General features: G+C 65.7%; 54 protein-coding genes (1 of these 54 cut by a window edge). 28 read left to right on the plus strand and 26 right to left on the minus strand.

Going from position 1 to position 55,816, the window contains the following annotated elements; genetic code table 11:
• From G7007_RS21980 to G7007_RS03590, 10 genes are all read right to left on the minus strand, one after another.
• The coding region (locus G7007_RS21980) for a helix-turn-helix domain-containing protein (RefSeq protein ID WP_143510986.1) at positions 1-83 on the minus strand (83 nt) is incomplete at its 3' end.
• A gap of 444 nt (positions 84-527) precedes the next feature.
• The gene (locus G7007_RS03550) at positions 528-1,496 is read right to left on the minus strand and encodes a peptide ABC transporter ATP-binding protein (RefSeq protein ID WP_181099057.1); all 969 of its coding nucleotides are present in this window, start codon (positions 1,494-1,496) and stop codon (positions 528-530) included.
• Complete coding sequence (locus tag G7007_RS03555; RefSeq protein ID WP_181099058.1) at positions 1,496-2,464, minus strand: ABC transporter ATP-binding protein; 969 nt, start codon at positions 2,462-2,464, stop codon at positions 1,496-1,498. Before G7007_RS03555 ends, G7007_RS03550 begins: the two co-directional genes overlap by 1 nt.
• Before the next feature lie 10 nt (positions 2,465-2,474).
• Complete coding sequence (locus G7007_RS03560; protein ID WP_375139474.1) at positions 2,475-3,395, minus strand: ABC transporter permease subunit; 921 nt, start codon at positions 3,393-3,395, stop codon at positions 2,475-2,477.
• 24 nt (positions 3,396-3,419) lie between these two features.
• The gene (locus G7007_RS03565; protein ID WP_181099060.1) at positions 3,420-4,430 is read right to left on the minus strand and encodes an ABC transporter permease subunit; all 1,011 of its coding nucleotides are present in this window, start codon (positions 4,428-4,430) and stop codon (positions 3,420-3,422) included.
• A gap of 69 nt (positions 4,431-4,499) precedes the next feature.
• Positions 4,500-6,095, minus strand: coding sequence for an ABC transporter substrate-binding protein (locus tag G7007_RS03570; RefSeq protein WP_181099061.1), 1,596 nt, complete (start codon positions 6,093-6,095; stop codon positions 4,500-4,502).
• 64 nt (positions 6,096-6,159) lie between these two features.
• Complete coding sequence (locus G7007_RS03575; protein ID WP_181099062.1) at positions 6,160-7,533, minus strand: OprD family porin; 1,374 nt, start codon at positions 7,531-7,533, stop codon at positions 6,160-6,162.
• A 143-nt stretch (positions 7,534-7,676) separates the two neighbouring features.
• Positions 7,677-9,269, minus strand: coding sequence for an ABC transporter substrate-binding protein (locus G7007_RS03580; protein ID WP_181099063.1), 1,593 nt, complete (start codon positions 9,267-9,269; stop codon positions 7,677-7,679).
• Positions 9,270-9,460: 191 nt separating this feature from the next.
• A complete protein-coding gene (locus G7007_RS03585; protein WP_181099064.1) occupies positions 9,461-11,086 on the minus strand; it encodes an ABC transporter substrate-binding protein in 1,626 nt (541 codons plus the stop codon).
• 313 nt (positions 11,087-11,399) lie between these two features.
• Positions 11,400-12,113, minus strand: a complete 714-nt coding sequence (locus tag G7007_RS03590; RefSeq protein WP_181099065.1) for an SIMPL domain-containing protein — start codon at positions 12,111-12,113, stop codon at positions 11,400-11,402.
• Between the two features lie 196 nt (positions 12,114-12,309).
• Between G7007_RS03590 and G7007_RS03595 the strand changes: the two genes are divergently transcribed.
• The 4 genes from G7007_RS03595 to G7007_RS03610 all read left to right on the plus strand — a co-directional run bounded on the left by G7007_RS03595 (position 12,310) and on the right by G7007_RS03610 (position 16,674).
• Positions 12,310-13,566 (plus strand): ATP-binding protein, encoded by a 1,257-nt coding sequence (locus tag G7007_RS03595; RefSeq protein ID WP_181099066.1) that lies wholly within the window; start codon positions 12,310-12,312, stop codon positions 13,564-13,566.
• Positions 13,566-14,126 (plus strand): response regulator transcription factor, encoded by a 561-nt coding sequence (locus G7007_RS03600; protein WP_181099067.1) that lies wholly within the window; start codon positions 13,566-13,568, stop codon positions 14,124-14,126. The genes G7007_RS03595 and G7007_RS03600 overlap by 1 nt, the downstream gene beginning before the upstream one ends.
• Before the next feature lie 197 nt (positions 14,127-14,323).
• Positions 14,324-15,265, plus strand: a complete 942-nt coding sequence (locus G7007_RS03605) for an AEC family transporter (RefSeq protein ID WP_181099068.1) — start codon at positions 14,324-14,326, stop codon at positions 15,263-15,265.
• Between the two features lie 53 nt (positions 15,266-15,318).
• Positions 15,319-16,674 carry an amino acid permease gene (locus G7007_RS03610; RefSeq protein ID WP_181099069.1) on the plus strand — a complete coding sequence of 452 codons (1,356 nt, stop codon included), beginning with the start codon at positions 15,319-15,321 and terminating at the stop codon, positions 16,672-16,674.
• Positions 16,675-16,991: 317 nt separating this feature from the next.
• On the opposite strand, the gene G7007_RS03615 is transcribed toward G7007_RS03610, so the two are convergent.
• From G7007_RS03615 to gatC, 5 genes are all read right to left on the minus strand, one after another.
• Positions 16,992-18,020, minus strand: a complete 1,029-nt coding sequence (locus G7007_RS03615; RefSeq protein WP_375139475.1) for a calcium/sodium antiporter — start codon at positions 18,018-18,020, stop codon at positions 16,992-16,994.
• 75 nt (positions 18,021-18,095) lie between these two features.
• Complete coding sequence (locus G7007_RS03620) at positions 18,096-18,467, minus strand: septal ring lytic transglycosylase RlpA family protein (protein WP_181099070.1); 372 nt, start codon at positions 18,465-18,467, stop codon at positions 18,096-18,098.
• A gap of 214 nt (positions 18,468-18,681) precedes the next feature.
• Complete coding sequence (gene gatB / locus G7007_RS03625; RefSeq protein WP_181099071.1) at positions 18,682-20,127, minus strand: Asp-tRNA(Asn)/Glu-tRNA(Gln) amidotransferase subunit GatB; 1,446 nt, start codon at positions 20,125-20,127, stop codon at positions 18,682-18,684.
• 11 nt (positions 20,128-20,138) lie between these two features.
• A complete protein-coding gene (gene gatA / locus G7007_RS03630) occupies positions 20,139-21,590 on the minus strand; it encodes an Asp-tRNA(Asn)/Glu-tRNA(Gln) amidotransferase subunit GatA (protein ID WP_181099072.1) in 1,452 nt (483 codons plus the stop codon).
• Between the two features lie 15 nt (positions 21,591-21,605).
• Positions 21,606-21,893, minus strand: coding sequence for an Asp-tRNA(Asn)/Glu-tRNA(Gln) amidotransferase subunit GatC (gatC, locus tag G7007_RS03635; protein WP_060394857.1), 288 nt, complete (start codon positions 21,891-21,893; stop codon positions 21,606-21,608).
• 195 nt (positions 21,894-22,088) lie between these two features.
• Here gatC and mreB point away from each other — a divergent pair, with 195 nt between their 5' ends.
• From mreB to tldD, 8 genes are all read left to right on the plus strand, one after another.
• A complete protein-coding gene (mreB, locus tag G7007_RS03640; RefSeq protein ID WP_003255163.1) occupies positions 22,089-23,126 on the plus strand; it encodes a rod shape-determining protein MreB in 1,038 nt (345 codons plus the stop codon).
• A gap of 193 nt (positions 23,127-23,319) precedes the next feature.
• A complete protein-coding gene (mreC, locus tag G7007_RS03645; RefSeq protein ID WP_219858940.1) occupies positions 23,320-24,348 on the plus strand; it encodes a rod shape-determining protein MreC in 1,029 nt (342 codons plus the stop codon).
• A complete protein-coding gene (mreD, locus tag G7007_RS03650) occupies positions 24,348-24,836 on the plus strand; it encodes a rod shape-determining protein MreD (protein WP_060394856.1) in 489 nt (162 codons plus the stop codon). The genes mreC and mreD overlap by 1 nt, the downstream gene beginning before the upstream one ends.
• 32 nt (positions 24,837-24,868) lie before the next feature.
• Positions 24,869-25,480 (plus strand): Maf family protein, encoded by a 612-nt coding sequence (locus G7007_RS03655; RefSeq protein ID WP_181099073.1) that lies wholly within the window; start codon positions 24,869-24,871, stop codon positions 25,478-25,480.
• 54 nt (positions 25,481-25,534) lie between these two features.
• The gene (gene rng / locus G7007_RS03660) at positions 25,535-26,992 is read left to right on the plus strand and encodes a ribonuclease G (RefSeq protein WP_060394854.1); all 1,458 of its coding nucleotides are present in this window, start codon (positions 25,535-25,537) and stop codon (positions 26,990-26,992) included.
• Positions 26,993-27,110: 118 nt separating this feature from the next.
• Positions 27,111-30,965, plus strand: coding sequence for a YhdP family protein (locus G7007_RS03665; RefSeq protein ID WP_181099307.1), 3,855 nt, complete (start codon positions 27,111-27,113; stop codon positions 30,963-30,965).
• The gene (locus G7007_RS03670) at positions 30,965-31,816 is read left to right on the plus strand and encodes a carbon-nitrogen hydrolase family protein (protein WP_181099074.1); all 852 of its coding nucleotides are present in this window, start codon (positions 30,965-30,967) and stop codon (positions 31,814-31,816) included. Before G7007_RS03665 ends, G7007_RS03670 begins: the two co-directional genes overlap by 1 nt.
• 2 nt (positions 31,817-31,818) lie before the next feature.
• Positions 31,819-33,258 carry a metalloprotease TldD gene (gene tldD, locus G7007_RS03675; protein ID WP_181099075.1) on the plus strand — a complete coding sequence of 480 codons (1,440 nt, stop codon included), beginning with the start codon at positions 31,819-31,821 and terminating at the stop codon, positions 33,256-33,258.
• Between the two features lie 63 nt (positions 33,259-33,321).
• Here the strand turns inward: tldD and yjgA are convergent, their stop codons facing one another.
• The gene (gene yjgA / locus G7007_RS03680) at positions 33,322-33,843 is read right to left on the minus strand and encodes a ribosome biogenesis factor YjgA (protein ID WP_060394851.1); all 522 of its coding nucleotides are present in this window, start codon (positions 33,841-33,843) and stop codon (positions 33,322-33,324) included.
• Positions 33,844-33,950: 107 nt separating this feature from the next.
• Here yjgA and pmbA point away from each other — a divergent pair, with 107 nt between their 5' ends.
• The 4 genes from pmbA to G7007_RS03700 all read left to right on the plus strand — a co-directional run bounded on the left by pmbA (position 33,951) and on the right by G7007_RS03700 (position 38,178).
• Entirely contained in the window at positions 33,951-35,297 is a 1,347-nt protein-coding gene (gene pmbA / locus G7007_RS03685) for a metalloprotease PmbA (protein ID WP_181099076.1), read from the plus strand.
• 373 nt (positions 35,298-35,670) lie between these two features.
• The gene (locus G7007_RS03690; protein WP_181099077.1) at positions 35,671-36,072 is read left to right on the plus strand and encodes a FagA protein; all 402 of its coding nucleotides are present in this window, start codon (positions 35,671-35,673) and stop codon (positions 36,070-36,072) included.
• Positions 36,065-37,441 (plus strand): class II fumarate hydratase, encoded by a 1,377-nt coding sequence (locus tag G7007_RS03695; RefSeq protein WP_181099078.1) that lies wholly within the window; start codon positions 36,065-36,067, stop codon positions 37,439-37,441. The genes G7007_RS03690 and G7007_RS03695 overlap by 8 nt, the downstream gene beginning before the upstream one ends.
• A 125-nt stretch (positions 37,442-37,566) precedes the next feature.
• The gene (locus G7007_RS03700) at positions 37,567-38,178 is read left to right on the plus strand and encodes a superoxide dismutase (protein WP_181099079.1); all 612 of its coding nucleotides are present in this window, start codon (positions 37,567-37,569) and stop codon (positions 38,176-38,178) included.
• Positions 38,179-38,422: 244 nt separating this feature from the next.
• On the opposite strand, the gene G7007_RS03705 is transcribed toward G7007_RS03700, so the two are convergent.
• The 9 genes from G7007_RS03705 to G7007_RS03745 all read right to left on the minus strand — a co-directional run bounded on the left by G7007_RS03705 (position 38,423) and on the right by G7007_RS03745 (position 45,028).
• Complete coding sequence (locus tag G7007_RS03705; protein ID WP_181099080.1) at positions 38,423-38,695, minus strand: HPr family phosphocarrier protein; 273 nt, start codon at positions 38,693-38,695, stop codon at positions 38,423-38,425.
• A 19-nt stretch (positions 38,696-38,714) separates the two neighbouring features.
• Positions 38,715-39,569, minus strand: a complete 855-nt coding sequence (gene rapZ / locus G7007_RS03710) for an RNase adapter RapZ (RefSeq protein ID WP_181099081.1) — start codon at positions 39,567-39,569, stop codon at positions 38,715-38,717.
• Between the two features lie 2 nt (positions 39,570-39,571).
• Positions 39,572-40,036 carry a PTS IIA-like nitrogen regulatory protein PtsN gene (gene ptsN, locus G7007_RS03715; RefSeq protein WP_181099082.1) on the minus strand — a complete coding sequence of 155 codons (465 nt, stop codon included), beginning with the start codon at positions 40,034-40,036 and terminating at the stop codon, positions 39,572-39,574.
• 10 nt (positions 40,037-40,046) lie between these two features.
• Positions 40,047-40,355: a ribosome hibernation-promoting factor, HPF/YfiA family gene (gene hpf, locus G7007_RS03720; RefSeq protein ID WP_060394844.1), complete on the minus strand. Its 309-nt coding sequence runs from the start codon at positions 40,353-40,355 to the stop codon at positions 40,047-40,049.
• A 77-nt stretch (positions 40,356-40,432) separates the two neighbouring features.
• Entirely contained in the window at positions 40,433-41,926 is a 1,494-nt protein-coding gene (locus G7007_RS03725) for an RNA polymerase factor sigma-54 (RefSeq protein ID WP_181099083.1), read from the minus strand.
• Between the two features lie 212 nt (positions 41,927-42,138).
• A complete protein-coding gene (gene lptB, locus G7007_RS03730) occupies positions 42,139-42,864 on the minus strand; it encodes an LPS export ABC transporter ATP-binding protein (RefSeq protein WP_181099084.1) in 726 nt (241 codons plus the stop codon).
• Positions 42,864-43,388 (minus strand): lipopolysaccharide transport periplasmic protein LptA, encoded by a 525-nt coding sequence (gene lptA, locus G7007_RS03735; protein WP_181099085.1) that lies wholly within the window; start codon positions 43,386-43,388, stop codon positions 42,864-42,866. Before lptA ends, lptB begins: the two co-directional genes overlap by 1 nt.
• Positions 43,375-43,947, minus strand: coding sequence for an LPS export ABC transporter periplasmic protein LptC (lptC, locus tag G7007_RS03740; protein WP_181099086.1), 573 nt, complete (start codon positions 43,945-43,947; stop codon positions 43,375-43,377). Before lptC ends, lptA begins: the two co-directional genes overlap by 14 nt.
• 106 nt (positions 43,948-44,053) lie before the next feature.
• Positions 44,054-45,028: a KpsF/GutQ family sugar-phosphate isomerase gene (locus G7007_RS03745; RefSeq protein ID WP_219858934.1), complete on the minus strand. Its 975-nt coding sequence runs from the start codon at positions 45,026-45,028 to the stop codon at positions 44,054-44,056.
• 240 nt (positions 45,029-45,268) lie between these two features.
• Between G7007_RS03745 and G7007_RS03750 the strand changes: the two genes are divergently transcribed.
• The 12 genes from G7007_RS03750 to G7007_RS03805 all read left to right on the plus strand — a co-directional run bounded on the left by G7007_RS03750 (position 45,269) and on the right by G7007_RS03805 (position 54,903).
• Positions 45,269-46,078: an ATP-binding cassette domain-containing protein gene (locus tag G7007_RS03750; RefSeq protein ID WP_181099087.1), complete on the plus strand. Its 810-nt coding sequence runs from the start codon at positions 45,269-45,271 to the stop codon at positions 46,076-46,078.
• Positions 46,078-46,875 (plus strand): lipid asymmetry maintenance ABC transporter permease subunit MlaE, encoded by a 798-nt coding sequence (gene mlaE, locus G7007_RS03755; RefSeq protein WP_181099088.1) that lies wholly within the window; start codon positions 46,078-46,080, stop codon positions 46,873-46,875. The genes G7007_RS03750 and mlaE overlap by 1 nt, the downstream gene beginning before the upstream one ends.
• Positions 46,875-47,342, plus strand: coding sequence for an outer membrane lipid asymmetry maintenance protein MlaD (gene mlaD, locus G7007_RS03760; RefSeq protein ID WP_060394836.1), 468 nt, complete (start codon positions 46,875-46,877; stop codon positions 47,340-47,342). Before mlaE ends, mlaD begins: the two co-directional genes overlap by 1 nt.
• A 9-nt stretch (positions 47,343-47,351) precedes the next feature.
• Positions 47,352-48,005, plus strand: coding sequence for an MlaC/ttg2D family ABC transporter substrate-binding protein (locus G7007_RS03765; RefSeq protein WP_181099089.1), 654 nt, complete (start codon positions 47,352-47,354; stop codon positions 48,003-48,005).
• Positions 48,002-48,304 (plus strand): STAS domain-containing protein, encoded by a 303-nt coding sequence (locus tag G7007_RS03770; RefSeq protein ID WP_181099090.1) that lies wholly within the window; start codon positions 48,002-48,004, stop codon positions 48,302-48,304. The genes G7007_RS03765 and G7007_RS03770 overlap by 4 nt, the downstream gene beginning before the upstream one ends.
• Positions 48,305-48,421: 117 nt before the next feature.
• On the plus strand, positions 48,422-48,661 hold the full coding sequence (locus G7007_RS03775) for a BolA family protein (RefSeq protein WP_060394833.1): 240 nt from the start codon (positions 48,422-48,424) through the stop codon (positions 48,659-48,661).
• Between the two features lie 23 nt (positions 48,662-48,684).
• Entirely contained in the window at positions 48,685-49,950 is a 1,266-nt protein-coding gene (gene murA / locus G7007_RS03780) for a UDP-N-acetylglucosamine 1-carboxyvinyltransferase (RefSeq protein ID WP_181099091.1), read from the plus strand.
• Positions 49,951-50,031: 81 nt separating this feature from the next.
• Positions 50,032-50,667 (plus strand): ATP phosphoribosyltransferase, encoded by a 636-nt coding sequence (hisG, locus tag G7007_RS03785; protein ID WP_181099092.1) that lies wholly within the window; start codon positions 50,032-50,034, stop codon positions 50,665-50,667.
• A 125-nt stretch (positions 50,668-50,792) separates the two neighbouring features.
• Entirely contained in the window at positions 50,793-52,118 is a 1,326-nt protein-coding gene (gene hisD, locus G7007_RS03790) for a histidinol dehydrogenase (RefSeq protein WP_181099093.1), read from the plus strand.
• Between the two features lie 2 nt (positions 52,119-52,120).
• Complete coding sequence (gene hisC, locus G7007_RS03795; protein WP_181099094.1) at positions 52,121-53,167, plus strand: histidinol-phosphate transaminase; 1,047 nt, start codon at positions 52,121-52,123, stop codon at positions 53,165-53,167.
• A gap of 100 nt (positions 53,168-53,267) precedes the next feature.
• Entirely contained in the window at positions 53,268-54,536 is a 1,269-nt protein-coding gene (locus G7007_RS03800; protein WP_181099095.1) for a CynX/NimT family MFS transporter, read from the plus strand.
• Between the two features lie 49 nt (positions 54,537-54,585).
• The gene (locus G7007_RS03805; RefSeq protein WP_181099311.1) at positions 54,586-54,903 is read left to right on the plus strand and encodes a GIY-YIG nuclease family protein; all 318 of its coding nucleotides are present in this window, start codon (positions 54,586-54,588) and stop codon (positions 54,901-54,903) included.
• 153 nt (positions 54,904-55,056) lie between these two features.
• Here G7007_RS03805 and yejK read toward each other — a convergent pair whose 3' ends face one another.
• Positions 55,057-55,816, minus strand: partial view of a nucleoid-associated protein YejK gene (gene yejK, locus G7007_RS03810; RefSeq protein ID WP_181099096.1) — the 3' portion only. The gene runs 248 nt beyond the window's last position; 760 of the gene's 1,008 nt are visible here — the last part of the coding sequence; the start codon falls outside the window, past its right edge; it ends in the stop codon at positions 55,057-55,059.

Genomic DNA, 55,816 nt, shown 5'->3' on the forward strand with positions numbered 1-55,816 from the left:
GCTCGCAGCGAGGCGCCTTGCATACGCATGATCATTAGCGTTACGCGCTCTTCGATGGTCAAGTGGGTGTAGTGAGTAGTCATGCAGCACCTTACCTCGGGTGTTGCACTTGGTCACTGAGACCGCCAGGTCTGACAAGGTAGCGAAACAAGAAGGTTGGAATAAATGAACAGGTTGTTTAAAACGCAGCGTGTGATTTTTCTTCCACACATGAGCGGTCGCTTTTTGCGCCTGCACCTAAATTTTTAGGCGAGTTTTAATTTTTTGAGGGGATACCCCGTCTGTGACGTAGGGCGTCCAGTGCCGATTGGCGAACTAGGCATTGCCTATTTGAGTGGCGTTGGACTGTGCGCTGTCCAAGCAGGGAGCGAGGGCATACTCGCTATGTGTACCGGAATGGGTATGCGCAGCGCCGCGCGAGGCGGCCTGCTAGATAAATGATGCGTGTGTCTCTTGGCAGAATGTAACCGGGCAGCGCAGCAAGCGCTTGCGTCCTCGCATTGAAAGCCACCCGGTTCTTCTAACAGTTACAGAAACTGCTCGGCATAGTGACAAGCCACCTGCCGCTGATCCACCGTGCGCAGCGCCGGCACCTCGGCAATGCAGCGTTGCGTGGCGTAGGGACAGCGTTTGTGGAAGGTGCACCCCGACGGTGGGTTCAGCGGGTTGGGCAGCTCGCCGGCGATGCGGATCTTCGGCTTGCTCGGGTCCGGATGGATCGACGGGGTGGCCGACAGCAACGCCTGGGTGTACGGGTGCAGGGACTTGTCGTAGATCCGCTGCTTCTCGCCCATCTCGACCGGGGCACCCAGGTACATCACCAGCACGTCATCGGCCACATGGCGGACCACCGCCAGGTTGTGCGAGATGAATACGTAGGCCGTGTGGTACTCACGCTGCAAATCCATGAACAGGTTGAGCACCTGGGCCTGGATCGACACGTCCAGCGCCGAGGTCGGCTCGTCGGCCACCAGGACCTTGGGCTGCAGCATCATCGCCCGGGCCAGGGCGATGCGTTGGCGCTGGCCGCCGGAGAACATGTGCGGGTAGCGCTGATAGTGCTCGGGGCGCAGGCCGACCTGCTCCATCATGCGCTGCACGCGCTCACGGCGCTCGGCCTTGCTCAGCGAGGTGTTGATCAGCAGGGGCTCGGCCAGCTGGTCGCCGATCTTCTGCCGTGGGTTCAGCGAGGCGTAAGGGCTCTGGAACACCATCTGCACATCGCGGCGCAGCTGCTTGCGCTCGGCCTTGTCGGCGCCCTTGACCTCCAGGCCGTCGATCTGCAGCGAGCCGGACGTGGGTTCTTCGATCAGCGTCAGGGCGCGGGCCAGGGTCGACTTGCCGCAGCCGGATTCGCCGACCACGGCCAGGGTCTTGCCGGCTTCCAGTTCGAACGACACCCCGTTGAGCGCGCGCACGTGCGCCGAACCCTTGAACAGGCCACGGGACACTTCGTAATGGCGCGTCAGGTCACGCGCGGTCAGGACCACGGTCATCACGCCACCTCCTGGTTGAGCGGGTAGAAGCAGCGCGCCAGGCTCTGCGCCTTGGGGTCGAGCGCCGGTCGCTGCTGGCGGCAGTTGTCGCGCACATAGGGGCAACGTGGCGAGAGCAGGCAGCCGCTGGGCCGGTCGTAGCGTCCGGGCACGATGCCGGGCAGGGTGGCCAGGCGTTCGGCACCGAGGCTGTGCTCGGGAATCGCCGCCAGCAGCGCTTCGGTGTAGGGGTGAGCCGGTACGTCGAACAGCTCCGGCACCTGCCCGACTTCGACCGCTTGCCCGGCGTACATCACGCACACCCGCCTGGCCGTCTCGGCGACCACGGCCAGGTCATGGGTGATGAGGATCAGCGCCATGTCCTGGGCCTGCTGCAGGTTCACCAGCAGTTCCATGATCTGCGCCTGGATGGTCACGTCCAGCGCCGTGGTCGGTTCGTCGGCGATCAGCAGGCGGGGTTCGCCGGCGATGGCCATGGCGATGGCCACGCGCTGGCTCATGCCGCCCGACAATTGATGGGGATAGGCATCGAGGCGGCTTTCGGCGGCGGGGATCTCGACCTTCTGCAACAGCTCCAGGGCCCGCTGCCGAGCCGCCCGGCCCTTGAGGCCCAGGTGCTGGCGCAGCACTTCCTCGATCTGGAAGCCCACGGTGTAGCTGGGGTTGAGCGCGGTCATCGGGTCCTGGAAGATCATGGCGATGTCCTTGCCGATGATCTTGCGTCGCTGCCTGGCGCTCAGGCCGAGCATGTCCACGCCATCGAAGCGCAGGGTGTCGGCGGTGATGCGCCCGGGCGCGTCGATCAGCCCCATCAGGGCCATCATGGTCACCGACTTGCCGGAGCCGGATTCGCCGACGATGGCCAGGATTTCACCGGCCGAGACGCTCAGGTCGAGGCCGTCGACCACGGGGGTAGCGTTGGCGTCGCCGAACCGCACCGCCAGGTTGTTGATCTGTAGAAGTGACATGGCGGGTTCCTCAGGCGGCATTCTTGAGTTTGGGGTCGAGCGCGTCACGCAGCCCGTCGCCCATCAGGTTGATCGCCAGCACGCTGAGCAGGATCGTCAGGCCCGGCAGGCTCACCACCCACCAGGCGCGTTCGATGTAGTCGCGCGCCGAGGCTAGCATGGTGCCCCATTCCGGGGTCGGCGGTTGCACGCCGAGCCCGAGAAAGCCCAGGGCCGCCGCGTCGAGGATCGCCGAGGAAAAGCTCAGCGTGGCCTGGACGATCAGCGGAGCCATGCAGTTGGGCAGCACGGTCACGAACATCAGCCGCGGCAGGCTGGCGCCGGCCAGGCGTGCGGCGGTGACATAGTCGCGGTTGAGCTCGCCCATCACCGCCGCGCGGGTCAGCCGCACGTAGGACGGCAGCGAGACGATGGCGATGGCGATCACCGTGTTGATCAGGCCAGGGCCGAGAATGGCCACCACGGCGACCGCCAGCAGCAGCGACGGCAGGGCCAGCATCACGTCCATCATGCGCATGATCGAGGGGCCGAGCAGGCGCGGGAAGAAGCCGGCCAGCAAGCCCATGAAGATACCCGGGATCAGCGACAGCACCACCGAGGACAGGCCGATCAGCAGCGACAGCCGGGCGCCATGGATCAGCCGCGAGAGCAGGTCGCGGCCCAGCTCGTCGGTGCCCAACAGGTACTGGAGATTGCCACCTTCGAGCCACGCCGGTGGCGTGAGCAGCGCGTCGCGGTACTGCTCGCTCGGGTCGTGAGGGGCGACCCAGGGCGCGAACAGCGCACAGAAGACGATCAGGCAGAGGAAGGCCAGGCCCATCACCGCGCCCTTGTTGCGCGAGAAGGCGTGCCAGAACTCCTTGAGCGGAGACGGGTAGAGCAGGCTCTGGTCGAGGCTGCCGTTCGGGGAAGTCGATGTTGCGTCGTTCACGACAGGATTCACCATGATCGGGCCTCAGCGCTGATGACGGATGCGGGGGTTGACCAGCCCGTAGAGGATGTCCACCACGAAGTTGACCAGGATCACCAGGCAGGCGATGAGCAGAATGCCGTTCTGGACCACGGGGTAGTCACGTGCGCCGATGGCCTCGATCAGCCACTTGCCGATCCCTGGCCAGGAAAAGATCGTCTCGGTCAGCACGGCCCCGGCGAGCAAGGCGCCGACTTGCAGGCCGAGCACGGTCAGCACCGGAATCAGCGCGTTGCGCAGGCCATGGATGAACACCACCCGCGCCGGCGACAGGCCCTTGGCGCGGGCGGTACGGATGTAGTCCTCGCGCAGCACCTCGAGCATGGACGAGCGGGTCATGCGCGCGATGACCGCCAGGGGAATGGTACCCAGCACGATCGCCGGCAGGATCAGGTGCATCAGGGCGTCCTTGAACGCGCCTTCCTCGTCGCTGAGCAAGGTGTCGATCAGCATCAGCCCGGTCTTGGGCTCGATGTCGTAGAGCAGGTCGATGCGCCCGGACACTGGGGTCCAGCCCAGGCTCACCGAGAAGAACATGATCAGGATCAGGCCCCACCAGAAGATCGGCATGGAGTAACCGGCCAGCGAGATGCCCATCACCCCATGGTCGAGCAGCGAACCACGCTTGAGCGCGGCGATCACCCCGGCCAGGATGCCGACCACCGCGGCGAACAGCAGGGCGGCGAGCGCCAGCTCCAGGGTGGCGGGGAACAGCGTGGTGAACTCGCTCCAGACGCTTTCGCGGGTGCGCAGCGATTCACCCAGGTCGCCCTGGGCCAGCTTGCCGATGTAGTCCAGGTACTGGACCGACAGGGGCTTGTCCAGGCCCAGGCGCTGCATGGCCTCGGCGTGCATCTGCGGGTCGACCCGGCGCTCGCCCATCATCACTTCCACCGGGTCACCGGGGATCAGGCGAATGAGGGCGAAGGTCAGCAGGGTGATACCGAAGAACGTCGGGATCAGCAGCCCGATGCGTCGGGCAATAAAACTCAACATGGTCGCACGTTACCTCGTCAGCCGATCAGGCGGTGCCGTCGGCTTCGTGAGCCGACGGTCGTGATTGTTCTACTTCACCAGGGTAGTGGCGAAGTTGTTGCTGGTCAGCGGGTTGACCTGGTAGCCCTCCACGTTGGCGCGCATGGCGGCGAACAGCTTGGGATGCGCCACCGCGAGCCATGGCTGGTGCTCATCGTACACCGCCAGGGCCTGGCTATAGAGTGTCGCGCGTTGCGGTTCGTTGCTCGTGCGACGCGCTTCGGTGATCAGGGCCTGGAAGCGGGCGTCGCACCAACGTGCATAATTCTCGCCGGACGCGGCCGCCTCGCAGCCGAGCAGCGGGGTGAGGAAGTTGTCCGGGTCGGCGTTGTCGCTGGCCCAGCCGGTGGCCACCAGGTCCGCCTCGCCGCGCTTGGCCCGGCGCAGCATCTCGGCCCACTCCATGACACGGATGTCCAGGTGCAGGCCGATGTCGGCCAGGTCGGCCTGGAGCATCTCGGCGGACAGCCGTGGGTTGGGGTTGGTCGCGCCGCCGCCGTTGCGGGTGAACAGGGTCAGGGTCGTGCCTTCCGGCACCCCGGCTTCCTTGAGCAGCGCACGGGCCGCCGCCAGGTCGCGGGGCGGGTGATGGTTGTCGGCGTTGTAGCCCAGCATGCTGGGCGGGTAGGGGTTGACCGCGACGAGGGCGTTGCCCTGGCCGAACAGCTGCGCGACATGGCGCTCGCGGTCGAACGCCAGGTTGAGGGCGCGGCGCACACGCACGTCGCTCAGGTAGCGGTGCTGGGTGTTGAGGGCGATGTAGCCGGTCACCAACGCATCGGTCTCGGCGACCTTGAGCGCCGGGTCGGCCTTGATCGCCGGGACGTCGTCCGGCTTGGGGTAGAGCGCGATCTGGCACTCGTTGGCGCGCAGCTTCTGCAGGCGCACGTTGTTGTCCGGAGTGATGGCGAAGATCAGTGCGTCGGCCGGCGGCTTGCCGCGGAAGTAGTCCGGGTTGGGTGCATAGCGGATCTGGGCGTCCTTGCGGTAGCGCTGGAAGATGAACGGGCCGGTGCCGACCGGCTGGCTGTTCAGGGCCCGGGTGTTGCCGCTCGCCAGCAACTGGTCGGCGTACTCGGCCGAATAGATCGAGGCGAAGGCCATGGCCAGGTCGCGCAGGAAGGGCGCCTCGGGCCGGGTCAGGGTGAACACCACCGTGTGCGCGTCGGTCTTGTCCACCGAGCGGATCAGCTCGCGCAACGCCATGCTTTCGAAGTACGGGTAGCCGACGCTGGTCTTGTCGTGCCACGGATGAGCGGGGTCGAGCTGGCGCCTGAAGCTCCACAGCACGTCGTCGGCAGTGAGCTCGCGCGTCGGGGTGAAGTAGGCGGTGTGGTGGAATTTGACGCCCCGGCGCAGGTGGAAGGTGTAGGTCAGCCCGTCCGGGCTGATCTCCCAGCGTTCGGCCAGCGCAGGCTGGATGTCGGTGGTGCCGGGGGCGAAGGCGACCAGGCGATCGAACACGGTTTGGGCCACCGCATCGGCGGTCACCGCTGTGGTGTACTGGACCATGTCGAAGCCTTCCGGGCTGGCCTCGGTGCAGACCACCAGCGGCTTGGCGGCCAGGCTGCCGGCCATGCCCAGGGCTGCGGTCGCCAGGACGATCCGGCGCAGGGATGCATTCATGAGAAACCTCCAAGGGACGATGGACGTGGCCGTCACGCGGCACGTGCGGCGTGACGGCCCATGCTCACAGGATGTCGAAAGGAACCGTGGTCACCACGCGGAACTCGTCGAGGCTGCCATCGACCTGGGCCCGGCTGGCGCGATGCGCCGTGTAGGTCGCGCGTACCGTGGTGTTCTTCAGCGCGCCGGACTGTACGGCGTAGGTGGCGCCTACGCTCCACTCGGCGTGGTGCTCCCCGTCCAGACCCTTGACGTCATAGCCAGTGCCCTTGTAATGCGTACCGTCGATGCCCCAGCCGCGTGCGGTATAGGCGTTGAGCTTGAGCCCGGGCACGCCGTACGGCGCCATGTCCAGAACATAGGAAAGCTGCAGCGATTTCTCGTTCGGTCCGTTGTAGTCGGAGAACAGCGAATTGGCCAGGTAGATGCCGTTGCTCTCGTGCAGGTAGTCGAAGTACTCGTCGCCCAGCACCTGCTGCCAGGCCAGGCCGAAGGTGTGCGCCTGGTAGGCCAGCGAGAAATCCAGGCTGTAGGTGTCGTTGTCGATCGCGCCGAGCAGGCGACGCCCCTGGTCGACCGTCTTGTAGTACTTCAGGGTGGTGACCAGGCTCCAGTCGTCGCCATCGGTCAGCGAATGGCTGGCATCGACGTAGTACTGGTTCCAGAAGTCGTCGACCCGGGCGGCGAACAGGCTGGTGTTCAAGAAAGCGGAAGGGCGGTAGTTGACGCCCAGCAGGCTGACGCGATCGCTTTCGGCGCCGATGGCGGCGTACTCGCTGCGGAACGTGCTCAGGCTCTGCTCGGAGCGAGGCGAGACGCGGTCGAAGGTCCCCAGCTCGAACGACAGCTGCTCGAATTCGCTGCTGTTGAGGCTGACGCCCTGGAAGCTCGAGGGCAGCGCCCGGTTGCCCAGCGTGGCCAGGACCGGCGTGTCGATCGCCTGGCGGCCGGCGGTCAGGGTGGTGTTGGAGGCGCGCAGCTTCACGTTGGCCAGCCCGGCCTTGCTCCACTGGTCCAGCACCTCGCCGTTACGATGGGTCAGGGTACGGTTGTTGGGGCCGGCGACCCTGGCGCGCCCACGCTCCAGCGCCACGGCATTGTACAGCGCCGCTTCGACCGCCACGCCCACGGTGCCCCTGGTGAAGCCCGAGCTGTAGTCGAGTACCGTGCCCTGGACCCAATTGGTGCGCGAGTGCGTGTTCCGGCGGCTGCCGTCGTCCTGGGTGTAGCGCCACAGCGCGTCCCGCGACGAATGCTCGCGGGCGTACCAGTTGCGCGTGCTGCCGGACAGGTGGGAGTCGTCGAAGAAGCCACTGGCGCCCGCTTGTGCGCTGTCGGCCTTGAGGTCGAGCGTGAAGAATGCGGTGTCGTCCGCCTGGACCTGACCGATGCAGGCCCCCAGGCAGAGCACTGCCGCAGCGGAGAAAGAATGTCTCATGGTTCGAAGCTCCTTGGTGGTTCTCGTTATGTCCGGCCTGGACAGGCCGGGTGTGTCGCAGTGAAGCCATGGCGCCGACGGCGTCCTCCCCAGGACGCACCTTCCCCGCGAGGACGCTGCAGGCCCCCTGTGGCAGAAAAGGCTTACTCGAGGTCGACGCCGAAGAAATCGTTGCGCCCGAACGGGCTGACCTTGAACCCGTGAACCCGGGTGCTGAGCGGTTGATGGACCGTGGAGTGCGCGATGGGCGTGATCGGCACGTGCTGCTTGAGCAGGCGCTGGGCCTGCTGGTAGAGCGGTGTACGCTGCTGGCGCTCGGTGGCGCTGCGCGCCTGGGTGATCAGCGCGTCGTACCCGGCATCGCACCAGCGGGCATAGTTGTTGCTGCCAATGGCCGCGCAGCCGAAGAGGGTGCCGAGCCAGTTGTCCGGGTCGCCGTTGTCGCCCGTCCAGCCGACCAGTGCGATGTCGTGCTCGCCGTTTTTCAGGCGTTTGAGGTACTCGCCCCATTCGTAGCTGACGATGCGTACCTTGAGCCCGACCTTGGCCCAGTCGGCCTGGAGCATTTCGGCCATCAACCGGGCGTTGGGGTTGTAGGGGCGTTGCACGGGCATGGCCCACAGGGTGAATTCACGGTCCGGCATGATCCCGGCCTGTTCCAGCAGGGCCTTGGCCGTGGTTGGGGCGTAGGGCGCGTCCTGGATACGCTCGTCGTAGGACCACTGGGTCGGCGGCATGGCGTTGACCGCCACCTGGCCGGCGTTTTGGAACACCGCGTCGATGATCGCTGGCTTGTTCACGGCCATGTCCAGGGCGCGGCGCACCTGCACCTGGTCGAAGGGCGCACGCTGGGTGTTGTAGGCCAGGAAACCGAGGTTGAAGCCTGGCGCTTTCATCACCGTGACCCCGGAAGCCTGTGCCAGCGACGGCAGGTCCGCAGGGCGCGGATTGAGGGTGACCTGGCATTCGTTGCGCTTGAGCTTCTGCAGGCGTACCGCCGGGTCGACATTGATCGAGAACACCAGCTTGTCGACATTGCCTTGCCCGGCCTTCCAGTAATGAGGGTTGGCCTGGTAGCGGATCTGCGCGTCTTTCTGATAACGCTGGAACACGAACGGGCCGGTGCCGATCGGCTTGTGATTGAGGTCGCTGGGGCGGCCCGTGCGCAGCAACTGGTCGGCGTATTCGGCCGACAGGATCGAGGCGAAGTTCATGGCCAGGTTCTGCAGGAAGGCGGCGTCGACCTGAGCCAAGGTGAAGACCACCGTGTGTGGGTCGGTTTTCTCGACGCCGACGATGTTGCGGTCCAGGCCCATGCTGACGAAGTACGGAAACTCGGTGGGGTAGGCCTGGCGGAAGGGGTGCTGCTTGTCACGCATGCGCTCGAAGGTGAACAGCACATCGTCGGCGTCGAATGGTCGGCTGGGCGTGAAATACGGCGTCGTGTGCCAGTGCACGTCGTCACGCAGGTGGAAGGTGTAGCGCAGGCCGTCGGGCGAGACGTCCCAGCGCCGGGCCAGGGCGGGCTCGACGGCGGTGCCGCCGCGCTCGAACTCCACCAGGCGGTTGTAGATCGGTTGGGCCGCATCGCTGTCGGTGGCCGCCGTGTACTGCGCCATATCGAAACCGGCCGGGCTGCCTTCGGAGCAGAACACCAGGGTGCGGGCCTGGCTGGTCGAGGCCTGGGCCAGCAGGGCCAGGCCGAGCAGGCATCCGGCGAAGAGGCGAAGGTGCATGATGGGATCATCCTTGTCGTTGGGAGGCAGGGGCTGGCCGACAGACGGCAGCAGGGCGTCGCTCCTGACGTTAGGGACGTCAGGAGGGCGGAGGTAGAGTCCGTTGCCTTTTCTGCCGGGGAAATTTCCCAAGCCGTGTTGGGACGTCGCCTTGACGGGGCCTGCCAGGTGCGGTCAGGCCCCGCCAGGCGTCACTTGCGCAGGCCGACCCCGTAGAACGAGTTGAGGCTGAAGGGGCTGATCTTGAAGCCCTCGACCTTGGCACTCATCGGCTGATACACCGTGGAGTGGGCGATCGGGGTGATCGGCACCTGTTCCTTGAGGATGTGCTGGGCCTGCTGGTACAGCTCGGTACGCTTGGCCTGGTCGGAAGTGGCCTTGGCCTGCTTGATCAGGTCGTCGTAGGGCTTGTAGCACCACTTCGAGAAGTTGTTGCCGTCGATCGCATCGCAGCCGTACAGGGTGCCCAGCCAGTTGTCCGGGTCACCGTTGTCGCCGCTCCAGCCGATCAGCATGGCGCCTTGTTCTCCGCCCTTGGAGCGCTTGATGTACTCACCCCATTCGTAGCTGACGATCTTGGCCTTGATCCCGATCTTGGCCCAATCGGACTGAAGCATTTCGGCCATCAGTCTGGCGTTGGGGTTGTACGGGCGCTGCACCGGCATGGCCCACAGGGTGATTTCGGTCCCTTCCTTGACGCCGGCCTCCTTGAGCAAGGTCTTGGCTTTCTCGGGGTCGTACGGCGTCCCCTTGATACTGTCGTCATAAGACCACTGGGTCGGTGGCATGGCGTTGACCGCCAACTGGCCGGCACCCTGGTAGACCGACTCGATGATCTTCTGCTTGTCCACGGCCATGTCCAGCGCCTGGCGCACTTCCAGCTTGGCCAGGGGGTTTGGTTCGTTGCTGCCTTTGACCTTGTCCATCACGTTGTAGGCGATGTAGCCCAGGTTGAAGCCTGCCTGGTGCGGCATCTGCAGACTCTTGTCGCCCTTGAGCGGCTCGATGTCGGCAGGCCGCGGAAACAAGGTGACCTGGCACTCGTTCTTCTTCAGCTTCTGCATGCGCACCGAGGCATCGGTGGTGATGGCGAAGATCAGGTTGTCCAGCTTCACGTCCTCGGGCCTCCAGTACTGCGTGTTGCCCTTGTAGCGGATGGTCGAGTCCTTCTGGTAACGGCTGAACACGAACGGGCCGGTGCCGATCGGCTTCTGGTTGATGTCGGCCGGTCGGCCTTCGTCGAGCAGGCGTTGCGCGTATTCGGCGGACTGGATCGAGGCGAAGCTCATGGCCAGGTTCTGGATGAAGGCGGCGTCGACCTGGGCCAGGGTGAAGCGGACCGTGTGCGCATCGAGCTTCTCGAGCTTGGCGATGTTCTTGTCCATGCCCATGTCGGTGAAGTAGGGGAACTCGGTGGGGTAGGCCTTGCGGAACGGGTGCTGCTTGTCGAGCATGCGGTTGAAGGTGAACAGCACGTCGTCGGCGTCGAAGTCCCGGGTCGGGGTGAAGTAGTCGGTGGTGTGGAACTTCACGCCTTCGCGCAGGTGAAAGGTGTACACCAGGCCATCGTCCGACACCTCCCAGCGGGTCGCCAGGCCCGGAATCACGGCGGTGCCGCCACGCTCGAACTGGGTCAGGCGGTTGAACAGGGGCTCGGCCGAGGCATCGAAGTCGGTCCCGGTGGTGTATTGCCCAGGATCGAACCCGGCAGGACTGCCCTCGGAGCAGAACACCAGGTTGGCGGCGGCCTGTGCCGAGGAAGCGCCAGCGAGCAGGCTGGCACCGACCAGAAGCGGGATGACGGTGTGTCTGAGCATGAAGGCCTCGTTCTTGTCATAGTCGGGAGGACCGGTTCAAGCACCGGGTTTTCCATACTTGGACAAGGGTCATCGAGAACGCAACCAGCGGAACGCGCAGAAAGGGACAGTTGGGAACTTGAATGCAAGTGAATGTCGCATTCATGAAATTTGTCGTCTTTTGATAACCTTTTTGCCGCAGAACGCAGCGTTTTAAAGTTTTTTCGAAATAAATAAAGCAATAGGAGATTTCCCATATGGATAGAGAAATCTCCTATTTTTCAGCAGAAATGACGCCCTTATAGGTTGGGCACACGCTTTCCGCCCTCGAGAGTCAGGGCACCTGTACTTCGATGGTTCCTTCGGCCGTCATGTTCACTTCGCTGGTGCCAGCCTCCACGTCGGGGGTAGCGGTCGAATCGGCCGCCATGGCCTTCATGGCCATCGGTGCGCTGCGCAGATAGGGTTGTGGATACCCCGTGCTGTTCAGGTTCATGGTGACGATCTGGTAGCCGGTGCCGCCCAGGGCTTCGGTGGCCATCTGCGCGCGGGCCTTGAAGGCTGCGACCGCGTCCTTGAGCAGCTGGTCTTCGTTGCCCTTGCGGGTGGCCGGGGCGATGGAGAAGTCCATGCCGCCCATCTTCAGGTCCTGCAGCAGCTCGCCGGTCAGCTTGGACAGGGCCGGGAAGTCGGCGCTTTCCAGGCGCAGTTCGGCACGCTCGCGCCAGCCGGTGATCGTCTGGCCCTTGTCGTCGTAGACCGGGTAACTGTTGCGGCTGCCCTGGCTGACCTTCACGTCCTTGACCTGGCGGGCTTGCTGCAGGGCCTTGTTCAGGGTCTCGGTGATGCCCTTGGCCAGCTTGCCAGGGTCTTTATCTTGGGCTTCGCTGTACAAGGTGACGACCATCAGGTCGCGTGGCACGTCCTTGCTGACCTCGGCGCGCAGGGAAATCTGGTTGTAGCGAGGCGCGTCCTCGGCCAGGGCGGGCAGGCTGGCTAGCAAGCCACACGACAGGATCAAGGCGGTGCCGCGACGGGGCAGGTGCATGTGAAACTCCTCGAATGGGGCGTGAACAGGGTATCGTTGCACGCATGGCCGATAAGACCGGCCCTCGTGTACTCGGTTCAGCGAGACCCTGGCCGACACTGTGACAAAGTGTGGCGCTTTGCCGCATCGCCGCCGTGGTCTGCGCCGCTTCGGTATACTCCAGCCGATTTTTCTGGAGCACTCATCAGGAGAGCTCATGCTCGCCGCTGCACACCCGTTGTCCGCCAATCGCCAGAACCTCTGGCGTCTGACCCTCATTCGCATCCTGGTGCTGGCCGCCCAGGCAGGTTCCGTGGCCGTGGCCTACTGGACCGAGCTGATGCCGCTGCCGTGGTTGTCGCTGAGCATCACCTTGGCGCTGTCGTCGATGCTGTGCGCCTTCACCGCCTTGCGCCTGCGCCTGTCGTTGCCGGTCACCGAGCTGGAGTACGCCCTGCAGCTGGCCTGCGACCTGCTGATCCACAGCGTGCTGCTGTACTACTCGGGCGGTTCGACCAACCCATTCGTGTCCTACTACCTGGTGCCGCTGGCCATCGCTGCGGTGACCTTGCCGTGGATCTATTCGCTGGTGCTCTCCGGCATCGCGCTGGTGGCCTACAGCCTGCTGCTGGTGCAGTTCTATCCGCTCGAGCACCTGCCGTTGGCCCGCGACACCATGCAGGTCTACGGGATGTGGCTGAGCATCGCCCTGGCCGCTGCGGTGATCACGCTGTTCGCCGCGCGCATGGCCGAAGAGCTGCGCCGCCAGGAACAGCTGCGCAGCGAACGCCGCGAGGACAGCCTGCGCGATGAGCAGCTGCTGGCCGTGGCCACCCAGGCCGCCGGTGCGGCCCACGAACTGGGCACGCCCCTGGCGACCATGAGCGTGCTGCTCAACGAGATGCGCCAGGACCATTCCGACCCGCAGCTGCTCGAGGACCTCGGCGTCTTGCAGGACCAGGTCAAGCTGTGCAAGGAGACCCTGCAGCACCTGGTACGCGCCGCCGAGGCCAACCGCCGCATGGCCGTGGATGAGCAACCGGTGACCGACTGGCTGCGCGCGTCGCTCGACCGCTGGCACCTGATGCGCCCGGAGACCAGCTACCGTTTCCACCGCCTGCGCGAAGGCGAGGCGCCGCGCCTGACGCCGCCGCCTGACCTGACCCAGGCCTTGCTGAACCTGCTCAACAACGCCGCCGACGCGTGTCCGGACAACCTGGAGGTGAGCCTGGACTGGGATGCGCACGACATCGTCATCACCCTCCGTGACCACGGCCCTGGCGTGCCGCCGGCGATCGCCGAAGCCATCGGCAAGCCCTTCATCACCACCAAGGGCAAAGGCTTCGGCCTGGGCCTGTTCCTGAGCAAGGCCAGCGTGACGCGTGCGGGCGGCTCGGTGAAACTCTATAGTCATGAGCAGGGTGGCACCCTGACCGAATTGCGTCTGCCGTACGGCACCCGAGGAGAACGTTGATGAGCGAAGAAAACCAGGTGGAAGTCGAAGAGCTGCCGCACCTGCTGCTGGTGGATGACGATGCCACCTTCACCCGCGTCATGGCCCGTGCCATGAGCCGCCGAGGCTTTCGCGTCAGTACCGCCGGCTCGGCCGAGGAAGGCCTGGCGCTGGCCAGAAAGGACCTGCCCGAGTACGCCACGCTCGACCTGAAGATGGACGGCGACTCGGGCCTGGTGCTGCTGCCCAAGCTGCTGGAGCTGGACCCGGAGATGCGCGTGGTGATCCTGACCGGCTACTCGAGCATCGCCACGGCGGTCGAGGCGATCAAGCGCGGCGCCTGCAACTACCTGTGCAAACCGGCCGATGCCGACGATGTGCTGGCGGCGCTGCTGTCCACCCACGCCGATCTGGACTCGCTGGTACCGGAAAACCCCATGTCGGTCGACCGCCTGCAATGGGAGCACATCCAGCGCGTGCTGAACGAGCACGAAGGCAATATCTCGGCCACGGCACGCGCCCTGGGCATGCACCGTCGCACCCTGCAGCGCAAGCTGCAGAAGCGGCCGGTACGGCGCTGAGGCCTGGCGGCCCAAGGCGACAGGCGGGCGGCTGCGCCATGCCCACGGCCGTCCCGGGGGAGGGCAAGCCACCGCGCCCTGTCGGCCAAAAGGCCGAACTGACGCAGGAATCTTCCTTTTAGTCCGGTCGCAACGGGCGCAAGCCCCTGCGGCTGACGTATGATAGGTCGCTTGTCGCTCACCGTCGGAACCGTCCCATGCTCGCCCTTCTCATCCAGATCCTGAACATCACGGCGCCCGTGTTCGCCATGCTGTTCATGGGCGTGCTGCTCAAGCGCCTGCGCGTGATCGACGACGGCTTCAACCAGGTCGCTTCCAGCCTGGTGTTCAACGTCTGCATGCCGGCGCTGCTGTTTCTCGGCATCTATCACGCCGACCTCTCGGCGGCGGTCAAGCCCGGCGTGCTGCTGTATTTCACCGGGATCACCCTGGTCGGTTTTCTGATCTGCTGGCTGGTCGCCATCTGGCGCTGTCCGTTGCTCGATCGCGGCATCTACGTGCAGGGCGCCTTTCGCGGCAACAACGGCGTCATCGGCCTGGCCCTGGCGGCCAGCCTGTACGGGGACTATGGGATCTCGCTCGGCGCGGTGCTGGCCGGGCTGGTCATCGTGCTCTACAACACGCTGTCGGTGATCGTGCTGGCGGTCTACAGCCCCCTGCTGAAGTCCGACCCCTGGAGCATCTGCAAGGGGATCTTCAAGAACCCGTTGATCCTCTCGGTGCTGGTCGCGGTGCCGATGGCCTATGGTCAGGTCGGCCTGCCCAACTGGCTGCTGACCAGCGGCGACTACCTGGCCCAGATGACCCTGCCCCTGGCGCTGATCTGCATCGGTGGCACCCTGTCGCTGCCCGCGTTGCGTGCCAGCGGCCGCCTGGCCATCGACGTCAGCCTGCTGAAGATGGTCGGCCTGCCGCTGATCGGCACGCTCGGGGCCTGGCTGTGCGGCTTCCGCGGGGCCGAACTGGGCATCCTGTTTCTCTACATCGGCAGCCCGACGGCGGCGGCCAGCTACGTCATGGCGCGGGCCTCCGGGGGCAACCATGAGCTGGCGGCCTCGATCATCGTGATCACCACCTTGCTGGCCGCCGTGACCACCAACATCGGCCTGTTCATCCTCCAGTGGGGCGGGTGGATCTAGCGTTATCGCGCCGACAATACCAACAACACCGCCCCCTGACCTGAGGACACTGCATGCAAGACCAGCGCACGCCCGAGCCGTTGCAACGCGGGCTGAAAAACCGTCATATCCAGCTGATCGCCTTGGGGGGCGCCATCGGTACCGGGTTGTTCCTGGGGATTGCCCAGACCATCCAGCTGGCCGGACCGTCAGTGCTGCTTGGCTATGCGATCGCCGGCCTCATGGCATTCTTCATCATGCGCCAACTGGGTGAGATGGTCGTCGAGGAACCGGTGGCCGGCAGCTTCAGCCACTTCGCTCACCGTTACTGGAGCGAGTTCGCAGGCTTCGTCTCGGGGTGGAACTACTGGGTCGTGTACGTGCTGGTGGGCATGGCCGAGCTGACGGCGGTGGGCATCTACGTGCAGTACTGGTGGCCCGAATTCCCGACCTGGGCCACGGCGGCGATCTTCTTCGTGGTGATCAACCTGCTCAACCTGAGTCAGGTGAAGGTCTACGGTGAGCTGGAGTTCTGGTTCGCCCTGGTCAAGGTCGTGGCCATCGTCGGCATGATCGGCTTCGGCGCCTGGCTGCTCGCCAGCGGTAACGGCGGCCCGGACGCGGCGGTCGCCAACCTGTGGCAGTACGGTGGGTTCTTCCCCAACGGCGTGACTGGGCTGGTGATGGCGCTGGCGGTGATCATGTTCTCGTTCGGCGGGCTAGAGCTGGTGGGCATCACCGCCGCCGAGGCGGACGATCCACGCCACAGCATCCCCAAGGCCACCAACCAGGTGGTCTACCGCATCCTGATCTTCTACATCGGCGCGCTGGCCGTGCTGCTGGCGCTGTACCCGTGGCAGAAGGTGGTGCAGGGCGGCAGTCCGTTCGTGATGATCTTCCACGCGCTGGACAGCAACCTGGTGGCCACGGTGCTGAACGTCGTGGTGCTGACGGCGGCGCTGTCGGTGTACAACAGCTGCGTCTACTGCAACAGCCGCATGCTGTTCGGCCTGGCCAGCCAGGGCGATGCACCACGGGTGCTGACCACCGTGAACCGCCGTGGCGTGCCGTTGGTGGCGTTGGGCGTGTCGGCGCTGGCGACCGGCTTGTGCGTGGTGATCAACTACCTCATGCCTGGCGAGGCGTTCGGCCTGCTGATGGCCTTGGCGGTGTCGGCGCTGGTGATCAACTGGGCCAGTATCAGCATCACCCACCTGAAGTTCCGCAAGGCCAGCGTGGCCTCCGGCACGGTGCCGTTCTACCGCAGCTGGGGCGCACCGGTAACCAACTACCTGTGCCTGGCCTTCATCGTGCTGATTCTGGTGGTGATGTACCTGACGCCGCCGATCCGGATCTCGGTGCTGCTGATTCCAGCCTGGATCGCGGTGCTGTGGGTGGCGTTCCGCCTGAAAAAGCGGCAGCAGGGCTGACAGAGAGCAGGTCGCGTTCTGCTCTGTTCCAGGCTTTGCGCGGTGACGGGTTTGTGGGCCCTGCGGGCCCAATCGCGGCCGGTCCGGCGCCCCGGCAGGGGCCGCACAGGTGACCGCGATAGCCTGCAACCCCGCGGTGGGACTACGGGGGAGCGGCCCCCGCCGGGGCGCCGGACCGGCCGCGATTGGGCCTGAAAGGCCCACGAAACCAGCCACGCCCTGCATCAGGCCAACCTGCACCCACAGCGCTAGGCTCGTAGACGGCTTTGATTGCGATCGGCCCCGAGGGCTGGCTCGTCAGCCCTCACGCCTTCCCCTCAATGCTGCCGACGCCACGCCCGTACCGTCGTCACCGTCAACCCCACCGCCAGCACCGGCAGCACGTAATGCAGCATCAGCTGCTCCACACGCCCCGCCAGCGGCATCCCGGTGGTGAAACTGACGACGTGCAGCCCATAGGCCAGGTACAGGCACAGCAGCACCAGGCCCTCCACCCGCGTGATGCGATACCCCGAATAGAACACCGGCAGGCTCAGCAGCGCGACGCCGCACATCACCGGCAGGTCGAAGTCCAGGGCGTTGGGCGAGATGGACAGGGCCTGGGGGGCCGTGACCGCCGTCAGGCCCAGCACGGCCAACAAGTTGAACAGGTTGCTGCCGATCACCGTGCCGACCGCGATGTCACGCTCGCCACGCAACGCGGCGATCGACGCGGCCGCCAGTTCGGGCAACGACGTACACACCGCGACCACGGTCAGGCCGATGACCCGCTCGGACAAGCCCAGGTCGGTGGCGACTTCCACGGCCGCTTCCAGCAGAAAGTGGCCTGCCACGCTGAGCAGCACCAGGCCCAGCAGGACCTGCGCGCAGGTCAGCGCCCAGAAGCGTGCCCGATGCGGGCTGGCGGCGGACGGAGCAGGGTAGATCCGGGCGTAGTGACGCGACTGGTGCCAGAGCATGCCCAAGTAGGCCAGCAGCCCCAGCAACAGCAGCGCCCCGTCCAGCCGTCCCAGCTCGCGGTCCAGGGCCAGCAGGGCGACCAGCACGCTGGCGCCGATCATCAGGGGCAGGTCCAGGCGTACCAGTTGTCGCGAGACCCGCAGCGGAATGATCAGCGCCGCCAGGCCCAGCACCACCAGCACGTTGAAGATGTTGCTGCCGATCACGCTGCCCACGGCGACGTCCGGCGCGCCCTGGTAGGCGGCCTGCAGGCTGACGGTCAGTTGCGGCGCGGTGCTGCCGAAGGCCACCAGGCTCAAGCCGATCACCAGCGGGCGCACGTGCAGGCGCAAGGCCAGGCGCACGGCGACGCGCACCAGCAGTTCGGCACCGAGCACCAGGAACACCAGGCCGAAGCCCAGTTGCAGGAGGCTGAAGGGGGGAAGGTTGGCCAGGTTGTGAATGGTCTGCTGCTCCTCTGCTCAGTCGCGCAAGCCTTGTACTCTAACCCGAGCCGTGCCACTGCGCAGCATGCCGAGCTGCGCCGCCGCCGCGCGCGACAGGTCGATCAGGCGGCCGCGCTGGTGCGGCCCCCGGTCATTGATGCGTACTACTACGCTGCGTTGGTTGCTCAGGTTGGTGACGCGCACGCGGCTGCCGAACGCCAGGCTGCGGTGCGCGGCGCTGAGGCCGCGTGCGTTGAACGGTTCGCCACTGGCGGTACGCTTGCCTTGATGGCGGGCACCGTACCACGAGGCCTTGCCGGTCTGGTCGTAACCACGGGGGTCGACGTCATGGCTGGCGCATCCGGCCAACAGGGCCGTCAGCGCCAGCGCGTAAAGTGGACGTTGCATCGTAGAATTCCTTTGGCAGGTCCAGGCTGCACGATGAAGCCTTGCTGCGCTACCTGTGGGCGCCGGCTTGCCGGCGATAGGGTGCGCCTGCTCAGCGCCACCTTCGCCGGCAAGCCGGCGCCCACACACTGGACTGCACGTACAGGCAGGAGCGGGGCTCAATGCGCAGGTCAGAACGTCGGCCCTTCCCGGCACCGACCTGCCTGGCGCGACCTCATCCCTCGAGCTTGGCCTTGAGCAGTTCGTTGACCTGCTGCGGGTTGGCCTTGCCCTTGGACGCTTTCATCGCCTGGCCGACGAAGAAGCCGAACATCTTGCCGCGCTTGGCCTCGTCGGCGGCGCGGTACTGTTCGACCTGATCGGCGTTGGCCGCCAGCACCGCGTCGAGCATCTGTTCGATGGCGCCGCTGTCGGTGACCTGCTTCAGGCCGCGGGCCTCGATGATGGCATCGGCGTCGCCTTCGCCAGCGGCCATCGCCTCGAACACGGTCTTGGCGATCTTGCCGCTGATGGTGTTGTCACGCAGGCGCAGCAGCATGCCACCGAGCTGGGACGCGCTGACCGGCGCCTGGTCGATCTCCACGCCAAGCTTGTTGAGCAGGCTGCCCAGTTCGACCATGACCCAGTTGGCCGCCAGCTTGGCGTCGCCGCCGATCTGCACGACCTGTTCGAAGTAGTCGGCCTGTTCGCGGCTCGAGGCCAGCACGTTGGCGTCGTAGGCCGACAGACCGTACTGGGCCTGGAAGCGCTGGACCTTCTGCTGGGGCAGCTCGGGCAGGCTGGCACGCGTGGCGTCGAGGAAGGCATCCTCGATCACCACCGGCAGCAGGTCCGGATCGGGGAAGTAACGGTAGTCGTTGGCTTCCTCCTTGCTGCGCATCGAGCGGGTCTCGTCCTTGTTCGGGTCGTACAGGCGGGTTTCCTGCACCACCTTGCCGCCGTCCTCGATCAGGTCGATCTGGCGCTGGATCTCGCTGTTGATGGCGCGCTCGATGAAGCGGAACGAGTTGACGTTCTTGATCTCGCAGCGGGTGCCGAACTCGACCTGCCCCTTGGGCCGGATCGAGACGTTGCAGTCGCAGCGCAGCGAGCCTTCGGCCATGTTGCCGTCGCAGATGCCCAGGTAGCGCACCAGGGCGTGGATGGCCTTGACGTAGGCCACTGCTTCCTTGGCGCTGCGCAGGTCCGGCTCGGAGACGATCTCCAGCAGCGGCGTACCGGCGCGGTTCAGGTCGATGCCGGTGGCGCCGTTGAAGTCTTCGTGCAGGCTCTTGCCCGCATCTTCCTCCAGGTGCGCACGGGTGATGCCGACGCGCTTGACGGTGCCGTCCTCCAGGGCGATGTCCAGATGGCCCTTGCCGACGATCGGCAGGTCCATCTGGCTGATCTGGTAGCCCTTGGGCAGGTCGGGGTAGAAGTAGTTCTTGCGCGCGAACACGTTGCGCTGGCCGATCTCGGCGTCGATCGCCAGGCCGAACATGCACGCCATGCGTACCGCTTCCTCGTTCAGCACCGGCAGGACCCCCGGCATGCCCAGGTCAACCAGGCTGGCCTGGGTGTTGGGCTCGGAGCCGAAGGTGGTGGCGCTGCCGGAGAAGATCTTCGACTGGGTGGCGAGCTGGGTATGAATCTCCAGCCCGATCACAACTTCCCATTGCATGTGTGAATTCCTCAGAAGCCGGTAGGGACGCGGGTGTGCCAGTCGGTGACCTGCTGGTAGCGGTGCGCGACGTTGAGCAGGCGGCCTTCCTGGAAGTACGGCGCCAGCAGCTGCACGCCGACCGGCAGGCCGTCGACGAAACCGGCCGGCATCGACAGGCCGGGCAGGCCTGCCAGGTTGGCGGTGATGGTGTAGACGTCCTCGAGGTACGCCGCGACCGGGTCGTCGCCCTTGGCGCCGAGCTTCCAGGCCAGGTTCGGCGTGGTCGGGCCGAGGATCAGGTCGACGCCTTCGAAGGCGGTCATGAAGTCGTTCTTGATCAGGCGGCGGATCTTCTGCGCCTTGAGGTAGTAGGCATCGTAGTAGCCAGCCGACAGCGCGTAGGCACCGACCATGATGCGTCGCTGGACCTCAGCGCCGAAGCCTTCACCGCGCGAACGCTTGTACAGGTCGGTGAGGTCCTTGGGGTTCTCGCAGCGGTGGCCGAAGCGCACGCCGTCGAAGCGCGACAGGTTGGACGAGGCTTCGGCCGGGGCGATCACGTAATAGGCCGGGATGGCGTGCTGCATGTTCGGCAGGCTGATCTCGCGGACCACGGCACCGAGCGTTTCCAGTTCCTTGACGCTGGCCTGGACCAGGTCGGCGATGCGCGGGTCGAGGCCGGCACCGAAGTACTCCTTCGGCAGGCCGATGCGCAGGCCCTGCAGCGGGGCATTCAGGCTGGCGCTGTAGTCCGGCACCGGTTCGTCGATGCTGGTGGAGTCCTTCGGGTCGAAGCCGGCCATGCCTTGCAGCAGCAGCGCGCAGTCTTCGGCGGTACGGGCCATCGGCCCGCCCTGGTCGAGGCTCGAGGCATAGGCGATCATGCCCCAGCGCGAGACGCGGCCGTAGGTCGGCTTGAGGCCGGTGAGGTTGGTCAGTGCCGCCGGCTGGCGGATCGAGCCGCCGGTGTCGGTGCCGGTGGTGGCCGGCAGCAGGCGCGCGGCCACGGCGGCCGCGGAACCGCCGGAAGAGCCGCCTGGGACGTGTTCCAGGTTCCACGGGTTCTTCACCGGGCCGTAGTGGCTCGACTCGTTGGCCGAGCCCATGGCGAACTCGTCCATGTTGGTCTTGCCCAGGGTCACCATGCCCGCCTGGGCGAGGCGCTCGACCACGGTGGCGTCGTAGGGCGCCTTGAACGAATCGAGCATGCGCGAGCCGCAGCTGGTGCGCACGCCGCGGGTGCAGAACAGGTCCTTGTGGCCGATCGGCGCGCCGAGCAGCACGCCGGACTCGCCCGCCGCACGGCGTGCGTCGGCGGCCCGTGCCTGCTCGAGCGCCAGGTCTTCGGTGACGCTGATGAAGCTGTTGATCGACGGATCCAGCGAGCGGATGCGCGCCAGCAGATCGCCGGTCAGCTCTTCGGAGGAAAACGACTTGTCGGCGAGTCCGCGGGCGATCTCGGCCAGGGTCAATTGATGCATGGCAGGTACTATCCCTTACTCGATGACTTTCGGAACCAGGTACAGACCGTTCTCGGTCGCGGGCGCGATGGCTTGGTAGGCATCGCGCTGGTTGCGTTCGGTGACCTGGTCGGCGCGCAGGCGCTGGCTGGCCTCGAGCGGGTGGGCCAGCGGTTCGATGCCGTCGGTGTCGACGGCCTGCATCTGGTCGACCAGCCCGAGAATACTGTTCAAGGCGTCGGTGGTGCGTGGCAGCTCGCGCTCATCCAGGCCCAGTCGGGCCAGGTGGGCGATCTTCTCCACGTCGGAGCGTTGAAGCGCCATGGGGATCTCCAGGGGGAAACGGAAGCGGCGGCGGTGAGGAACATGTTGGCAACATTGCGGTCCAATGGCCGCGATCATCTGCTGGCATGCTCGGAAAAACTGCCAATTTAACATATTGGCGCCTTGCCCAAAATCCCCGCCATTGTTAGAGTTTGCCGCACTTTTTACCCACGCTTTGCCTAGGGTCACTTTCCCATGTTCAAGAAACTGCGTGGCATGTTTTCCAGCGATCTGTCCATCGATCTGGGGACTGCCAACACCCTTATCTACGTGCGTGAGCGCGGTATCGTTCTGAATGAGCCCTCGGTCGTTGCCATCCGGACCCATGGTAACCAGAAAAGCGTCGTCGCCGTCGGTACCGAAGCCAAGCGCATGCTCGGCCGGACCCCCGGCAACATCGCGGCCATTCGCCCGATGAAGGACGGCGTGATCGCCGACTTCAGCGTTTGCGAGAAAATGCTGCAGTACTTCATCAACAAGGTGCACGAGAACAGTTTCCTGCAGCCCAGCCCGCGTGTGCTGATCTGCGTGCCGTGCAAGTCCACCCAGGTCGAGCGTCGCGCCATTCGCGAATCGGCCCTGGGCGCCGGTGCCCGTGAGGTGTTCCTGATCGAAGAGCCGATGGCCGCAGCCATCGGTGCTGGTCTGCCGGTCGAGGAAGCGCGCGGCTCCATGGTCGTCGACATCGGCGGCGGCACCACCGAAATCGCCCTGATCTCCCTGAACGGCGTGGTCTACGCCGAATCGGTCCGGGTCGGCGGCGACCGCTTCGACGAAGCCATCGTCACCTACGTGCGCCGCAACTACGGCAGCCTGATCGGCGAGTCCACCGCCGAGCGCATCAAGCAGGAAATCGGCACCGCCTACCCCGGTGGCGAGGTCCGCGAGGTCGACGTGCGTGGGCGCAACCTGGCCGAAGGCGTGCCGCGTGCCTTCACCCTCAACTCCAACGAAGTGCTCGAAGCCCTGCAGGAATCCCTGGCGACCATCGTCCAGGCGGTCAAGAGCGCGCTGGAGCAGTCGCCGCCGGAGCTGGCGTCCGACATCGCCGAGCGTGGCCTGGTGCTGACCGGTGGTGGCGCGCTGCTGCGCGACCTGGACAAGCTGCTGGCCCAGGAAACCGGATTGCCGGTCATCGTCGCCGAAGACCCGCTGACCTGCGTCGCCCGTGGCGGCGGTCGTGCGCTGGAAATGATGGACAAGCACGCCATGGACCTGCTCTCCAGCGAGTGATGCTGACACCGTGGGCGGCTCGCCCCGGTTTACAGTTGTCCTCAGCGATGCTACCTGTAGGCGCTGCACGGCCCGTCCGCACGGCGCCGACGCAGTGATCCGCAGGCTGGGCCGCGTACCGTGGCCCCTCCACCCCTGAACCGTCGTCCACGAGGAACGGCCCATTAAACCGCTTTTCTCCAAGGGCCCTTCGCTGGGCGTTCGTCTGCTCGTGCTGGTGGTGCTGTCGATCGCCCTGATGGTGGTCGACGCGCGCTTCGCCGTGCTCAAACCCGTGCGCAGCCACATGGGGCTGGTGCTGATGGAATCGTACTGGCTGACCGACCTGCCGCAGCGTGTGTGGCAAGGGGTGGCCGGCCAGTTCGGCAGCCGCACCGAGCTGATCGCCGAGAACGAGAAGCTCAAGACCGAAGCCTTGTTGCTGCAAGGCCGACTGCAGAAGCTGGCGGCTTTGACCGAGCAGAACGTGCGCCTGCGCGAGCTGCTCAACTCCTCGGCACTGGTCAACGAGAAGGTCGAGGTCGCCGAGCTGATCGGCGTGGACCCGAACCCCTTCACCCACCGCATCCTGATCAACAAGGGCGAGCGTGACGGGGTGTTCCTCGGTCAGCCGGTGCTCGATGCCCGTGGCCTGATGGGCCAGGTGGTCGAGCTGATGCCCTACACCTCGCGTGTGCTGTTGCTGACCGACTCCACCCACAGTATTCCGGTGCAGATCAACCGCAACGGCCTGCGCGCCATCGCCAGCGGCACCGGCAACCCGGAGCGTCTGGAGCTGCGCCACGTCGCCGACACCGCCGACGTCAAGGAAGGCGACCTGCTGGTGAGTTCCGGCATGGGCCAGCGCTTCCCGGCCGGTTACCCGGTGGCCACCGTCAACGAAGTGATCCACGACTCCGGGCAACCGTTCGCCATCGTGCGTGCCATCCCGACCGCCGCGCTCAACCGCAGCCGCTACATGTTGCTGGTGTTCACCGACAGCCGCACGCCCGAGCAGCGCGCCACCGACGCCGCCATGGCCCAGGAAGAGGCCGACCGCAAGCAGGCGCCTGCGGCCTCGGGCACCTCGGCACCGGCCAACGCCGCGCCGGCCTCCGGCACGGGGCAGGCGCCAGGCACCGCACCGGCCACCTCGGCGCCTGCGGCACCTACCGGCGGCGCGGCACCCGCGTCGTCCCCATCCGTGGCCCCGGCCACGTCCGCACCACCACGGGGGCACTGATGGCAAGCGTTCGCAGCAAGAATGGCTGGGTGATCTGGCTGACCTTCGCGGTCGGCCTGCTGCTCAGCGTCTCTCCCATGCCGCAGTTCATGGAAGTCTTCCGGCCCATGTGGCTGGCCATGCTGGTGGCCTTCTGGGCCCTGGCGGTCCCGCACCGGGTCGGCATGACCACGGCGTTCGTCCTGGGCCTGGCCGAGGACGTGCTGTACGGCACCCTGCTGGGGCAAAACGCGCTGATCCTGACACTGATCACCTTCCTGGTGCTGTCCTTGCAGCAGCGCCTGCGCATGTTCCCGTTGTGGCAGCAGAGCCTGGTGATCCTGGTGATCTTCGGCATCGCGCAGCTGATCCAGCTCTGGCTCAGCGCCCTGACCGGCAACCGTCTGCCGACGCTCGCCCTGGTCTGGTCCGCCGTCATCAGCGCCTTGCTCTGGCCCTGGCTGAGCTTCGCCCTGCGCGATGTGCGCAAGCGTCTGGGCGTCAACTGAGCGCCACACCGACTCGACCGGGAGATGTCCGCATGACCCTGCTGTACCTGGCTTCCGCTTCCCCCCGCCGACGCGAGTTGCTGGCGCAGATCGGCGTACCGCTCACGGTGGTCAGCGCACCGATCGACGAGTCCGTGCAGCCCGGCGAAGCCGCACCGGCTTACGTCGAGCGGCTGGCCCGGGCCAAGGCCGAGGCCGGGCAGGCCTGTCTCGCCGCGCCGGGCGTGGTCCTGGGGTCGGACACGGCCGTGGTGCTCGATGGCCAGATCCTCGGCAAGCCGCAGAGCCGCGAGCACGGCCTGGCCATGCTCGCCGCCCTGTCCGGCCGCCGTCATCACGTCATGACCGCCGTCGCGGTGACGAACGGCGCGCGGTGTGAGAGCCTGTGCGTGGCGACCGAGGTGACGTTCCGCGTGATCGACGAGACCGAGGCGCAGCGCTACTGGTCCACCGGCGAGCCGTTGGACAAGGCGGGCGGGTATGCCGTACAGGGCTTGGGGGCGGTGTTCGTCACCGCCTTGCACGGCAGCTATTCGGCGGTGGTCGGCTTGCCATTGACCGAAACCGCCGCGTTACTGGCACGGTTCGATGTGGCCTGCTGGCAGGTCCCCGCGGCGCCTGCCGAGGAGATGTCCGGCCTCTAGCCGCGTGGTCCCGTAGCACGAGCCACCCTACAAGAATTCTGACGAGAAGCGGCCATGAGCGAAGAGATCCTCATCAACATCACCCCGATGGAATCCCGCGTGGCGGTCGTGGAGAACGGTGTCCTGCAGGAGGTGCATGTCGAGCGCACCCAGCGGCGTGGCATCGTCGGCAACATCTACAAGGGCAAGGTGGTGCGGGTCCTGCCCGGCATGCAGGCCGCGTTCGTCGACATCGGGCTGGAGCGGGCGGCCTTCATTCATGCCTCGGAGATTTCCCTGCGTGAAGGCTCGGCCGTCGAGACCATCAGCGCGCTGGTGCACGAAGGGCAGGCCCTGGTGGTGCAAGTCACCAAGGACCCCATCGGCAGCAAGGGCGCCCGGCTGACCACGCAACTGTCCATCCCGTCGCGCTACCTGGTGTACATGCCGCGCAGCAGCCACGTCGGCATCTCTCTGAAGATCGAGGACGAGGCCGAGCGCGACCGGCTCAAGCAGGTGGTCACCGACTGCATGGCCCGCGAGGACATGAAGAACGCCGGTGGCTTCATCCTGCGCACGGCCGCCGAAGGGGCGCGTGCCGAAGACATCCTCCAGGACATCCGTTACCTGCGCCGGCTCTGGGAGCAGATCGGTCAGCAGATCAAGACCTGCGGCGCGCCGACCGAAATCTACGAGGACCTGGGCCTGGCCCTGCGTACCCTGCGTGACCTGGTCAACGCCAAGATCGAGAAGATCCGCATCGATTCGCGCGAGACGTTCCAGAAGACCACCCAGTTCGTCGAAGAGCTGATGCCGGAAATCGCCAACCGCCTGGAGCACTATCCCGGCGAGCGGCCGATCTTCGACCTCTACGGCGTCGAGGACGAGATCCAGCGGGCGTTGGAGCGCAAGGTGCCGCTCAAGTCCGGTGGCTACCTGGTGGTGGACCCGGCCGAGGCGATGACCACCATCGACGTCAACACCGGCGCCTTCGTCGGCCATCGCAACCTCGAGGAGACCATCTTCAAGACCAACCTGGAGGCCGCCACCGCCATCGCTCGGCAACTGCGGCTGCGCAACATCGGCGGGATCATCATCATCGACTTCATCGACATGGAGACCGAGGACCACCAGCGCCAGGTGCTGCGCACGCTGGAGAAACAGCTCGAGCGCGATCATGCCAAGACCAACATCATCGGCATCACCGAACTGGGGCTGGTGCAGATGACCCGCAAGCGCACCCGCGAAAGCCTCGAACAGGTGCTGTGCGAACCCTGTCTGGCCTGCGCCGGACGTGGCAAGCTGAAGACGCCGGAAACCGTGTGTTACGAAATCTTCCGCGAGATCCTGCGCGAAGCCCGCGCCTACCAGGCCGAGGGCTACCGAGTGCTGGCCAACCAGAAAGTGGTCGACCGCCTGCTGGACGAGGAATCGGGCAATGTCGCTGAACTGGAGGCGTTCATCGGCCGAACCATTCGCTTTCAGGTCGAGTCCATGTATTCGCAGGAACAATACGACGTGGTGCTGCTCTGAGACGTCCTGGCACCGCCCTCCCTCCCTGTGAACCGAGCACGAGCGCTCGGCACGCGGAAGGCCGCCGGACGACTCGGGTGGCATCGTCTTGGTGGGCCTGCTTCGCTATGTCCTGGCCATGGAGCGTCTGATGCGTCCTCTCGCTGCGCTGACTCGCTGGGGCCTGTCCCTGTGCGCACTGCTCATCGTGCTGGTCGCCGTCTACGCGAGCCTGGGCCGCGCCTTGGTCCCGCTGGTGGCCGAATACCGCAACCTGGTCGAAGTCAAGGCGCGCCAGGCCTTGGGCGTACCGGTGCGCATCGGTGCGCTGGAAGGGCAGTGGCAAGGTCTGGCGCCTGTGCTGACGCTGCGCGACGTGCAGGTGGGCGAGGGCGAGCGCGCCTTGCACCTGGACCAGGCCCGCGTAGTGCCGGGGCTCTGGGCCAGCGTGCTGGCCCGCGAGCCGCGGTTGTCGCGGCTTCAGCTGCAGGGCCTGCACCTGGGGCTGCGCGAAGACGCCAAGGGACACTGGTCGGCCGACGGCCTGCCGTCCCAGGACGAGGCGCCCAGCGACCCTGGGCAGATGCTGCAGCGCCTGCGCCAGCTGGGCCGTGTCGACGTGCTCGACAGTCAGCTGGTACTGCGCCCTTGGCAGCATGACCCGATGACGCTGTCCTACGTCAACCTGGGCCTGCAGGCCGCCGCGCCGAACCAGCGCCTGGACGTGCAGGCCAACCTGCCCGATGGGCATCCGCTGAGCGTGAGTCTGCGTGCCCAGATCGACCCGGACGCCTGGCGTGACGCGTCCTTCAAGGCCTACGCGCACCTGCCGCAAGCCGACTGGGCACGCTGGCTGCCGAGCCGTCTGCTGGGCGACTGGCGGGCCAGCACACTGCAGGCCGGGGGGGAGGCGTGGGTCGACTGGCGACAAGGCCGCCTGCACGGCGCCACGGTGAAACTGGCGGCGCCACGCCTTACTGGCGCCCATGCTCGGCAGGCCCTGGTGACGGTGCAGGACGTGGCAGTATCAGCCTGGGTCGATCGGCGCGATGAAGGGCTACGCCTGACGATCGACGCCTTGAACGCGACCGTGGGCAAGACGCCGCTGTCGTCGCGCCTGCTGGTGCGTCAGCAGACCGGTCGGCAGCCGGCCGACGAGACGTGGCTGGTCGACGTCGACACGCTGCCGCTCACCCCGCTCACGCCCTTGATCGATGCCCTGGCACCGCTGCCGGACGCGGCCAGGGCCGCGGTTGATGCCTTGCAGGTCACCGGTACTCTGCACAACGTGAAGGTGCAGGTGCGGCCCAAGGCCGAGGGCAACCAGCGCCTGAGCTTCGCCGCCAACCTCGAGCGGGTCGGCTTCGACGCCTACCACGGCGCGCCCGCGGCGGGCAATGTCAGCGGCAGCGTGCAGGGCGACCTGGGGCAGGGTGAGCTGCGGCTCGACAGCGACGACTTCATGCTGCACCTGGACCCGATCTTCGCCAAGCCGTGGCACTACCCAAAGGCCAACGCGCGCCTGACCTGGCAGCTCGATGCGCAGCGCTTCACCCTGGCGGCGCCCTACATCAAGGTACTGGGCGACGAGGGCCGCATCGCCGCGGACTTCCTCATCCGCCTGCACCTGGACGATCACCGCGAAGACTACATGGACCTGCGCGTCGGCCTCACCGACGGCGATGGTCGCTACACCGCCAAATACCTGCCCCAGGTGCTCAGCCCGGCGCTGGACAAGTGGTTGCGCAGCGCCATCGTCAAGGGCGCCGTCGACGAGGGCTATTTCCAGTACCAGGGCTCGCTCAGCCATGCGGCGCCGGCCCATTCGCGCAGCATCAGCCTGTTCTTCAAGGTGCACGATGCGACCCTGGACTTCCAGCCCGGCTGGCCTCAGGTACAGCAGGTGGATGGCCAGGTGTTCATCGAGAATTCCAGCGTGCGGGTCAAGGCGCGCCGCGGCAAACTGCTCGACACGCGGGTCAGCGATGTCAGCGTGGACATTCCGCCGGTCGAAGACGGGCAGCACAGTTACCTGAACCTGGATGGCACCTTCGACGGCAGCCTGGGCGATGGGTTGAAGATTCTCCAGGAAGCGCCCATCGGCACCGGCGAGATCTTCGCCGGCTGGGAGGGGCAAGGGCCGTTGAAGGGGCGTGTACGGCTCGGCATTCCGCTCGGGGGTGAGCAATCGCCGAAGGTCAAGGTCGACTTCCAGACCGCCGAGGCACGGCTGATGGTGGCGTCTCCACGCCTGGAGCTGAGTCGACTGGGCGGGGACTTTACCTTCGACCTGAGCAAAGGCTTGAGCGGCACCGGCATTCGCTTGCGCGCCTTCGACCGCCCCGTCACCGCCCGTATCACGGCCGAAGGCGCACCTGGCCGCTTGCAGACCCGCATCGATGCGCAAGGGCAGGTGGCGCTGACTGCATTGACCGACTGGCTGGCGTTCAAGCAACCGTTACCGGTGTCGGGCGAGATTCCCTATCGCCTGCGCCTCGACCTGGGCGCGCGCAATCAGCTGGCGGTGAACTCGAACCTCAAGGGCGTGACCATCGACCTGCCGGCGCCGTTCGGCAAGGCCGCCAGCACGGCGCGCGAGGGTACCTTCGGCATGAGTCTGGACGGCGCCGAGCGACGTATCGATGCGCGCTATGCCGAGTTGGCCACGCTGGCCTATGCAGCCCCTGCCGAGCGCTTGCTGGCGGGACGTGGCGAGCTGCGCCTGGGCGGCGCCGAGGCCTTGTTGCCGGTCGAACAGGGCTTGCGCGTCGCCGGGCGCCTGGACACGCTGGACGTGCAGGCCTGGCAGAAGGCGCTGGAACGTGCGGGCCCCCTGGCCTCGTCCGGCGCTGGCACTGGCACCGGCGGCTCGAGCACCAGCGGCCTGCAGCAATGGCTGCAGTCGGTCCACCTGAGCATCGGGCGCCTGACGGCCTTCGGCTTCGACCTGAACCAGGCGGTCGTTCGCCTGGCGCGGCTGTCGGGCCACTGGGACCTGCGCCTGGACAGCCGTGAAGTGATCGGCGATGCCCGATTGCCGGACGCCAAGCAGGCGCCGATGGTGGTGCGGCTGCAGACCTTGCGCCTTCCTGCCGGCGACGAGGCCCAGGACCGGGCCGAGGACGTGCCCGATCCGTTGGCCAGCTTCGATCCGCGTCAGGCGCCGATGCTCGACCTGAGCATCGACAAGCTCTACCGCGGTGACGAATTCTACGGGCGCTGGGCCATGCAGCTGCGACCGACGGCCAAGGGCGTGAACGTGAACGCCATCGACCTCGACCTCAAAGGGTTGCGCCTCGAGGGGAACGCCGCCTGGGAAGGCACCCCTGGCGCCACCAGCAGCTGGTACAAAGGCCGCCTGCACGGGCGCGACCTGGGCGCGGTGCTCAAGGCCTGGGGCTTCGCGCCGACCGTGACCAGTCGTTCGTTCCGCGTGGATGTCGACGGCCGCTGGCCGGGCTCGCCGGCCTGGATCGCCTTGAAGCGCTTTTCGGGCAGCCTCGACGCCTCGCTGCGCGACGGCCAGTTCGTGGAGATCGAAGGCGGAGCGCAGGCCCTGCGGGTCTTCGGCCTGCTCAACTTCAACGCCATCAATCGACGGCTGCGCCTGGACTTTTCCGACCTGCTGGGCAAGGGCCTGGCCTACGACCGGGTCAAGGGCCTGCTGATGGCCAGCGAGGGCGTCTACGTGACGCGAGAGCCCATCCGCGTCACCAGCCCCTCGAGCAATCTCGACCTCGATGGCACGCTGGACCTGGCCCGCGAGCGCGTCGTCGCCAACCTGCGCGTGAGTCTGCCGGTCACCGACAACCTACCCCTGGCCGCGATCCTGGTGGGCGCGCCCGTGGTCGGGGGCGCCCTGTTCCTGGTCGACCAGCTGATCGGTGACAAGGTCTCGCGCTTCGCCAGTGTGAATTATCACGTCGTCGGTCCCTTGAAAGCGCCTAGAATCACCTTTGTGAAGCCCTTTCAAAGGTCACGCAAGGAGCATTGATGAAGGCAGCGGTGATCCAGATGGTCAGTCAGGACGACGTGCGCGCCAACTTGGTGCGGGCACGTGTCCTGCTCGAACAGGCCGCCGAGGGCGGCGCGCGGCTGGCGGTACTGCCCGAGCACTTCGCGGCCATGGGCTGCCCGGACGCCGCCGGCCTGGCGCGCGCGGAGGCCCGGGGAGAAGGGCCGATCCTGCCGTGGTTGAAACGCACGGCCCGCGACCTCAGGTTATGGATCGTGGCCGGCACCGTGCCGCTGCCGCCGCTCGATCGTCCCGAGGCCAAGCCGCGCGCCTGTTCGCTGCTGGTCGACGCCGAGGGGGAGATCGTGGCACGGTATGACAAGCTGCACCTGTTCGATGTCGACGTGGCCGATCATCGAGGCCGCTACCGCGAGTCGGACGACTATGCCCATGGCCTGGACGTGGTGGTGGCTGACACGCCCGTCGGGCGCCTGGGCTTGAGCGTGTGCTATGACCTGCGCTTCCCGGAACTGTACAGCGCCTTGCGCGTCGCTGGCGCAGAGCTGATCAGTGCACCGTCGGCCTTCACCGCCGTGACCGGCGCCGCGCACTGGGACGTAGTGATCCGGGCACGGGCCATCGAGACCCAGTGCTACCTGCTGGCAGCGGCCCAGGGTGGCCTCCACCCAGGCCCGAGGGAAACCTTCGGCCACGCGGCGATCGTTGATGCCTGGGGACGTGTGATCGCGCACCAGGCGCAGGGCGAAGCCGTGCTGATCGCCACGCGCGACAGCCAAGAACAGGCGTCCATCCGGGCGCGCATGCCGGTGCTGGCGCACCGACGCTTTTCCTCGCGGGACGCCTGGCGGCCCGCGCCTATTTCGGAGTGAATATGAGCCAGATGTTAACCACCGTCAGCGAGCAATTGCTGACCCCGGGCGGTCTGACCCTGGACAGCCTGCAGGCGGTGCTGGGCGAGTTGGCCAGCCCTGGCATCGATGCTGCCGACCTGTACTTCCAGGGGCAGATATCGGAGACCTGGGCCCTGGAAGACGGCATCGTCAAGGAAGGCAGCTTCAACCTCGACCAAGGGGTCGGCGTGCGTGCCCAGTCTGGCGAAAAGACCGGGTTCGCCTACAGCAATGCCATCAACCTCGAAGCCCTGACATCCGCGGCCCGCGCCGCGCGCTCGATCTCCCGCGCGGGCCAGAACGGCCGGGTCCAGGCTTTCCGCAGTCAGGAAGTGGCCGCGCTGTATGCGCCGGACAATCCGCTGGACGTGTTCAGCCGCGCCGAAAAGGTCGAGCTGCTCAAACGGGTCGATGCAGCGACCCGTGCGCTGGACCCTCGGATCCAGCAGGTCAGCGTCAGCATGGCCGGGGTCTGGGAGCGCATCCTGGTGGCGGCAGCCGACGGCAGCCTGGCAGCGGACGTGCGTCCCCTGGTGCGCTTCAACGTCAGCGTGATCGTCGAGCATAACGGCCGTCGTGAACGGGGCGGGCAGGGCGGTGGTGGCCGTACCGACTACCGCTACTTCACCGAAGAACGCGTGATGGGCTACGCCCGCGAGGCCTTGCGCCAGGCTCTGGTCAATCTCGAGGCGATACCGGCACCGGCCGGCACGTTGCCCGTGGTGCTCGGCTCGGGCTGGTCCGGCGTGCTGCTGCACGAAGCGGTCGGGCATGGCCTGGAAGGTGACTTCAACCGCAAGGGCAGCTCGGCCTACAGCGACAAGATCGGTCAGAAGGTGGCGTCCAGCCTGTGCACCATCGTCGATGACGGCACCTTGCCGGATCGGCGCGGCTCACTCAGCGTGGACGACGAAGGCACGCCGACCGAATGCACCACGCTGATCGAGAACGGCATTCTCAAAGGCTACATGCAGGACAAGCTCAACGCCCGATTGATGGGCATGGCGGTCACCGGCAACGGTCGTCGCGAATCCTATGCGCACCTGCCGATGCCACGCATGACCAACACCTACATGCGCGCCGGCGACAGCGACCCGCAAGAGATCATCGCCTCGGTGAAGCGTGGGTTGTACTGCGCCAACCTCGGCGGTGGCCAGGTGGACATCACCAGCGGCAAGTTCGTCTTCTCCACCAGCGAGGCCTACCTGATCGAGGACGGCAGGATCACCACGCCGGTCAAGGGCGCGACGCTGATCGGCAACGGGCCCGAGGCGATGAGCCGGGTCTCGATGGTCGGCAACGACCTGGCGCTCGACAGCGGCGTGGGCACGTGCGGCAAGGATGGGCAGTCGGTGCCGGTGGGCGTCGGTCAGCCGACGCTCAAGCTCGATGCGATCACCGTGGGCGGAACCGGCGCGTGAAGTGCCGTTTCGCGTCCGGGCCTGCCCGTGCCGAGGCACGGGTGGCCAGGCGTGCCGCGTCGATCAGCGCAGGCCGCGCTGGGTTTCGTCGAGGTCGCGGATGTACTTGAAGACCTTGCGCGCCGCCGCGGGCGGCTTGTTGCGGGCCTTCTCGTGCTGCGCGTGGCGGATCAGCGAGCGCAGGTGCTGGCGATCGGTGTCCGGGTACTCGTTGACGAAGCGCTCCAGGTCCTCGTCGTTGCCGTCGACCAAACGGTCGCGCCAGCGCTCCAGGCCGTGGAAACGCTCGTTGTACTCGCGCGTCGAGCTGTCGAGCTGGTCGATCACCGAAGTGATGGCCTCGATGTCCTGGTCGCGCATCAGCTTGCCGACGAACGACATGTGTCGTTTGCGGGCGATGTGCGCGGTGTGCTTGCTGGCCTCGGCCAGCGCCTTGCGCAGCGCATCGGTCAAAGGCAGGCGTGCCAGGGTGTCGGCCTTGAGCGTGGTGAGGCGCTCGCCGAGTTCGACCAGCGCATGCAGCTCGCGCTTGATCTGGGTCTTGCTTTTTTCGCCATCGAAGGCGTCGTCGTATGAATCAACCATGGGGGCCGTCCGCTGAAAAACGCCGCCATGATAACCAGTCGGAGGCAGCTTGTCCGATCCGCTCGGACGAAGACCTCCGCCGAACACAGAATCAGTTGGAGACAACCATGAGCGCAGTCCAGAGCATAGGTCCGCAGGACCTGCCGGCCTTGCAGGAACAAGTCGAGCAGATCATCGACGAAGCCCGCCGCCAGGGCGCCAGTGCCTGCGAGGTGGCCGTTTCGCTGGAGCAGGGCCTGTCCACCACGGTGCGCCAGCGCGAGGTCGAGACGGTCGAATTCAACCGCGACCAGGGGTTCGGTATCACGCTCTATGTGGGCCAGCGCAAGGGCTCGGCCAGCACGTCGGCCAGCGGAGCGGAGGCCATTCGCGAAACGGTCGCGGCCGCCCTGGCGATCGCCCAGCACACCTCCGAGGACGAATGCTCGGGGCTGGCCGACGCGGCACTGATGGCGCGCGAGCTGCCAGACCTCGATCTCTACCATGCCTGGGACGTCTCGCCAGAGCGCGCCATCGAGCTGGCCCTGGAATGTGAAGCGGCCGCCTTCGACGCCGATTCACGGATCAGCAACGCCGACGGCACCAGCTTCAACACGCACCAGGGCTGCCGTGTCTATGGCAACAGCCATGGCTTCGTCGGTGGCTACGCCTCGACGCGTCACAGCCTGAGCTGCGTGATGATCGCCGAGGGCGAGGGTCAGATGCAGCGTGACTACTGGTACGACGTCAATCGTCAGGGCGCGTTGCTGGCCGACCCGCGCAGCATCGGCCAGCGGGCCGCGCAACGTGCCGCCAGTCGCTTGGGCGCGCGTCCGGTGCCCACCTGCGAAGTGCCGGTGCTGTTCTCGGCCGAACTGGCCGGGGGGCTGTTCGGCAGTTTCCTCTCGGCGATCTCCGGCGGCAACCTGTACCGCAAGTCGTCCTTCCTCGAGGGCGCCCTGGGACAACGCTTGTTCCCCAGCTGGCTGACCCTGGACGAGCGTCCTCACTTGCCACGCGCCTTGGCCAGCGCCGCCTTCGATGGCGATGGCCTGGCCACCTATGCCAAGCCGTTCGTCGAGAACGGCGAGCTGGTGTCCTACGTGCTGGGGACCTACTCCGGGCGCAAGCTGGGCCTGCCGAGCACCGCCAACTCAGGCGGTGTGCACAACCTTTTCGTCACCCATGGCAATCAGGACCAGGCCGCGCTGATCCGGCAGATGGGGCGGGGGTTGCTGGTCACCGAACTGATGGGGCACGGCCTGAACATGGTGACGGGCGACTATTCCCGCGGCGCGGCAGGCTACTGGGTGGAAAACGGCGAGATCCAGTTCGCGGTGCAGGAAGTCACCATCGCCGGCAACATGAAGGACATGTTCGACAAGATCGTCGCCATCGGCAACGATGTCGAAACCCGCAGCAACATCCATACCGGTTCGGTGCTGATCGAACGCATGACCGTGGCGGGCAGTTAAGCCAGGCCAGATCACCCTGGCATTCGGGACTCGATTTTAATCGTGCTCCAGGGCGGCTTCTGCCGCCTATCGCGGGCAAGCCCGCTCCCACAGGAGGGCGACCCTTACGTCGATGTTTGTCTGGAACCAGGACCTGTGGGAACTGGCTTGCCAGCGATACAGCGCTCGGTCGGGCGCCGCCTGCATCACGGGCACGCCCCACAAAAGGGCGGCCCTTACACCGCTGTCTGTCTGGAATCGGGACCTGTGGGAGCTGGCTTGCCAGCGATGGCATTCGACGCCGACTGTGAGGACAGGGAGGCATGCACGCCTTTTACTTGAAGTGATTCCACTTATCACTTAATAATGAATATCATTACCCAAATGACTGGCGATGATGTTCATGAAGACCGCCCTCCACGAATTGCCCCACCTGGAAAACTGGCGCTGGCTCAGCCGCCGCATCCGATGCGCACTCGAACCCGATGAGCCACGCGTGATCGACCATTACCTGGCCGAAGGGCGCTACCTGGTGTGCTGCACCGACACCTCGCCCTGGACGGTGGCCCTGACCTCGTTCCGCCTGCTGCTCGATACGGCCTGCGACCGCATGCTGCCCTGGCACTGGCGCTGCATCTGCCTGGACCAGGCCTGGCGGCCGCTGTTGCAGCTGCGCACCCTCGATCGACGCGAACACAACGACCGCTGGCAGCCCTACGCCACGCAACTGGCCACCTGCGTGCTGCTGCCTTCGATTTCCTCCGACGAACTGATGCAAGGACATGACGATGAGTGATACCCGTATCGAACGCGACAGCATGGGCGAACTGCAGGTGCCTGCGCAGGCCCTGTACGGTGCCCAGACCCAGCGTGCGGTCGATAACTTCCCGATCAGCGGTCAGCGCATGCCGGCCCGGTTCATTCGTGCCCTGTTGCTGGCCAAGTCGGCAGCCGCCAAGACCAACGTCGAGCTGGAGCAGATCAGCGCAGGGCAAGGCCAGGCCATCGTCAAGGCCGTGGAGCAATTGCTAGCGGGCGACTTCCTCCAGCATTTCCCGGTGGATGTCTTCCAGACCGGTTCCGGCACCAGTTCGAACATGAACGCCAACGAAGTCATCGCGACCCTGGCGACGCGGCTCCTGGGCGAGCCGGTCAATGCCAACGACCATGTCAACTGCGGGCAGAGCAGCAACGACATCATCCCAACGACCCTTCATGTCAGTGCTGCACTGGGTCTTCACGAACACCTGCTGCCTGCGCTGCATCACCTGATCGAAACCCTCGACAGCAAGGCGGCCCAGGTGCATGCCCACGTCAAGACGGGACGCACCCACCTCATGGACGCCATGCCGGTACGCATGCGCCAGGTGCTCGGTGGCTGGTCGGCACAGGTCCAGGGCGCGGTGGCCCATCTGGAGGCCACGTTGCCGAGCCTTCAGGCGCTGGCTCAAGGCGGCACTGCCGTCGGCACGGGCATCAACGCGCATCCGCGGTTCAGCGCAGGCTTCGCCCGCCAGCTCAGCGACCTGACTCAGGTGGACTTCGCCCCAGGCGACAACCTGTTTGCCTTGATCGGTTCACAGGACACCGCCGTGGCCGTGTCCGGGCAACTCAAGACCACCGCCGTCGCGCTGATGAAGATCGCCAACGATTTGCGCTGGATGAACTCCGGGCCCTTGGCCGGCCTGGGCGAGATCGAGCTGGAAGCCCTGCAGCCCGGCTCGTCGATCATGCCCGGCAAGGTCAACCCGGTGATCCCGGAGGCCACGGCCATGGTCGCCGCGCAGGTGATCGGCAACGACGCGACCATCGCCGTGGCGGGGCAGTCGGGCAACTTCGAGCTGAACGTGATGCTGCCGGTGATCGCGCGCAACCTGCTGGAGAGCATCGAGTTGCTGGCCAATGCCAGCCGCTTGCTGGCCGACAAGGCCATCGCCAGCTTCAAGGTCAACGAAGGCAAGCTCAAGGAAGCGTTGTCGCGCAATCCCATCCTGGTGACTGCGCTGAATCCGATCATCGGTTACCTGAAGGCTGCCGAGATCGCCAAGACCGCCTACAAGCAGGGCCGGCCGATCATCGAGGTGGCCCTCGAGCACACCGACCTGTCCCGTGAACAGCTCGACACCTTGCTCGACCCTGAAAAGCTCACGGCCGGTGGCCTCTGACCGACGCGCACGGGCAGTACTGCTGTACCGACCGTCTGCTCGGCCGACTCAGGCGACAAACGAGCGCACTCACCGGGTCACCTGCTGTCGGACGTTTATAACCCCACCACATGGAATCCATTGTCATGTCCCATAGCTTGCCTAAACTGGCCTACGCCTACGATGCCCTGGAACCGCACATCGATGCGCAGACCATGGAAATCCACCACACCAAGCACCACCAGACCTACATCAACAACCTCAATGCTGCCATCGATGGCACCGAGTACGCCGAATGGCCGCTCGACAAGCTGCTGGCTTCGGTCAAACAGCTGCCCGAGAAGCTGCAGGGCCCGGTGATCAACCAGGGGGGCGGACACGCCAACCACACCCTGTTCTGGACCGTGATGTCACCGCAAGGCGGGGGGCAGCCGCAGGGCAAGGTGGCCGAGGCCATCGAGGCGCAGTTGGGTGGTTTCGACGCGTTCAAGGAAGCCTTCACCAAGGCAGCCCTGAGCCGCTTCGGCAGCGGCTGGGCCTGGCTGAGCGTCACGCCCGACAAGAAGCTGGTGGTTGAAAGCAGCGGTAACCAGGACAGCCCGCTGATGCACGGCAACATCCCCATCCTCGGGCTGGACGTCTGGGAGCATGCGTACTACCTCAAGTACCAGAACCGTCGTCCCGAGTACATCGGCGCCTTCTACAACGTGGTCGATTGGGCCGAGGTGGAACGTCGCTACGCCGAAGCCGTGAAGTGAGTCGCTGACCATGCGCCCCGGAGCGATGTCGACCAGTGGTGTGCGGCAGTTCAGGTTCGTGTTGGGTACCGTGTTGCTGCTGGCCGGCACCGTGCTTCTGATGGCGCGTGGTATCGCCTGGGTAGGCCTTTGACCCTTCCGAGGCGTTAAGGGGCCTCGAGGGTGGCCTCACGCACCCTCGAGAATGCCCAGGTGACACGTCTTTTCGCAAGCAGACCCCGCGGCTGGAGCCCGGGAGCAGGCGTTACTCGCCTTCGTCGAAGCGGTTCTCGATCAACGCCACCACCGCGTCCATGGCCTCGTGTTCCTGATCACCCTCGGTGTACAGGTGAACCTGAGTGCCCTTGCCGGCGGCCAGCATCATCACGGCCATGATGCTCTTGCCATCGACCAGAGCGTCTGCTGCACGTCCGATCTTCACCTGGCAGGGAAAACGGCCGGCCACGCCGACGAACTTGGCGGCCGCGCGAGCATGCAGGCCCAACTTGTTGATGATGGTGATTTCGCGGGCGGGCATCGTAGGGTGGATCCTGTGGCTAGAGGTCGCGATGGCGAACCTGAACGTTTTTCAAGGTTTGCTGGAGCAAACGGCCGAGCCGTTCGGTCAGGTAGACCGAGCGATGGTGACCGCCCGTGCAGCCGATGGCAATGGTCACGTAGGCGCGATTGCTGGCGGCGAACCGGGGCAGCCATTTGACCAGGTAGCCCGAGATATCCTGGAACATGTCCTCGACCTCAGGCTGTGCGGCCAGGTAGTCGATCACAGGCTGCTCCAGCCCTGAATGGTCGCGCAGTTCAGGCTTCCAGTAGGGGTTTGGCAGGCAGCGCACATCGAAGACCACGTCGGCGTCCACCGGCATGCCCCGCTTGAACCCGAACGACTCGACCAGAAACGCCGTGCCAGGCTCGGGTTTGTCGAGCAGTCGCAGGGCGATGGAATCGCGCAATTGGTACAGGTTGAGGCGCGTGGTGTCGATCTTGAGGTCGGCCAGGTCGGCGATTGGTCCCAGCAGCTCGCTTTCCACGCGGATCGCCTCGGCCAGCGACCGATTGGCGTTGGTCAGCGGATGACGTCGACGTGTCTCCGAAAAGCGCTTGAGCAGCATGTCCTCATCGGCGTCGAGGTAGAGCACGTCGCATTGGATGTGCTTGGCGCGGGCATCTTCGAGCAATTCGGGAAAGCGGGACAGGTGCGTGGGCAGGTTGCGCGCGTCGATCGACACTGCCACCTTGGGCTGCAGCATGTCTGTGTTCAGCAAGGCATTTTCCGCCAGTTGCGGCAGCAGGCCGGCGGGCAGGTTGTCGATGCAGTAGAAGCCGTTGTCTTCCAGAACGTTCAGGGCCGTGCTCTTGCCGGAACCAGACCGGCCACTGACGACGATCAGACGCATGCTCAGGCCTCTTTCTGCGTGTCCAGAACCACGTGATAGAGTGCTTCATCGCTCTGCGCGCTGCGCAGGCGATCACGGATGTCCGGGCGATCCAGCATGCCGGCGATCTGGCGCAACAGCTCGAGGTGTGCCTCGGTGGCAGCCTCGGGCACCAGCAGGACGAACAGCAAGTCTACCGGTTCACCGTCAATGGCGTCGTAATCGATGGGCTTTTCCAGTTTCACCAGCGCACTGACGGGCATGTTGCAGCCTGCCAGGCGGCAGTGGGGGATGGCGATGCCATTGCCGAAGCCGGTGGAGCCCAACTTCTCGCGAGCGATCAGCTTGGCGAAGACGTCGTCCTCGCGCAATTCCGACACCTCGTGGGTAATCAGTTTGGCGATGTTCTGGAGAGCGCTTTTCTTGCTGCCTCCCGGCGCGTTCACCTGGGAACGGCCGGGGGTCAGGATGGTTTCGAGTCGGATCATGAAGTAGGGGTTAGCGGGCCGCGGCGCCTTGCAGCAGGCTCTGCTGTTTTTCCTTGTGTTTTTTCAGTTGGCGGTCGAGCTTGTCGGCCAGGGCGTCGATGGCTGCATACATGTCTTCGTGTTCGGCATTGGCGACCACTTCGCCGCCAGGAATCTGCAAGGTCGCTTCGACTTTCTGCTGAAGCTTTTCGACCTTCATGATGACCTGCACGTTGGTGATCTTGTCGAAATGACCCTCCAGGCGCTTGAGCTTCTGGTCGAGGTAGTCGCGCAGTGGCTGAGTGACTTCGACATGGTGTCCACTGATGTTGACTTGCATACAGCTTCTCCTTGTGTTGCCCGTGCATAAAGCGGCGAGTGTTGCACCCGCCACCAGAACGCTGTGGCACATCCAGGCTACATCAATCGCTTGCGTTCGCTCGACGGTGCGATGCCGAGCGACTCACGGTACTTGGCGACCGTTCGACGCGCGACCTGGATGCCTTGTGCCTCCAGTAAACCAGCGATCTTGCTATCGCTCAATGGCTTTTTCTGATTTTCCGCCGCCACCAGTTTCTTGATGATCGCGCGAATCGCCGTGGACGAGCATTCCCCACCTTCGGCGGTGCTGACGTGGCTGGAGAAAAAGTATTTCAATTCGTAGATGCCACGGGGGGTGTGCATGTACTTCTGGGTCGTCACGCGGGAGATGGTCGACTCGTGCATGCCGACGGCCTCGGCGATGTCGTGCAGCACCAGCGGCTTCATCGCCTCGTCGCCATGGTCGAGGAAGCCGCGCTGGTGCTCGACGATCTGCGTGGCCACCTTCATCAATGTCTCGTTGCGGCTCTGCAGGCTCTTGATGAACCAGCGTGCCTCCTGCAACTGGTTGCGCATGAAGGTGTTGTCGGCACTGGTGTCGGCACGACGCACGAAACCGGCGTACTGTGCATTGACGCGCAGCCGGGGCACCGCTTCCTGGTTGAGTTCGACCAGCCAGCGGTCGTGGTGCTTGCGCACGATCACGTCCGGGACCACGTATTCGGGCTCGCTCGACTCGATCTGCAGGCCCGGGCGTGGGTTCAGGCTCTGCACCAGCTCGATGATCTGGCGGAGCTCGTCTTCCTTGAGCTTCATCCGGCGCATCAACTGGCTGTAGTCGCGCGCACCGAGCAGATCGATGTAGTCGGTGACCAGGCGCTGCGCTTCGCTCATCCAGGGGGTGCTGGCGGGCAACTGGCGCAGTTGCAGGAGCAGGCACTCACCCAGGGTCCGTGCCCCGATGCCGGCCGGTTCGAACTGCTGGATGCGGTGCAGCACGGCCTCGACTTCGTCGAGCTCGATGTCCAAATCGGGATCGAACGCGGCGCAGATCTCTTCGAGGGTTTCCTCCAGATAGCCACGGTCGTTGATCGAATCGATCAGGGTGACGGCGATCAGGCGGTCGGTATCGGACATCGGCGCCAGGTTCAGTTGCCAGAGCAAATGGCTCTGCAGGCTTTCGCCGACCGACGTGCGCGTGGTGAAGTCCCATTCGTCGTCGTCGCCCGCTGGCAGGCTGCTGGCGCTGGTCTGGTAGATGTCTTCCCAGGCCGTGTCGACGGGCAGCTCGCTGGGGATACGCTCGCCCCACTCACCGTCGTCCAGGCTGTCGGCGCTCAAGGCGTTGTCCTGGTGGCTGGTGTCCTGGGTTTCGGCGGCCGGCTTGCTCTCGGCGTTGTCGGCCATCGGGTCGCTGTTGTCGAAATCCTCGCCGTCTTCCTGACGTTCGAGCATCGGGTTCGATTCCAGCGCTTCCTGGATCTCTTGCTGGAGGTCCAGGGTGGAAAGCTGGAGCAGACGAATGGCCTGTTGCAACTGCGGGGTCATCGTCAGTTGCTGGCCCATTTTTAGGACGAGCGATGCTTTCATGGCTGGGGCTTAATACCTTGTTCGCCGGCGCGCCTGCGCCATCCACTACACATACGACAGAGCGCCGGAGCGCTGATCACGAAGAGGTCATATGCCTGAATTTGCCGCGTTTGCCTAGGCTTGACGTGTAACGGCGTGGCATGCCATGGCACGTCGGCGCCTCGCCGCTCGTGCCTGTACCGTCCAGAGGGCTCGAGCCCTCCGGAGCAGGGTCACAGACGGAACTCGTGCCCCAGGTAGACTTCCTTGACCAGGTCGTTCGACAGGATGGTCTGGGCATCGCCCTCGGCGATCAGCTGGCCATCGTTGACGATGTAGGCCGTCTCGCAGATGTCCAGCGTCTCACGGACGTTGTGGTCGGTGATCAGCACCCCGATGCCCTTGGCCTTGAGGTGATGGATGATCTGCTTGATGTCACCCACCGAGATCGGATCGACGCCAGCGAAGGGTTCGTCCAGCAGGATGAACTTCGGCGCGGTGGCCAGGGCCCGGGCGATCTCGACGCGGCGACGCTCGCCGCCAGACAGGCTCATGCCGAGGTTGTCGCGGATATGGGTGATGTGGAACTCCTGAAGCAGCCCTTCGAGCTCCTTGCGGCGACCCTCCTGGTCGAGTTCCTTGCGGGTCTCGAGGATCGCCATGATGTTGTCGGCCACCGACAGCTTGCGGAAGATCGAAGCTTCCTGCGGCAGGTAGCCGATACCGGCGCGCGCGCGGCCGTGCATGGGCTGGTGGCTGACGTCCAGGGCATCGATCAGGACGCGGCCCTGGTCGGCCTGCACCAGGCCGACGATCATGTAGAAGCAGGTGGTCTTGCCGGCGCCGTTGGGGCCGAGCAGGCCGACGATCTGCCCGCTCTCGATCGACAGGCTGACGTCGCGCACCACTTGGCGGCCCTTGTAGCTCTTGGCCAGATGCTGGGCTTTGAGGGTTGCCATTACTCGGCCTTCTTCTTCGGCTGGATCACCATGTCGATGCGCTGGCGAGGCGACATCACGTTGCCACCACGGCCAGCGGTCGCGACCTGGGTCTTGGTGTTGTAGACGATCTTCTCGCCTTCGGTGCTGTTGCCTTCGTTGGTGACCTTGGCGCGATCGGTCAGGACGATCGTGTCCTTCAGGGCCTGATACTGGATGGTGACCGCCCAGCCCTGCATCTTGTCGGGCTTGGCCGCGCTCTGGCGCTGCTCGAAGTAGGCCAGATTGCCCACCGAGGTGACCACGTCGATGTCACCGGAGCTGGCGCGCGTGATGGTGACCTTGTTGCCCTTGATGACCATGGAGCCCTGGGTGATCACCACGTCGCCGGTATAGGTCGCCACACCCTGCTTGTCGTCGAGGTGGGCGTCGTCGGCCTGGATGCGGATGGGCTGGTCACGGTCGGTCGGCAGGGCCCAGGCGCTCGCGCTTCCCAGTGCCGCGCTCAGGCTGAGCAAAAAGGGGAGGGTTTTAACGAGCCTCATACTGTCCTCTTACGTTGGACAGCAGGTCCATCCTGCCGTCTTTCAAATAGGCTTTCATGCCTGTGCCCGTAGTCGTGCCACCGGCGCCGTCGATTCTAACGGCTTGCTCGGTCTGCGCATATTGCTTCTGCGGGAACACGGTCATGCGCGTGGTGGTGATGATGGTGTCGCGCTTGCGCTCGTCGGTACGGGCGACGCGCACCTTGTCGATCAGTTCGACCTCGGTGCCATCGGGATTGACCTCGGCGCGCTCGCTGGTGACGTGCCAGGGGTACGTGGTACCGCGGTACATCTGCAGGTTCGGGCGGGTCAGCAGCGTCATCTCGCTGGCCTTCATGTGCTCGACCTTGTCGGCGGTCATGTCGTACTGCATCTTGCCGTCCGGCAGGTACTGGACGCTGTGCGCATTGATCGCGTAATAGTCGATGGCGCTCTCGTCGACCTGGGCCACCGGCTTTTCCAGGAAGCTCTCGGGGCTCACGTTCCAGTAGCCGATCGCGCCCAGCACGGCGGCGATCGCGACCAGCACGGCGATGTTGCGGGCTTTCTTGCTGAACATACGAAGCTCTACAGAAGGTTGGCGATGACACGGTCCAGGTCATCCCGGACGTGCAGCATAGACGTGTGACAGGTGCGCCCGCCACATTGCTCGGTCACCGTGTGCATCAGAGCACCCCGGCGCGCAGCAGATCGTGCATGTTGAGGGCGCCGATCGGACGGTCGGTCGCATCCACCACGGCCAGCGCGTTGATCTTGAAATCCTCCATGATCTTCAAGGCTTCGGCGGCGAGCATGTCGGCGCGCACGGTCTTGCCGTGGACGGTCATGACGTCGTCGATGCGTGCGTGACGCATGTCGAGGTCGCGGTCCAGGCTGCGCCGCAGGTCGCCGTCGGTGAAGATGCCGGCCAGGCGCGCGTCGTCGTCCACGACCACGGTCATGCCCAGGCCTTTGCGCGACATTTCCAGCAGGGCATCCTTCAGCGAGGTGGCGCGGCGTACGCAGGGCAGGGCATCACCTGCGTGCATGATGTCCTCGACCTTGAGCAGCAGGCGTCGGCCCAGGGCACCGCCAGGGTGCGAAAAGGCGAAGTCCTCGGCCGTGAAGCCACGGGCCTCGAGCAGGGCGATGGCCAGCGCATCGCCCAGGGCCAGCGCGCAGGTGGTGGACGAGGTCGGCGCCAGGTTCAGCGGGCAGGCCTCCTGCGTCACGCTCACGTCGAGGTGGACGTTGGCCGCGCGCGCCAGGGTCGACTCCGGGTTGCCGGTGAAGGCGATCAGGCGGATGCCCAGGCGCTTGATCAGCGGCAGCAGTGTGACGATCTCGGACGTGGTGCCGGAATTCGACAAGGCCAGGATCACGTCGTCCCGGGTGATCATGCCCATGTCGCCGTGGCTGGCTTCGGCCGGGTGCACGAAGAACGCCGGCGTGCCGGTGCTGGCCAGGGTCGCGGCGATCTTGTTGCCGACATGGCCGGACTTGCCCATGCCGAGCACCACGACCCGGCCACGGCTGCCCAGGATGAGCTGGCAGGCCTGCACGAACGTGTCGTCGATACGGGCCAGCAGATCGCCGATGGCGTCGCGTTCCAACTGCAGGGTGCGTTGGGCGGAGAGGATCAGCTCGCGGGTTGGGCTCATGTCGATTGAGGCATATCTGATTTGGAGCTGTCGATTATACCGGGTATGGGCAAAAGCCTCACCCTGTGATTGCGTTGCCCTGCGCGCCCCGGTGCGCAAACCCCCGTTCCAGGCGCTCGCGTCTTTGGCCGGGTCCCTGCCCGATGGTATAGTCCGCCGCTGTCTGGGCGACCCAAGGGGTGTGCCTTCACCGTGAAGGCAGGCGTCCAACTGACGAAAGTCGCATCGCAAGGAGTCTAGATGAGTGTGCACAGCGACTACGCGGTCGAGTTGAAGGACGTCTCCTTCAAGCGCGGTTCGCGCAGCATTTTCAAGGATGTGGATATCCGCATCCCACGTGGCAAGGTCACGGGCATCATGGGGCCCTCCGGGTGCGGCAAGACGACACTCTTGCGGCTGATGGGCGCGCAGTTGCGCCCGGCTGGTGGTGAGGTGTGGGTCAACGGTCAGAACCTGCCGACGTTGTCACGCGCCGACCTGTTCGATGCGCGCAAGCAGATGGGCGTGCTGTTCCAGAGCGGCGCATTGTTCACCGACCTGGATGTGTTCGAGAACGTCGCCTTCCCGCTGCGGGTGCACACCGAACTCCCCGAAGAGATGATCCGCGACATCGTGCTGATGAAGCTGCAGGCCGTCGGCCTGCGCGGCGCCATCGAGCTGATGCCCGACGAGCTGTCTGGGGGCATGAAGCGCCGCGTGGCCCTGGCCCGGGCGATCGCCCTGGATCCGCAGATCCTGATGTACGACGAACCGTTCGTGGGCCAGGACCCGATCGCCATGGGCGTGCTGGTGCGGCTGATCCGTCTGCTCAACGATGCCTTGGGCATCACCAGCATCGTGGTTTCCCACGACCTGGCCGAGACCGCCAGCATCGCCGACTACCTCTATGTGGTCGGCGACGGCCAGGTACTGGGCCAGGGCACGCCGCAGGAGCTGATGGGGTCGGACAATCCGCGCATTCGCCAGTTCATGAAGGGCGACCCTGACGGCCCCGTGCCATTCCATTTTCCTGCGCCCGATTACCGCGCCGATTTGTTGGGAGCGCGTTGATGCGCAGAAGATCCTTGCTTGAGCGCGTGCGCCTGTTCGGCCGCGCGGCCATCGACATCGTCGCCGTGCTGGGCCGGTCCTGCCTGTTCCTGATGCATGCCCTGGTCGGCCGTGGCGGCATCGGCGGCGGCTTCCAGCTGCTGGTCAGGCAGCTGTATTCGGTCGGCGTGCTGTCGCTGGCGATCATCGTCGTGTCCGGCGTGTTCATCGGCATGGTGCTGTCGCTGCAGGGCTACAGCATCCTGACCCAGTACGGCTCCGAGCAGGCCGTGGGGCAGATGATCGCCCTGACCCTGCTGCGCGAACTGGGCCCGGTGGTCACCGCCCTGCTGTTCGCCGGGCGCGCCGGTTCGGCGCTGACCGCCGAGATCGGTAACATGAAATCCACCGAGCAGCTCTCGAGCCTGGAGATGATCGGCGTCGACCCGCTCAAGTACATCGTCGCGCCGCGTCTGTGGGCCGGCTTCATCTCCCTGCCGCTGCTGGCGCTGATCTTCAGCGTGGTCGGGATCTGGGGCGGTTCGTGGGTCGCCGTGGATTGGCTGGGAGTCTATGAGGGTTCCTTCTGGTCCAACATGCAGAACAGCGTTTCCTTCACCGACGATGTCCTCAACGGCCTGGTCAAGAGTCTGGTGTTCGCCTTCGTGGTCACCTGGATCGCCGTGTTCCAGGGCTACGATTGCGAGCCGACCTCGGAAGGGATCAGTCGCGCCACCACCAGAACCGTGGTCTATGCCTCCCTGGCAGTCCTGGGCCTGGACTTCATTCTGACCGCCTTGATGTTTGGAGATTTCTGATGCAAAACCGCACCCTGGAAATCGGTGTCGGCCTGTTCCTTCTGGCTGGGATCCTGGCCCTGCTGCTGCTGGCGCTGCGTGTCAGCGGCCTGTCGGCAAGCCCGACCACCGAGACCTACAAGGTCTACGCCTACTTCGACAACATCGCCGGCCTCACCGTGCGCGCCAAGGTCACCATGGCCGGGGTGACCATCGGCAAGGTCACGGCGATCGACCTGGACCGCGACAGCTACATGGGGCGGGTCACCCTGCAACTGGACAGCGACGTCGACAACCTGCCCACCGACTCCACTGCTTCGATCCTCACCGCCGGGCTGCTCGGCGAGAAGTACATCGGCATCAGCGTCGGTGGCGAAGAGGACGTGCTCAAGGAAGGCGGAACCATTCACGACACGCAGTCGTCACTGGTGCTGGAAGACCTGATCGGCAAGTTCCTGCTCAATTCCGTTGGCAAAGAAGCTAAATAAGGAGTTTTCATGATTTCGATCCTGCGACGTGGCCTGCTGGTACTGCTGGCGGCCCTCCCGATGCTGGCCAACGCCGCCCCTGGGCAATCGGCCCATGACGTGATCCAGGGCACCACCGACGCACTGCTGACCGACCTGAAGAACAACCGTGACAGCTACCGCAACGATCGCGAGGCGTTCTATCAGTCGCTCAACCGCATCCTGGGCCCGGTGGTCGATGCCGACGGCATCTCCAAGAGCATCATGACCGTCAAGTATTCGCGCAAGGCGACCCCGGCGCAGATGCAGCGCTTCCAGGAAAACTTCAAGCGCAGCCTGCTGCAGTTCTACGGCAACGCCCTGCTCGACTACGACAACCAGGGCATCACGCTCGACCCGGCCAAGGCCGAGGACGGCAAGCGCACCAGCGTCGGCATGAAGGTGCGTGGCAACAATGGCGCGGTGTACCCGGTGTCCTACACCCTGGAAAAACTCGGCAACGAGTGGAAGGTGCGTAACGTCATCGTCAACGGCATCAACATCGGCAAGCTGTTCCGTGACCAGTTCGCCGACGCCATGCAGCGCAACGGCAACGACCTGGACAAGACCATCGACGGCTGGGCGGGCGAAGTGGCCAAGGCCAAGCAGACCGCCGACAGTTCTTCCGAGAAGGCGGTGCAATGAGCGACGCCAGCATCGGCATGCCGCAGCCGGGCATCCTGTGCCTGGCCGGCATCCTGGACTACCGCAGCGGCCCGTCGCTGCGCAAGCAGGGCAAGGCACTGATCGCGGCCTGCCGTGAGCCTCGCCTGGTCCTGGACTGCTCGGCGGTCCAACGCTCCAGCAGTGTCGGCCTGTCATTGCTGCTGGCGTTCATGCGGGACGCGCAGGCGGCCGGCAAGACCTGCGAGCTGCGCGACATGCCGGCGGACATGCGGGAAATCGCCGATGTCTACGATCTGGACGAAGTGCTGACGCGCTGAAACGCGTCCGTCCTCGATGCCCCTCGGTCAGCGTGCTCGTTCATGGGCTTCGCAGGCGAGGGGCTTTTTTGTATGATGACCGACCCCGTGCGCACAGAGCGCCGATTGAGGTTGAGCATGCACGCCGTAGACGTTAAGAAGTTCCTTGAAGAAAAACTGCCGGGCGCCCGGGTCGAAGTCGAGGGCGAGGGCTGCAACTTCCAGCTGAACGTGATCAGCGACGAATTGGCCGGCCAAAGCCCGGTCAAGCGTCAGCAGGCGATCTACGCCCATCTGAATCCCTGGATCGCCGACGGCAGCATCCATGCGGTAACCATGAAATTCTTCAGCAGCGCAGCCTGGGCTGAGCGCACCTGAGCCAACTTGGCGGCGAGACTCCAATGGACAAACTGATTATCACTGGCGGCGCGCGTCTCGACGGCGAGATCCGCATTTCCGGGGCGAAGAACGCCGCCCTGCCGATCCTGGCCGCGACCCTACTGGCCGATGGCCCGGTCACGGTCGGCAACCTGCCGCACCTGCACGACATCACCACCATGATCGAGCTGTTCGGACGCATGGGCATCGAGCCTGTGATCGACGAGAAGCTCGCGGTCGAGATCGACCCGCGCACCATCAAGACCCTGGTCGCCCCATACGAGCTGGTCAAGACCATGCGCGCCTCGATCCTGGTGCTCGGCCCGATGGTCGCCCGTTTCGGCAAGGCCGAAGTCGCCCTGCCCGGCGGCTGCGCGATCGGTTCGCGTCCGGTCGACCTGCACATCCGCGGCCTTGAGGCGATGGGCGCGAAGATCGAAGTGGAGGGCGGCTACATCAAGGCCGAGGCCCCTGAAGGCGGCCTGCGCGGCGCGCACTTCTTCTTCGACACCGTCAGCGTGACCGGTACCGAGAACATCATGATGGCCGCAGCCCTGGCCAAGGGTCGCAGCGTGCTGCAGAACGCCGCCCGCGAGCCGGAAGTGGTCGACCTGGCCAACTTCATCAACGCCATGGGCGGCAACGTCCAGGGCGCCGGCACCGACACCATCACCATCGACGGTGTCGAGCGCCTGCACTCGGCCAATTACCGCGTCATGCCCGACCGCATCGAGACCGGCACCTACCTGGTCGCTGCTGCCATCACCGGTGGGCGCGTCAAGCTCAAGGACACCGATCCGACCATCCTCGAGGCGGTACTGGAGAAGCTCAGGGAAGCCGGCGCCGACGTGACCACGGGCGCAGACTGGATCGCGCTGGACATGCACGGGCGCAAGGCCAAGGCCGTCAACCTGCGCACCGCGCCGTACCCGGCATTCCCCACCGACATGCAGGCGCAGTTCATCTCGCTCAACGCCGTGGCCGAAGGCACCGGTGCGGTGATCGAGACGATCTTCGAGAACCGCTTCATGCACGTGTACGAAATGCACCGCATGGGCGCGCAGATCCAGGTCGAGGGCAACACCGCCATCGTCACCGGCGTCGACACGCTCAAGGGTGCACCGGTCATGGCCACCGACCTGCGCGCGTCGGCCAGCCTGGTGCTGTCGGCCCTGGTCGCCGAGGGCGACACGCTGATCGACCGCATCTACCACATCGACCGTGGCTACGAGTGCATCGAGGAAAAACTGCAGATGCTGGGCGCCAAAATCCGCCGCGTTCCGGGCTGAACCCGCGCGGCGTGCGCCAGCCGTCACCCCTCCGGTCGGGCCAGGCCCGACCGGTCAGAACTGCTGAAGGATTCACGTTCCATGTTGACCATTGCGCTATCCAAGGGCCGTATTCTCGATGACACCCTGCCGCTGCTGGCCGATGCCGGCATCGTCCCCACCGAGAACCCCGACAAGAGCCGCAAGCTGATCATCCCGACCACCCAGGATGACGTCCGCTTGCTCATCGTGCGCGCCACCGACGTGCCGACCTACGTCGAGCATGGCGCGGCCGACCTCGGCGTGGCCGGCAAGGACGTGCTGATGGAGTATGGCGGCCAGGGTCTGTACGAGCCGCTCGACCTGCAGATCGCCCAGTGCAAGCTGATGACCGCCGGCGCCGTCGGTGCGAGCGAGCCCAGCGGTCGCCTGCGCGTGGCCACCAAGTTCGTCAACGTCGCCAAGCGCTACTACGCCGAGCAGGGCCGCCAGGTCGACATCATCAAGCTGTACGGCTCGATGGAACTGGCCCCGCTGATCGGTCTGGCCGACAAGATCATCGACGTCGTCGACACCGGCAACACCCTGCGCGCCAACGGCCTGGAGCCCCAGGAGCTGATCGCCCACGTCAGTTCGCGCCTGGTGGTGAACAAGGCGTCGATGAAGATGCAGCATGCGCGCATCCAGAGCCTGATCGATACCCTGCGTCACGCCGTGCAGGCACGACACCGCGGCTGATTCCCGCGCGCGACGTCCACCGTCGCGCCCGTCCTTCCGCGTCACAGCCTTTTTCTCGGGTGCCCGCGCGGATCGATCGGTAGCCCTGGGCGCCTGAGCATTCGCCAATCATCGAGGCCCTCGTCATGACTCTGCCCACTGCAATCGCTCGTCTCAATGCCGCTGATCCGGATTTCGCCCGACATCTGGACCATCTGCTGAGCTGGGAGAGCGTGTCCGACGATGCGGTCAATCAGCGCGTGCTGGACATCATCAAGGCCGTGCGCGAGCGCGGCGATGCGGCGCTGGTGGAATTCACCCAGCGCTTCGACGGCGTGCAGGCCACGACCATCGACGACCTGATCCTCGACCGTGCGCGCCTAGAGCTGGCGCTGACGCGGATCACACCGGCCCAGCGCCAGGCCCTCGAGACCGCCGCCGAGCGCGTGCGGGTCTACCACGAGCGGCAGAAGCAGGACTCCTGGCAGTACACCGAGGCCGACGGCACCGTGCTGGGGCAGAAGGTCACTCCACTGGACCGCGCCGGGCTCTACGTGCCGGGTGGCAAGGCGTCCTACCCGTCCTCGGTGCTGATGAACGCGCTGCCGGCCAAGGTCGCCGGCGTGGCCGAAGTGGTCATGGTGGTGCCGACGCCGCGTGGCGAGATCAACGAACTGGTGCTGGCAGCGGCGTGCATCGCCGGGGTCGATCGGGTCTTCACCCTCGGAGGCGCCCAGGCCATCGCGGCGCTGGCGTACGGCACCGAGAGCGTGCCGCCGGTGGACAAGATCGTCGGCCCCGGCAACATCTATGTCGCCACCGCCAAGCGCCATGTGTTCGGCCAGGTGGGCATCGACATGATCGCCGGGCCCTCGGAGATCCTGGTGGTGTGCGACGGGCAGACCGATCCGGACTGGATCGCCATGGACCTGTTCTCCCAGGCCGAGCACGACGAAGACGCGCAAGCCATCCTGGTCAGCCCGGACGCCGCCTTCCTCGACCGGGTCGCCGCCAGCATCGAAAGGTTGCTGCCGACCCTGGAACGTGCCGAGATCGCCGAAAAATCGATCAACGGCCGCGGCGCCCTGATCCAGGTGCGCGACATGCAGCAGGCCATCGAGGTGGCCAACCGGATCGCGCCGGAACACCTTGAGCTGTCGGTCGCCGACCCGCAGGCCTGGCTGCCGCAGATCCGCCATGCCGGCGCGATCTTCATGGGGCGTCACACCAGCGAGGCGCTGGGTGACTACTGCGCCGGCCCGAACCATGTGCTGCCCACCTCGGGCACTGCGCGCTTCTCGTCGCCGCTCGGCGTGTACGACTTCCAGAAGCGTTCGTCGATCATCTTCTGCTCCGAGGCCGGTGCCTCCGAGCTGGGCAAGACCGCCTCGGTGCTGGCCCGTGGCGAATCGCTGACGGCCCACGCCCGCAGCGCCGAATACCGGATCCGCGACGCGCGGCAGGGGGAGTGAGCATGAGTCGATTCTGGAGCCCGTTCGTCAAGGACCTGGTGCCCTACGTGCCAGGTGAACAACCCAAGCTGGCCCGGCTGGTCAAGCTCAACACCAACGAAAACCCCTATGGCCCTTCGCCGAAGGCCCTGGAGGCGATGCGTGCCGAGCTGGGGGAGGGGTTGCGCCTGTACCCCGACCCGAACAGCGACGTGCTCAAGCACGCCGTGGCCGCGCACTACGGCATCGCGGCCAATCAGGTGTTTCTCGGCAACGGTTCGGACGAGGTGCTGGCGCACATCTTCCACGGGCTGTTCCAGCATGAAGGGCCCTTGCTGTTCCCGGACATCAGCTACAGCTTCTACCCGGTCTACTGCGGGCTGTACGGCATTCCCTTCGAACCGGTGGCGCTGGACGAGCAGTTCCGCATCCGCATCGAGGACTACCGCACGGCCAATGCCGGCATCATCTTCCCCAACCCCAACGCACCGACCGGGGTCCTGCTGCCGCTGGAGGCGATCGAGCAGTTGCTGCAGCACAACCGCGACTCGGTGGTGGTGGTGGACGAGGCCTACATCGATTTCGGCGGCCAGACCGCGATCAGCCTGATCGATCGCTACGACAACCTGCTGGTGACCCAGACCCTGTCCAAGTCGCGCTCGCTGGCCGGCTTGCGGGTCGGTCTGGCGGTCGGCCACCCGGACCTGATCGAGGCGCTGGAGCGGATCAAGAACAGCTTCAACTCCTACCCGCTCGACCGCCTGGCGATCGTCGGAGCGGCGGCGGCCTTCGAGGACCGTGCCTATTTCGAGCAGACGTGCCGCCAGGTGATCGAGAGCCGCGAAGCCCTGGTGGACGCCCTGGTCGCGCGGGGGTTCGAGGTGCTGCCGTCGGCGGCGAACTTCATCTTCGCCCGCCATCCGCAGCAGGACGCCGCCGAGCTGGCGACTCGCCTGCGCGCCCAAGGGGTGATCGTGCGTCACTTCAAGCAGGCGCGTATCGCCCAGTACCTGCGCATCACCATCGGCACGCCCGAGCAGAACCAGGCCTTGCTGAACGCGCTGGACTGATCGCGGGTCGAACCGTGATCCCTGACGCCGGGGCCGCTATGCGGCCCCGGCGCCTTTCAGGCCGCCGACCCGGTGTGCCTCGACAGAACCGTGAGCTTCGATGACCATGAAAGACCCGAACCCCGCCACGCCGCCCCAGCTCGACACCCTGCTGATCGACGCCGAAGACGACCAGCCCCAGGCTGCGCCCGTGCCTGCCGTCAGGCCCTGGCTCTTGCTGCTGGGTCTGGTGCTGGTGGCGCTGAACCTGCGCCCGGCGCTGTCGAGCCTGGCGCCCATGCTCGGTCAAGTGTCCGACAGCCTGGGGCTCAATGCGTCCCAGGCCGGGCTGCTGACGACCTTGCCAGTCCTGTGCCTGGGGTTGTTCGCGCCCTTGGCGCCGGTGCTGGCCCGTCGGTTCGGGGCCGAGCGCGTGATACTGGGGATCCTGCTGGTACTGGCAGGCGGCATTCTGCTGCGCAGCAGCCTCGGGGTCGTGGGCGTGTTTCTCGGCAGTCTCCTGGCGGGCGCCAGCATCGGCATCATCGGCGTCCTGCTACCGGGCATCGTCAAACGTGATTTTCCGCAGCAGGCCGGCACCCTGACCGGTGTCTACACCATGGCCCTGTGCCTGGGGGCGGCGCTGGCGGCCGGCGCCACGGTGCCCATCAGCCAGCGCTTTGGCGACAGCTGGGAAATCGGGCTGGGTTGCTGGGCCATTCCGGCCGTGCTGGCGATGCTGGTCTGGGTGCCCCAGGCCCGCCAGGGGCATGGCGCTCATCGGGCGGTGTACCGGGTACGCGGCCTGTGGCGTGATCGCCTGGCCTGGCAGGTCACGCTATACATGGGTATGCAGTCGTCGCTGGCGTACATCGTCTTCGGCTGGCTGCCGTCGATCCTCATCGGCCGCGGGTTGACGCCGACCGAGGCCGGGCTGGTGCTGTCCGGCTCGGTGGTGACGCAACTGGTCAGTTCCCTGGGCCTGCCATGGCTCGCCTCGCGCAGCAAGGACCAGCGCCTGATCATCGTCGCGGCCATGTCGACCACGCTGCTGGGTTTGTTCGGCTGCCTCTACGCGCCGCTGCAGGGCTTGTGGGGCTGGGCCATCCTGCTGGGATTGGGGCAGGGCGGCACCTTCGCACTGGCCCTGACCCTGATCGTACTGCGCTCGAAGGACGCGCACGTGGCGGCCAACCTGTCGAGCATGGCGCAGGGGGTCGGCTACACGCTGGCCTCGATGGGGCCTTTTGCGGTGGGGGTGCTGCATGACCTGACGGGCGGCTGGACGGCGTTGGGCTGGGTGTTCGGCGCCCTGGGGATCGGTGCGGTGCTGTTCGGCCTCAAGGCCGGGCGGGCGTTGCATGTGCAGGTCGCCAGCGAGCGGGTGTGAGGCGGTGGCGTCGATGAAGCCGAAGGTCGATCACGTGCCTACGCAGACGATGGACGCCGGGTGGATCGATCAGGCCGCACAGACGACTGCGATCGGCAAGCCGTGGTACGTCTACCTGGTGCGGGCCGCCAATGGCTCGTTGTACTGCGGGATCAGCGACGATCCGCAACGGCGCTTCCTGGCCCACTGCAAAGGGCAAGGCGCGCGCTACTTCAAGACCAGCCCGGCGCAGGCGCTGGTGTACGTCGAGCGCTGGCCGGACAAGTCCGAGGCCTTGCGCCAGGAGCGGCTGGTGAAGAAACTGCGCAAGTCGGCCAAGGAGACGTTGGTGCGCACGTATACCGGTGAGATCGAACGAGGCGACTGAGCGGCTGTTGTGTTGCACGTGAAGGGGCATCCGAGAGACGGCGTTGCGGATTTCATGGGCCCACAGGGCCCATGGAGCCAGTCACACCCATGGGTTCAGGCCAACGTCCACTGGCAACACACTTGTGTGGCTTCAGGCTGCCCCGCCAGATGCCTAGTCCTTGCGCCGCTTCAGCTGGTCGACCAACTGAGTCGGTAGCCCTTTGATCACCAGCGTCCCGGCCTCTTCGTCGTATTCGATCTTCGAGCCCAGCAGGTGCGACTCGAAACTGATCGACAACCCTTCGGCACGCCCGGTGAAGCGCTTGAACTGGTTCAGGGTGCGCTTGTCCGCCGGGATTTCCGGCGAGAGCCCGTAGTCCTGGTTGCGGATGTGGTCGAAGAACGCCTTGGGCCGGTCTTCGTCGATCAGGCTGGACAGCTCTTCCAGCGTCACCGGCTCGCCGCGCTTGGTCTGGCTGGTGGCATAGTCGACCAGCGTCTGGGTCTTCTCTCGCGCCGTTTCTTCAGGCAGGTCCTCCTGCTCGACGAAGTCGCTGAAGGCCTTGAGCAGGGTACGGGTTTCCCCAGGGCCGTCGACCCCTTCCTGGCAGCCGATGAAGTCGCGGAAGTACTCCGAGACCTTCTTGCCGTTGCGGCCCTTGATGAACGAGATGTACTGCTTGGATTGCGGGTTGTTTTGCCACTCGGACAAATTGATGCGCGCCGCCAGGTGCAGTTGCCCCAGGTCCAGGTGGCGTGACGGCGTCACGTCGAGCGTGTCGCTGACGGCCACGCCGTCGCTGTGGTGCAGCAGCGCGATGGCCAGGTAGTCGGTCATGCCCTGCTGGTAGTGGGCGAACAGCACGTGGCCGCCGGTGGAGAGGTTGGACTCTTCCATGAGCGCCTGCAGGTGCTCGACCGCCTGCTTGCTG

The sequence above is a fragment of the Pseudomonas entomophila genome, from assembly GCF_013523125.1.
Lineage (GTDB): Bacteria > Pseudomonadota > Gammaproteobacteria > Pseudomonadales > Pseudomonadaceae > Aquipseudomonas > Aquipseudomonas entomophila_B.

Excerpts from the sequence above, each read along its gene's own strand:
- G7007_RS03550 (WP_181099057.1), bottom strand. The coding sequence starts at position 1,496 with ATGACCGTGGTCCTGACCGCGCGTGACCTGACGCGCCATTACGAAGTG.
- G7007_RS03555 (WP_181099058.1), bottom strand. The coding sequence starts at position 2,464 with ATGTCACTTCTACAGATCAACAACCTGGCGGTGCGGTTCGGCGACGCC.
- G7007_RS03565 (WP_181099060.1), bottom strand. The coding sequence starts at position 4,430 with ATGTTGAGTTTTATTGCCCGACGCATCGGGCTGCTGATCCCGACGTTC.
- G7007_RS03570 (WP_181099061.1), bottom strand. The coding sequence starts at position 6,095 with ATGAATGCATCCCTGCGCCGGATCGTCCTGGCGACCGCAGCCCTGGGC.
- G7007_RS03575 (WP_181099062.1), bottom strand. The coding sequence starts at position 7,533 with ATGAGACATTCTTTCTCCGCTGCGGCAGTGCTCTGCCTGGGGGCCTGC.
- G7007_RS03580 (WP_181099063.1), bottom strand. The coding sequence starts at position 9,269 with ATGCACCTTCGCCTCTTCGCCGGATGCCTGCTCGGCCTGGCCCTGCTG.
- G7007_RS03585 (WP_181099064.1), bottom strand. The coding sequence starts at position 11,086 with ATGCTCAGACACACCGTCATCCCGCTTCTGGTCGGTGCCAGCCTGCTC.
- G7007_RS03590 (WP_181099065.1), bottom strand. The coding sequence starts at position 12,113 with ATGCACCTGCCCCGTCGCGGCACCGCCTTGATCCTGTCGTGTGGCTTG.
- G7007_RS03595 (WP_181099066.1), top strand. The coding sequence starts at position 12,310 with ATGCTCGCCGCTGCACACCCGTTGTCCGCCAATCGCCAGAACCTCTGG.
- G7007_RS03600 (WP_181099067.1), top strand. The coding sequence starts at position 13,566 with ATGAGCGAAGAAAACCAGGTGGAAGTCGAAGAGCTGCCGCACCTGCTG.
- G7007_RS03605 (WP_181099068.1), top strand. The coding sequence starts at position 14,324 with ATGCTCGCCCTTCTCATCCAGATCCTGAACATCACGGCGCCCGTGTTC.
- G7007_RS03610 (WP_181099069.1), top strand. The coding sequence starts at position 15,319 with ATGCAAGACCAGCGCACGCCCGAGCCGTTGCAACGCGGGCTGAAAAAC.
- G7007_RS03620 (WP_181099070.1), bottom strand. The coding sequence starts at position 18,467 with ATGCAACGTCCACTTTACGCGCTGGCGCTGACGGCCCTGTTGGCCGGA.
- gatB (WP_181099071.1), bottom strand. The coding sequence starts at position 20,127 with ATGCAATGGGAAGTTGTGATCGGGCTGGAGATTCATACCCAGCTCGCC.
- gatA (WP_181099072.1), bottom strand. The coding sequence starts at position 21,590 with ATGCATCAATTGACCCTGGCCGAGATCGCCCGCGGACTCGCCGACAAG.
- gatC (WP_060394857.1), bottom strand. The coding sequence starts at position 21,893 with ATGGCGCTTCAACGCTCCGACGTGGAGAAGATCGCCCACCTGGCCCGA.
- mreB (WP_003255163.1), top strand. The coding sequence starts at position 22,089 with ATGTTCAAGAAACTGCGTGGCATGTTTTCCAGCGATCTGTCCATCGAT.
- mreD (WP_060394856.1), top strand. The coding sequence starts at position 24,348 with ATGGCAAGCGTTCGCAGCAAGAATGGCTGGGTGATCTGGCTGACCTTC.
- G7007_RS03655 (WP_181099073.1), top strand. The coding sequence starts at position 24,869 with ATGACCCTGCTGTACCTGGCTTCCGCTTCCCCCCGCCGACGCGAGTTG.
- rng (WP_060394854.1), top strand. The coding sequence starts at position 25,535 with ATGAGCGAAGAGATCCTCATCAACATCACCCCGATGGAATCCCGCGTG.
- G7007_RS03665 (WP_181099307.1), top strand. The coding sequence starts at position 27,111 with ATGGAGCGTCTGATGCGTCCTCTCGCTGCGCTGACTCGCTGGGGCCTG.
- G7007_RS03670 (WP_181099074.1), top strand. The coding sequence starts at position 30,965 with ATGAAGGCAGCGGTGATCCAGATGGTCAGTCAGGACGACGTGCGCGCC.
- tldD (WP_181099075.1), top strand. The coding sequence starts at position 31,819 with ATGAGCCAGATGTTAACCACCGTCAGCGAGCAATTGCTGACCCCGGGC.
- yjgA (WP_060394851.1), bottom strand. The coding sequence starts at position 33,843 with ATGGTTGATTCATACGACGACGCCTTCGATGGCGAAAAAAGCAAGACC.
- pmbA (WP_181099076.1), top strand. The coding sequence starts at position 33,951 with ATGAGCGCAGTCCAGAGCATAGGTCCGCAGGACCTGCCGGCCTTGCAG.
- G7007_RS03690 (WP_181099077.1), top strand. The coding sequence starts at position 35,671 with ATGATGTTCATGAAGACCGCCCTCCACGAATTGCCCCACCTGGAAAAC.
- G7007_RS03695 (WP_181099078.1), top strand. The coding sequence starts at position 36,065 with ATGAGTGATACCCGTATCGAACGCGACAGCATGGGCGAACTGCAGGTG.
- G7007_RS03700 (WP_181099079.1), top strand. The coding sequence starts at position 37,567 with ATGTCCCATAGCTTGCCTAAACTGGCCTACGCCTACGATGCCCTGGAA.
- G7007_RS03705 (WP_181099080.1), bottom strand. The coding sequence starts at position 38,695 with ATGCCCGCCCGCGAAATCACCATCATCAACAAGTTGGGCCTGCATGCT.
- rapZ (WP_181099081.1), bottom strand. The coding sequence starts at position 39,569 with ATGCGTCTGATCGTCGTCAGTGGCCGGTCTGGTTCCGGCAAGAGCACG.
- ptsN (WP_181099082.1), bottom strand. The coding sequence starts at position 40,036 with ATGATCCGACTCGAAACCATCCTGACCCCCGGCCGTTCCCAGGTGAAC.
- hpf (WP_060394844.1), bottom strand. The coding sequence starts at position 40,355 with ATGCAAGTCAACATCAGTGGACACCATGTCGAAGTCACTCAGCCACTG.
- G7007_RS03725 (WP_181099083.1), bottom strand. The coding sequence starts at position 41,926 with ATGAAAGCATCGCTCGTCCTAAAAATGGGCCAGCAACTGACGATGACC.
- lptB (WP_181099084.1), bottom strand. The coding sequence starts at position 42,864 with ATGGCAACCCTCAAAGCCCAGCATCTGGCCAAGAGCTACAAGGGCCGC.
- lptA (WP_181099085.1), bottom strand. The coding sequence starts at position 43,388 with ATGAGGCTCGTTAAAACCCTCCCCTTTTTGCTCAGCCTGAGCGCGGCA.
- lptC (WP_181099086.1), bottom strand. The coding sequence starts at position 43,947 with ATGTTCAGCAAGAAAGCCCGCAACATCGCCGTGCTGGTCGCGATCGCC.
- G7007_RS03745 (WP_219858934.1), bottom strand. The coding sequence starts at position 45,028 with ATGAGCCCAACCCGCGAGCTGATCCTCTCCGCCCAACGCACCCTGCAG.
- G7007_RS03750 (WP_181099087.1), top strand. The coding sequence starts at position 45,269 with ATGAGTGTGCACAGCGACTACGCGGTCGAGTTGAAGGACGTCTCCTTC.
- mlaE (WP_181099088.1), top strand. The coding sequence starts at position 46,078 with ATGCGCAGAAGATCCTTGCTTGAGCGCGTGCGCCTGTTCGGCCGCGCG.
- mlaD (WP_060394836.1), top strand. The coding sequence starts at position 46,875 with ATGCAAAACCGCACCCTGGAAATCGGTGTCGGCCTGTTCCTTCTGGCT.
- G7007_RS03765 (WP_181099089.1), top strand. The coding sequence starts at position 47,352 with ATGATTTCGATCCTGCGACGTGGCCTGCTGGTACTGCTGGCGGCCCTC.
- G7007_RS03770 (WP_181099090.1), top strand. The coding sequence starts at position 48,002 with ATGAGCGACGCCAGCATCGGCATGCCGCAGCCGGGCATCCTGTGCCTG.
- G7007_RS03775 (WP_060394833.1), top strand. The coding sequence starts at position 48,422 with ATGCACGCCGTAGACGTTAAGAAGTTCCTTGAAGAAAAACTGCCGGGC.
- murA (WP_181099091.1), top strand. The coding sequence starts at position 48,685 with ATGGACAAACTGATTATCACTGGCGGCGCGCGTCTCGACGGCGAGATC.
- hisG (WP_181099092.1), top strand. The coding sequence starts at position 50,032 with ATGTTGACCATTGCGCTATCCAAGGGCCGTATTCTCGATGACACCCTG.
- hisD (WP_181099093.1), top strand. The coding sequence starts at position 50,793 with ATGACTCTGCCCACTGCAATCGCTCGTCTCAATGCCGCTGATCCGGAT.
- hisC (WP_181099094.1), top strand. The coding sequence starts at position 52,121 with ATGAGTCGATTCTGGAGCCCGTTCGTCAAGGACCTGGTGCCCTACGTG.
- G7007_RS03800 (WP_181099095.1), top strand. The coding sequence starts at position 53,268 with ATGACCATGAAAGACCCGAACCCCGCCACGCCGCCCCAGCTCGACACC.
- G7007_RS03805 (WP_181099311.1), top strand. The coding sequence starts at position 54,586 with ATGGACGCCGGGTGGATCGATCAGGCCGCACAGACGACTGCGATCGGC.